Consider the following 57,671-nt stretch of genomic DNA (forward strand, 5'->3'; position numbering starts at 1 on the left):
ATGTCTTCCTGCGCAATGTCACCCAGCCCAACGATCGCGTAGCGAATCTTCTTTTCTTCGGATAGTCCCAATACTTCTTTCAGCCCCATGAGTAATCTCCTCTGACTTCAAAAATGCACACTCACGTCTCACAGAGATGAGCTGCGCATCCGGTTTCGTCTTCACCTGTGATGCAGCCTTGTGGCGAGGAGCACGCCTGTCCTCATGTTTCTCAACCAGTGAAAGGGACTATCCCAAAACTCACTTGACATGATGAACAGTGATCCCATCTTTCCCTTGCAATTTCCGAGAAAACTCGCATCACAGTACGTTAGCGGTGATCCGTACAGAAGAAGGGACAACTATGTCAGCTCTAAACGAAAAGCCAAACGCGGAGACGCTTCCGGCATCCTCCGGCGGAGCCATCCTGCAGGATGGGCACTACCTCGCGCCACCAGAAGATGCAGATGGCAAGGTTTGGGTTCGCACCACGGCTCTTGTGCAAGGCACACCTCAGGACCTGTATGCGCTTTGGCGACAGGTCGAGAAAGCGCCGCTATGGCAGGAGCATGTAGAGGAAGTTGTCGTCACCGGGGTCAACACTTCGACGTGGACGATGAAGTACGGAGAGAAGGTACATACCTCGAACTCACAGATTCTCGCAGACGAACCCGGGAAGCGCATTGCATGGAGTTCAGTGGACACCGACCCTCATGAGGCAGGTGAAGTGATCTTCGAGCCTGCTACAGGCGATCGAGGCACGTTCGTCATCCTACTTATGGAGTTTCGCCGTGGCAAACTCGCTGCCGCGTGGGAGTCACTTCTAGGACGCAGCCCGAAGCAACGGGTCATCGAAGACCTACGCCACTTCAAGGCCTTCGCTGAGACCGGTGAGATTCCTCATTCGCAGACTGCGCCGCACGGAGACCGAGGTCTCATTGGCGGGATGAAGCGCTCGCTCTATGGCGAAAATGTTCCCACGCCGGCAGGCGCCGTAGCCCGTTAGTTCCACTCAAGAACCGAAGACATCAGGAGTCACTATGAAAGCCGTTTGCTGGATGGGCACACACAAGATCGAAACACAGACTGTTCCCGATCCTGAACTCGTAAACCCGCACGACGCGATCATCAAGATCACGAAGACCGCTATCTGCGGATCCGATCTTCATCTCTACGATGGCTTCATTCCGACGATGGAGTCTGGCGACATCATGGGTCATGAGTTCATGGGCATCGTCGAAGAAGTAGGCAAAGACGTCACGAACTTGAAGCGAGGCGATCGGGTCGTCGTTCCCTTCACCATTGCTTGTGGCAATTGTCTGTTCTGCAAGAAGAAGCTTTGGGCAGCGTGCGATAACACCAATCCCAATGCCCATCTTATGGAAGCAGCCTACGGCTACTCTGGTTCCGGACTCTTCGGCTACTCCCACATGATGGGTGGATATGCAGGTGGTCAAGCACAGTACGCACGAGTTCCGTTTGCCAATGTCGGTCCTCTCAAGATCGAGTCGGACCTCCCGGATGAGAAGGTGCTGTTTCTCTCCGACATCTTTCCGACTGGATACCAGGCAGCGGAGAACGCGCAAATCCTGCCGGGAGATACCGTCGCTGTATGGGGCTGCGGCCCCGTGGGCCAGTTCGCTATCGCATCCGCATTCATGCTGGGTGCCGGCCGCGTGATCGCGATTGATCGCTTGCCCGAACGCCTTGCGCTCGCTCGTTCTCTCGGTGCAGTCACGGTGGATTACTCCGAAAATGACACCGATGTACTCACAGCACTCAAGGATCTCACCGGTGGCATCGGCCCCGACAGCTGCATAGACGCTGTCGGGCTTGAAGGCCACTCCACGGAGTTGCAGGGCGTCTACGACAAGATCAAGACAGCAGTCATGCTCGAGACCGATCGCCCTGTTGTCTTGCGTCAAGCGATTCAAGCCATTCGTAAGGGCGGGACTGTCTCTGTGCCTGGAGTTTATGGCGGCCTGCTTGATAAAGTGCCGTTCGGCGCAGCCTTCGGTAAAGGCATCACGATGAAGATGGGGCAGACCAACATGCATAGCTACATGAAGCCACTTCTGGAACGCATTGAGCAGAATCAGATCGATCCGAGCTACATCATCTCCCACCGAATCACTCTCGATCAGGCTCCCGACATGTATAAGGTCTGGCGCGACAAGAAAGAGAACGTTACGAAGATCGTGATCGATCCCTGGGCATGAGTCTCGCGGCCATAAACGAGACAGTGGACTCGGAGTTCATTCTCGTGCTCTCAAACGAGCGTCGTCTGGCCGCAAAGTACGAAGCCGACTTTCAAACGCAGTATCAACTTATGCAGTTCAACCTATAGGAGGTTTGAAATGATCATTCTGCTCATTGTCTTGATTCTGGTATTTGGCTTCGGCGGATATCGCATGGGTCCCGGACTGGGATACTACGGCGGCGGTGGCCTCAGCCTCATTCTGACGATCGTTCTGATCTTGCTTCTGCTGAAGGTGGTTTAAGAGCTGAAGCTCTCACTGTATGACGGCAAGTCAGCCGGACGAGACTCTTGCGATCACCGTTATCCCTCGCGACCCCGGAGAATACCCCGGGGTTCTTGCGTTGGCTCGAAGTCCCGCTCGCAGTGCTGGAGACTCCTTCGGCTGCCTCCGATTCAAATTCTGATGGGTAGAGTGTTCTTTCTATCGCCTGGCCATTCAGCAGGATGGGAACGCCCCGTGCATCATCGCGCTTCTTCGTTCGATCTACTGAACCGGTCCGTGAGATTCTGAGAATTCTGCGGCAGAACGAGGCTGAACGTTGTCCCGCAATACTTCCCGCCCGTTGAGGAGCGAACCTGCAACCTAGCATGATGCTTCTCAACGATTCCTCGCGAGATCCAAAGGCCAAGACCGGTTCCGTTGATCCCCTTGGTCGTGAAGAACGCATCAAAGATCTTCTCTAGTGTCTCCTTGCTCATGCCATGCCCGGTGTCCGAGATGGTGATTCGGACCGCAGCTTCCCCGGTACGCCAGAGATGGGTATCACTGGTGCGGATGGTGAGCATCCCTCCAGTGCGCATCGCGTCGATCGAGTTGCCGATGAGGTTGTTGAGTACCTGACGCATTTCGCTGTCGTACACAAATACCGTTGATCGAGCGCGGTCGCACTCGATCAACTGGATGTTCGCGTTCGTCAGCCGACCATGATAAAGAGCTAACGTCGACTCAAGAAGCTCCCTCGCGGTGAGGTGCCGCGGGAGGGTAGATTGGCGATGGAACCGGAGGGTCTGGCTCGTGATCTGCGAGACGCGGGCAAGCTCGTGTTCAGCGGTCTTGAGGTACTCGCGTGCTTCCGGCGGCAATTCCTGGCCAGCCATCAGATACAAAAGATTCGTCACCGATTCAAGTGGATTATTGATCTCATGCGAAATCGAAGCGGCAAGACGCCCGACCGCAGCAAGCTTTTCGCTGTTGATGAGCGCGGCTTCGGCTTGTTTTTGAGATGTCAGATCGAGCAGGAATACGGCGATCTCATCTCGCATTCCCTCGGCTGCGGGGATCACGGTTGCACTGAGCAGTAGCGGAACGATACTGCCGTCTTTAGCTCGATAGGCCTTCTGGTAGGGACGAGCAACACCCGCCGTCTGGAGTTGCTCAAGGGCATCGCGATCCGCCTCGGCGAATTCCGGAGGAGTCAAAGCGTCCCAACGAAACGCTCCGTTGGCGACGTCTGTCGCGGTGTATCCGAGAAGGTTAAGGAGAGCCGGATTTGCGTAGCTGATGCTTCCGTCAAAATCGCCAATGTTAACTCCAACGCTAGACAGCTCAATGAGACGTCGGAAGCGATCCTCGCTTCTGCGTAGATCAGCGAGGATCGATCTCAGTGCCTCCTGCTCGCTGCGAAGTTCCTCTACCGCAGCATCACGAGCCTGCAGAGCGTCCCGGACCTGATATTGACGCTGGCGCGCACGAATGGCAGCTTTCACGCTCGACAGCAGAGTCGCCGTACGAATAGGCCGCTCCAGCAGCACGGGAACACCAAGAGGCAGGCGCTCCTCCATAAACCGGCGACTTTGATGAGTCTCTCTGCCTCCTCCCGTCAAGATGAGAATGGGGAGATCAGACCAGGCTGGCTGCTCACGGATCAGTGCCCCCAGTCTTTCGATAGCCGTTGCTGAGAGCGCTTCTTCTGCGAGCAGTAGCGGGCCGATATCGTGAGCGGAAGACTCTCGAAGGATCGTCTCAACCGTGTGCGATGGTTCCGCTTCAATTCCGCTTTCATGCAGCAACGAAGCGATCAGATCTGCGTCGCGTCCGGTGGGTGCAATGATGCGAACGACAAGACTCATACATGGGCCCGCTTCCTAATATGCATGAGCAGCATCGTCGCCAAGCAACTCTGGCACGCCGGTAAGAACGCCTCGGAAGTTCGTGAGCGGCTCTCCAATGCGAACGCCGTCACCTCCAAAGCTAAGCTCACGGATGGTGTGTTCATGTTCTCCGATGCGCTGCTTCAACACAGAGATCGCCTGCCTGATTTCGCCCCGTACCTCGAAGTAGCGGAGGATGATCACCGTATCTGCCAGATACGACACATCGACATCGGCGGTCATACTTCCGACTAATCCACGCTGCGTGAGAATCAGGAAGGTAATGATTCCCTTCTGATTCAAGTAAGCAAGCAGCTCATGGAGAGACAAATTGATGTCACGCTCTCCTGGCATGGCATTGACGAACCCGTTCAGGCTATCGATGACCACGACTCGCGTGTCCCTATCGTTCACATCAGAGCGGATTTGCCAAATGAACTCTCCTGGAGACAGTTCAGCAGGATCAATCTGCGAGATCGCGAGGGTACCTTTTTCGATCTGTTCATTGACCCGCATTCCCAGCGCTTCCGCACGCATGCAGGCCGTGCGCTTGATCTCGTCGAAGGAATAAACGATAGCCCGCTCACCCCGCGATGCAGCAGCATAGGCGTACTGCATCGCAAGAGTCGACTTGCCGGATCCAGTGGGACCCACCAACAACGTCGTAGAGCCGCGGCTAATGCCACCGCCGAACATCGTGTCCAGCGCCTCAACTCCGCTCTTTACGCGGTTCTCGTCAAAGATGTCGTCGTGCTCTGCGGCAATAAGGCGGGGATAAATCCGTAAGCCGCCTCGAATGATGGTGTAGTCGTGAACGCCCTCTCGAAACGCAGCACCGCGCAGTTTGACGATCTCGATATTGCGGCGATTGACGCCGTAGCTCCGTTGCAACTTTTCAAGACGGAGCACACCGTGAGCAATACTCTGCAACTGCTTGTCGGCACCATCCGCAGTGCGATCGTCCAATAGCAGGACCGTGGCGTCGCGGCCGGCGAAGAATTGCTTCAACGCCAGCAACTGACGCCGATAACGCATCGTGTCGGATGCAAGAAGACGGAGCTCAGAGAGCGAGTCGATGACAACTCGCGCTGGCTTCTTCTCTTCAATCAGATCTGTCAGCTTCTTGATCGTGGTGGCCAGCTCAACTTCGCTGGGATGAAAGACCGTGTACTGGGCCTCGGGGCTCAGGCTCGCCTCGGCAGGGACGAACTCAGCGAGAGGAAGCTTGGCAGTGTCCCACCCATGAGACCTCGCAGAAGCATAGAGCTCCGCCTCTGTCTCAGACAAAGTCACGTAGAGACACTTCTCTCCCCGCTCAAAGCCCGCGATGATGAACTGCATGGCGAGCGTTGTCTTGCCGGTACCAGGATCCCCTTCAACGAGATACATCTGCCGGGAGGGCAGGCCACCGCCGAGGATGTCGTCTAAACCCGCGATACCAGTTGCTATTCGAGGAAACGTTTGTTGATCGTTCATTTCTTCTCGCCCCGGAACCTCATCCTTCAATGTTTCTAGCGTCACGCTCTCATGGTACGCGAGCGGCTTGTCCATGAAAACACAGGGCGCAGCATCCTTTTTGCGGTGCAAGATCGTTGTCCTGCCACTACACTCCAGTTCCTCGGGGAAGAGCCGCCCATCTCGCGGGGAGCCCCATTCGCGATATTCGCGCGGTCAAAGCTAATGGTGTTTTGAGCGAAGCACAGCCGTGACGATTGCGGGATGCAAGCATCTGATCGGAGCGAAGACGCGGAAATCGACGATGGCGCCGGAACGATGATCAGCCCGCCGCCATGCGTCCTGCTAGATATGGAAGATGCGGGTCCACAGTGCTGAAAGCGGCATGGCGAGCAGTAGCGCGGGCAGCATGTTCGCTACAGCAAAGTCGCGAATCTTGCAGATCCGAAGGCCCGTCGCGAACATGATGAGGCCTCCTACGGCGGAGAAGTCAGCGATGAGCATCGGGTTCGTCAGCGGCAGGATGACCGTGGCGCCGAAGAAGAGCGCTACCTGCACCAGCAACTGCGGAACAGCGATGATCGCCACGGCGTAGCCAAGCTCCGTCGCGAAGATCGCCGCGGTGAAAAAGTCGAGCAGCGACTTCGCGATGAGGATACTTGAGTCGCCAGTCATGCCTTCTTTCATCGCGCCGAAGATCCCGGTGCCGCTGGCGCAAAACAGTACAAGGACCGCCACGAAGGTCTGCAGATATTCCTTGTTCGACTCGCCTTCGTCCGCGGAACTTGGCAGAACGCGATCGACAAGACGGCGCATGTGTCGGCTAAGCGCGCCGATACCCTTCTCAAGAAAGATGAGCTCGCCGATCAGCGCACCGAGGATCAACGAGAGCACCATGGCCGCGAGATGCTTCACGCCCACGGTGAGCGCGATACCAAGCCCCATAGAACAGAGTCCGAAAGCCATGGGGAGCGCCGTGCGCAGGCGCTCAGGAACGCGCTTGCCTAACGCTGCTCCGACGAGACCGCCAAGCAGAACAGACGAGCTGTCGATCCACGGGCCTTTCATGCGATCTCCTGCATCTGCTGGCGAGCTGCATTCGTCAACGGCTTCGTGAGATCGCCCATGCCCGACCAACGCGGAAGCTGCAAAGGCGCTTCGATCTCAAACAGATCGAAGACACGCATGACGGTGTAGTCGATCATTTCTTCGATACTTTGCGGACGGCTGTAGAGCGCAGGCACAGGCGGATAGATGACCGCGCCCATCTGCGTTGCAGTCAGCATGTTTTGGATGTGCCCTTGGTTGAGCGGCGCTTCACGCGTCAGCAGCACAAGACGCCGACGTTCTTTCAGCGTCACATCCGCAGCGCGTGTAAGCAGGTTGTACGGCGCCGCCAGCGCGACCGCTGCGAGGCAACGCATCGAGCACGGCATCACCATCATGCCAGCGGTTCGAAACGAACCGCTGGAGATGGAGGCACCGAGGTTCTCCTGATGATGCACATGGGTCGCGAGTGCTTCGACCTCTGGAATCGTCATGCCGACTTCGTGAATCGTCATCTTCGCACCTGTCGAAAGGACCAGGTGCGTTTCGATGTCGAGCTCACGCAGTAGAGCAAGCGCGCGGATGCCGTAGGCGATTCCAGTGGCTCCGGAGATGCCAACGATGATGGGTTTCATGACGGTCCTCCTAAAGCTCGAGCGGTGTGGTTGGCTCTACAAGGAACTTCTTGAGGTCGACATCAACGAACTGTGCACGCGTGAAGGCCTCCTTCATCTTCCACGGAGCCGTGCAATCGAAGATCGTCTTGCAGCTGTTGCCGTGCTTACTGATCGTGCGGCTGTACTCGGGATCCTGCGACGGATCAAGCGGGTGGCAGATTACGTCCGGAATGAAGATCGTGTCGATGTCACCCTGATACCGCGTCTGCATCGCCCAGAGCACGTCGTTCGTGTTGAAGATATCGACATCGTCGTCCACGAGGATGACGTTCTTCAGCTCGGAATACGCGGCGAATGCGGTCAGTGCAGCTTGACGCTGACGGCCTTCGTCGCCTGCGGTGAGCTTCTTGAACTGCAGGATCGCGAGGAACTTGCCGCCGCCTGCGGTATGCGCATATACATTCTGCAAGCGCCCCGGCATCGCCTGCTCCACAAGGCGATAGATGCTCGCTTCCGTCGGTGGTCCTGCCAGATTCACATGCTCTTCGCCAGGACCGACGATGGTTTGCAGAATAGGCTTCTCGCGATGTGTGATCGCCGTGACTTTGATCAAAGGCAGCGACGGGTTCGCAGGGCCGTTGTATCCCGGGAACTCCGGCATCGCGTGGCCGGTCTTGCTGTTCTGATCTTCCACAACGCGGACGTTCGGCAGCAGTTCGCCTTCGATCACAACCTCGGCGTTGGCGATCGCATACTCATTCTGCGTGACGCACTTCACCAACTCCACAGGACGCTGACGGATCGAACCAGCAATCGAAAGCTCATCGAAGCCGAGCGGTGTGGTCGGCGCTTCAAAGCAGGCGCCGATGTACACGGCCGGATCGAGGCCGATCGAAACGGAGATCGGAAGCGACTTGCCCTGCGCCTCTGCCTTCTGACGAAACGCATCGATATGACGGCCGGGTGCGAAGAAGATGCTGATTTCGTCCTTGCCCTGAATGCACATGCGATGAATCGTGACGTCATGCTTGCCGGTCTCTGGGTCCGTCGCGCGAACGAGTCCCATCGTGAAGAACGGACCTGCATCATCCGGCGTGTTCGTCGGTGCAGGCACCAGCTTGCGAACATCAATGTCCTTCGTCACGACTACTTGCTGGCATAGCGCAGGGCCATCGATCTTGATGGGAGGGATCGGATTGTCAACCGCCTGACGAAAGCGATCACCAAGCTTTTCCTTCGGCGTATCCAACAGCAGCGCGACGCGTTCGCGGCTCGCCATGACACCCGTAACAACACGGAAGTCGTCGAAGCCCTTCACCTTTTCAAACAGCATCGCGGGACCAATGGTGGTGGGCGGCAGCACCGGCGTTCCCGCCCCGACGTGGCGATAGACGCCTGCTAGCTCAGCGTTCGGATCGACCGGCTCCGCCGAGCGACGTAGCTGCCCCGGATGCTGCGAAAGAAAACGAAGTGCGGCGCGCAAATCATAACCGTGGTCGAGCGTAGTGTCCTTCTGTGATGACGACATCGAATATCTCCTCCACTCGAGTAGACGTCAAAACGGTCATGCGCGATCAGAGCACTTTTCGATGGTTACGATGCATTGCAGTTATTGCAATCCTTTCGAAAACCGGCGATGCTTGTGCGCAATCACATACATGCGATCTTCGAATGGCCGAGTATGCATCGCTTCTGCGGGCACGGAATCGGATCAGGTGTGTCAGTCTTTTCAAAACGCGCCCGTCTCTCAGCTCTCCTGCTCTGCCTTCCCTTCACCGCTGCCACATTCAAAGCGCAATCGCTGCAGGATGCAGCGCCAAAGATGCCGACCGTGAACCTCGGACTCACCTCGTTCCTTGATGGCATTGCGCAGCCAGGATGGCTCGTAGAGCAGTACGGACAAGCGGTCCACGATGATCGGACGATTGCGGCGGACGGTAGCAAGATAGCGAACGCGCCTGGCACCAATAGCGGATCCGGACTCTCGCACGTGGTCTATCTCGCTCCGCGAAAGGTGCTTGGTGCCTGGTATGGCGCGGAGTATCTGATACCGGAGGCCTACGTGAATGCAGGCGCTGCCGGTACTCGCGGCGGGGTAGGCGACATGACCGTGGGCCCAATGCTGCAGTGGCCAGAAAAGCATCTCTTCGGGATGCCGTTACATCAACGCGTGCTCGCGGACTTCGAAGTTCCGACAGGAACGTACACCGCACAGAACAGCGCGATCAATATCGGCGCGAACACATGGACGGTGCACCCTTACTACGCTTTCACGCTTCTGCCCACGAAGCGTTTGGAGACGAGCTGGAGAATCTCCTATCTCTGGAACTCAACGAACCAGGATCCCGCCGCGCCCAGCAATGTGCAATCAACGCAGGCAGGACAAGCACTTCACTTCAACGCGACGGTAGGGTGGAAGCTGTTTGAGCATGTCTACGTCGGCGCCAACGGCTACATGTTCCATCAACTCACCAACTCGCAGGTAAACCACATCGCACAGCCCGGCACGGAGGTGCTTGCGGCGATCGGACCCGGTTTCACCGTTCAACACGGAAGCTGGTTTTATTACGTAAATGCTTATCGCGAGTTCGGCGCAGTCGATACCTCCGAGGGAAACAAAATCGCCGTCCGCATCGCCAAGGCCTTCTGATCACACGTGGTGTGATTACGCTCGCAGTTGCTTCGCGAGTTCGATCACATTCGCCACAATCGCCTGTTTAAGATCTTTGCGGTATGCCAAATAGAGCGGAAGTTTATCTTCAACTCCCTTCAATCGAAGAAACACGACACCTCGTGGCTTAGCGTTCACGAAGTTTGATGGAAGCAAAGCGCAGCCCGCGCCACTAGCCACCAGAGAGGCAGCCGTCTGCAATGTTCGCACCTGCTGCGGAGATTCTGGCGCGAATCCAAATCGCTTACAGATCCCGAGCGCAATCTCGTGGAAGTCTTCATGTGGCAGCTTCTCTGGCAGGATGAAACGCTCCCTGGCAAGCGTCTTCAGACTGACGGCGTCCTCCGCAGCCAACGCGTGATTCGATGGCAACGCGAGCACCACGGTGTTCGTTTCGACCGTGATGCTTTCGATTGCCGGGTGCTTCAGGTCCGCGTGGACAAAACATAGGTCGAGCTCATCTCGCAGTAACGCGTTTGACTGCTCATTGGAATTCATCTCGCAGAGCTGCAACTCGATGCCGGGAAACTTCTTCGCAAGCTGCTGTATGAGCCGAGGAAGCAACGTCAACGCGGCCGTACTGATGAAGCCGACGCGCACATTGCCCACCACTCCAGACGCACGGTCCTGCAGTCTTTCCTGACCGTCGATGAGCGCTTTGAGCGCAGCTCGAGCGCTCGGCAAGAAGAGCTTGCCTTCTTCCGAAAGCGCGACACCGTGACTGTTGCGCCGGAACAGCATCACCCCTAGCTGATCCTCCAGCTGCTTGATCTGCTGGCTCAGGGCCGGTTGAGCAAGATATAGACGAGCTGCAGCGCGACCGAAGTGAAGCTCCTCGGCGAGAATGATGAACGAGCGAATATGACGCAACTCAAAAGACATGGCAATAAGTATTGTGCATCATGTGCCGCCTCACTTTGTCCGATCACAACTTGCCACTTTGCTAATGAATGTTCGCAGCAGGCACCGCAGATATTGGCGTGGCAAGTTTCACAAGGGCTACGGCTCCCGGATCGTCACGGAGCTTCAAGTAAAGAGTCACGCCGTCCGCCGGTGTGGGTACGGCGAACTCACCTTGTGCGAAGCCCGTCGGGATCTCGACTGACTTAGCGAAATTTTTCTCGGAACCAAAGGACTGCACGAGAAAAAGATTCTTCCCTTCCATCTCGCATGTCGGCGCATCTGCGGTCGTGCACTTAATCGCGCTGATCTGAGGTGTTCTCACCAGGATGCCGAGGCGTGTCCACTCACCTGTGGTTCCATCGGCTGCGACAGCCCGCATGGCGAGCGGACCGAAGGCGGATTGTCCAAACGACTTCAGCGGGTTCAGCGTAACCACCGCCGTGTGGTCATCCTGCAGGACGAGGCTGCTGTCAGCGAGTGAGAGCGTGATTTTTGCAGCTTCATTCGCTGTCGCAATCTCTATCTTCTGGCTATGGGCGAAGACCTCTTTCGTGGTGACGACGAAGGTCAGCGTTCCGTTCAACGGAATTTCATCCTTGCCGGACAGCACCACCGGCAGCGTTCCACTCTCCGGTGCTGAAGACGCGTGCATGGAGGCCAGGGTCAGACCCGGACGCGCCGCAGCTACAGTGACCTTCACTGGGAGCACACGTCCGTCCTTCAACTTTGCTTTGGCCTCGTCGCCATCCTTCGGAGTGACAGCGGCCTTCGCCGACAGATGTACAGTAGCATCGTCGCTTCCCGGGGAAGAAGTAAACGTCTGGCCATCCAGTTCCACCGAGACAACGCCGCCAAGGCCCTTTCCTGTGAGAACCGCGGTCTGATCACCTGCATGTACCGTGAGTGCGTCCAGCTTGATGTCCGTGCTGTATACAGTCACTGGAACGCTCTGACGATCATCACCAAACTGCTTGATCGCGAGCGAATAGCCTCCCGGCTTCACGCTCTTCAGCGAGACGTCGAGAGCAAGAGTATCCTTCTTCGGTTTGCCATCATCCTTCGCGGGCACATACTTCACATCGATGTCTTTAGCGTCTTTAGCGCCCTGCGCGGGACTCAGGGCGATGTGTTCCACGCAGGCGGTTCCGCTTCCCGTGAGGTTGAATTTCCTGTCCTGGCCAGCCATCAGTTGCGCGTCACCGACGATCTTCCAGTCCTTGCCATCGACCTGCTGCAGAGTTACTGCGGGACCTTCGAAGTGGTCGAACCCCCAGAACCCTTCAACAGTGCCGGTCACTGTCATATCTGTCGGGGAAGCGGCCTTGCCCTGCGGCTTGATCGCATCATTGGCCTTGGTCATCGTATCGTCGAGCAGCTTGCGTTTCTGTTCGGGAGCCAGCACCAGCCCGCCCTGCTCGGCATCAGCCTCGAGCGGCATGTCCACCGCGCCGCCGATCCGGTTGAGGTGCAGCACCATGTCGTGCGCAAGAGAGGTCGAGAACACCAGAGGCGCGCCCTTGATCTGGATGGCCATCTTCGGGTTCTTCAGGCAGGACACCTCGTCCTGGTTCATCAGCTTCAGAGGCGGCAGACTGGCTGCTTGAACAGCCGGCAACGCAATCACAATCACTGACTTCGGATTAAGAAACGAAGGTGGCGCATTCAGCTTGAGGTTGAGGGTCGAGCCTTCGGGTAACGCCAACGCTGGAATGTACTGATACTGCGCGGTCCTCATCGTGCTCACGATGTGGACGACGTCTACGATGGCGCCCACATACGCGGAGTAAAGCCCTAGCCCTGCCTGCGGAGTGTAAGAAGCGTTGGCGGCGAGATCCTGTGCGGTGGGTGACGAGATCGCTTCCGAGACCGTCATCTCGTGCCCATCATTCAGGAGGACCGGAACACTACCCTGAGTGAGGCATGTCACCTGCTGTGCTACAGGCTGCTTGAAGCAGTCCGGATTAGGCTTGAGTCCTAGGGTCTGCGCCAACTTGCCGGAACGGTCAGCGATGACCTTCGAGTCGGTCGAGTCGACCTTCTTCATCGCCGCAAGATAGTGCTGGATTCGCTGCTGCTCGAATGAAGCCTCATTGAGCCCGGCAGCCGCGCGAATGAAGAGCCCCGGTCTGCCGCGTACAGCTCCGCGCAACGTCTTGAAGTCTCCACCGGTCTCTGGTGCAATGAACATCAGCACCTGCTCCGCGCCCTGCGGAACGGTGATGGTCGTGCCTTCGACCGTTTTCTTATTCCACGTATCAATCTCGTGAAACCAGTCCTCGGGCGGTTCGTTCGTAGTGCCGCGTAAAAAAGCAACAATGAGTAACAGATGATTGGACTGCGTCGACGGCAGATCGGCCTTGACGTGAAGCTGGTCTCCCGCGAGAAGATTCGGCACAAGCGAGATGGGCAGCGTGACCTTGCCTCGCTGCACCTGTACGTCGACCTTGGGGCCAGCCAGGTCGAACTTCACTGGATCGTCGGCCCACGCACGCGCACCCGTTGCGAAGATTCCTGTCAGTCCCACCATCAAGCAAGCTACGCCGCATGCACGATTCATGATCATCCTTCCGAGTGCTATCTCCTCGGTACGATGCTCATGGTTTTCATGCCGTTGTGCGTCGGGGCTACTCAGATAGCGATGCTCCACACTCGGCGGCTTCTACAAACTCGCTAAAGGCAGTTAGCCTTGTATTCCTGAAGCCGGTTCGACGCTGACTGATTCGACCACCAGACTTCACCATAGCTCACTTCGTCGCATCCGCTTCAGCCACCGAAGCCGGTGGTCCAGCACGCTCCACCATCTGCGATCATCGAGAGATGAACGCAGACGAGTTGATCGAAAAGCTGTCGTTGGAGCGCCATCCTGAAGGCGGGTGGTATCGGCAAACCTACAGGGCAGCCGAGAACGTACAAACCGCAGGCGGGGCGCGAGCCGCATCGACAGCAATCTACTTCCTTCTTCGCGAAAACGAAATCTCGGCGCTGCACCGCATCGCCTCCGATGAAGTGTGGCACTTCCATCTGGGCTCACCGCTGCAGGTTGAAGCGATTACGCCGGAAGGTCAGCTTGAGTCTTTTCTACTCGGCAGCGACCTGGCTGCGGGGGAAGCCTTGCAGGCGTGGGTTCCGGCCGGACGCTGGTTCGGTGCATCCTTACCGCGAGGCGGATGGTCGCTGGTTGGATGTACGGTCGCGCCAGGCTTTGATTTTGCAGACTTCGAGATGGGGCGCCGTGACCAGTTGCTGTCGGAGTTCCCTGCATGCACCGAGCTCATTCTGAAGCTCACCCACCCAGCGCCAATCGCGTGAAGCGAGAGACACAGTGAGCGTTCCACGAAAGCGAAAAGCCCCTGCCTTCCGGTCTTCCGGAATGCGGGGCTTCTTGCAGCGCTACGCTACTGCGCGTTCAGTTCGCGGACGACCGGCGTCGCTTGCGTGCTGTCCAACCACAGAGCGTGTCCAGCAGCCGTCAGGTAAAGCACCGCAGGGTTGCCACCCGTCAATACGACGCGGCCCGTCGAAGCCGTCGCTGCTGTGGATGAGGTGCTCACGTCCGGGGTTGTAGCCGAAGCGCTCACCTGATCGAGCAACGCGGTCACAGCCGCTCCGCTCACGGTGACAAGGCCAGACTCCGGCACAACGGTCGCCGTGATCGGGCCGCGTGTCGACAGCGCGTACGTTCCACTCAAAGCCACCGTTGCGTTCGAGACCTGAGCTTCGAGCGTTCCCTGTCCGCCGGAGGTTGCGTAGTCAAGGTAGTAGCCCGCATTCGCCGATGCGAAGTAGAACACGTAGTTAGTGCCGCTGCAGTCGATGCATCCGGAGAGTCCCGATGCGGCAAGCTTCACGTTCGCTCGACCGTTCGTGGCCACCGTGTAGGTTCCCACTACCGCTCCCTGCGAGAAGGCCCCGTTGGCGCTGCGGTCCTGCGATCCAGTAATACCGCCCGCGCCATCGAAGCTCAACAGCCCGATCTGCACATCCGGGAAGTAGGCCTGGGCACTGCTAACGCCGAGTTTCGACTCGCTGAAGACGCTCGTCCCGAGCAACGATGCGGTGGCGAAGCTGCCGTTTGCAATCGTCTGCATCGTGGTGTCGCCTACCAGCAGAGCTTGTCCGCCGCTTGCGGCCGCATCGGTTGAGAGCAACATCCACTGCGAGGCCGAAACGACATAGACCGCGAAGTGCGTTGTGCCGGACGCGCTCACCAATGTGAGCGTGCCGCGACCGTTCGTGTTCAGCGTGAACGCTCCCGAAGTGCTGACGACCGGGGTCGAACTCGCCGCGGTTACCCACTCCGAGCTGCTCACCGCTCCGGTGGAGGCAAGCTGCAACTCGCCCACCAAGCCTGCCTTTGTCAGCGCTGTCGCCGTGCTGCCAGCGGACCATCCTGCAAGCCCCAGCGCATAGCCATTCGCGTTCGCTGCGAGCGTGAAGTTTGCCGTCGTCTGCCTGGCGAAGCGGCCGGTCAAGCGCGCTCCAGTGGCGTCGATCTCAACAAGGCTCCCCGCAGAAGCCACACTGTTTGAAAGCCCGCTCGTGGCAAGCGCGAAGGAGATGCTGCCAGCGGCGCTCGTCAACGTAATCTGGCCGCGACCATCAGCGCCCACGGCATACGTCGACGCTATGAGCGCGGCGTTTGTCGTCGCCGCCGAAAGCGCCGTTCCGTTCGTGTCCATCACGCCGGTGGTGACGTGTCCGTTACCGTCCACGGTAAAGCTGCCGACCTTCGCCAACGGCACACCGTTCACGTCAAAGCCCGACAGCTCGAACGCATATTGCCCGTTGAGCTCGCTGTTCGCCGCCGAGCCTCGCGAGGCGTTGATCGTGAAGGTCATCGCCTGCGTGCCGGTAGCGCCTTGCGTGTCCGTCGCCTGCACGATCACGTTCGCAAAAGGACTACCGGTGTTGGTTGTCGGCGTTCCGCTGATCACGCCCGTGGCGGAGTTGATGCTGAGCCCCGCAGGCAACGCGCTGCCCGAGGAAGCCACCGCAAACGTATAAGGCGATGTGCCGCCGATCGCCGTCACCTGAAAGCGGAACGGGAACCCGACTTCGCCCGTCGCCGTCGCTGCCGAGGTGATCTGCGTGCTCACCACAGAAAACGTGAGTGACTGCGTAGCCGAGGTCTGCGTACCCACCTTTACGGCCACGCCGATCGTGTAGTTGCTCACACTGGTCGGCGTGCCAGAGAGCACACCGCTGCTGCTCAGCGTCATGGTGGAAGGCAGCGAACCCGAAACGATAGACCAGGTTGGCGTCCCGCTGCCGCCGCTGTACGTCAACTGCTGACTGTAGGCCACGTTCACATGGGCCGACGGCAGTGAAGTCGTCGTGATCACCACCGGCGCAACCACTGTGATCGTGAACGAGACGCTCGCGGAGGTCTGCGCACCGACGGTCACTGCGGTCGAGAACGTGTATGTGCCCGTTGTCGTGGGTGTGCCCGAAAGCAGACCCGAGGCGCTCAGGCTGATACCCGGCGGAAGCGATCCGGTCGCAGCCCACGTCGCCGTGCCCGTGCCGCCGCCCGTGTATGCGAGCTGCTGGCTATACGCTGTGCCGGTGATGCCCGAAGGCAACGTTGCGGGGGTGACCACCGGCGGCTGCGCATTCACCGTGAGTGTCAGGGTCTGCACCGCGGTCACAGGCGTCGGTGCCGAGTCGGTAAGCGCGAGCGTGAAGGTCGCACTGCCCGCCGTCGTCGGAGTGCCCGTGATCGCCCCCGTGGCGGCGTTCAGTGACAGACCCGCAGGAAGTGTGCCACTGGAGATGGACCACGTCAGCGTCCCCGTGCCGCCTGTCGACGCGGGCGTAACGTTGTATGCCGTGCCCACCACGCCGGTCGCGAGGGTAGTCGTCGTAATCACCGGCGCCGCCGTCACCGTAATCGTCACCGAGTAAGCCTGCGACGGCGCGGCGATCGAGGTCGCGGTGACCGTCGCGCTTGTAGCCGTCGTCGGGGCCGTGTACGGAACAGTAATCGTCTTCGTCTGACCGGAGATCGATGTGGTCTGTGTGCCCAGCGTGCCGCCGCCGGCCACGGTGAACGTCACACCGCCGGGGGTCTTATCGTTCGTCACCTTCGCCGTGATGGTTCCGGTCTGCCCCGTGTCCATAGACAGCGTGGACGAGCTAAGGAAGAGCGCAACGAGCGAAGCGCTTCCTGTTCCACCATCGCTGCACGAAGCCATCCCCAATGCAGCCAGCATCGCAAGACAGGGGAAGATCACACGGAAGATGCTTCGGGAACGACGAGCGACCAACATAAACGCCTCCAGCCGAGGAAACCACGGCGACCGAACAAAATCTTGCAACCGATTGCATGAATCTGCGGCTAATGTAGCGCGTCCATCCCACTGCTCGCAACTGAAATCCGATTCAGGCCTTGCGAGAGGACCGCGCCGGGGCGGCACCCGTGGTCGCGCGGACAGCCAAGCGCGACTCCAGCACGCAGCGAACGTCGGCGCTTTCTGCGCCCTGCATGGCCTTCATCAACAGATCGAACGCGATCTGCCCGGCCGCATCGCAGCGCGCGGAAATACTGGTCAGCGCCGGAAACGTCGAAGCGCCGAGCACGTCATCGCATCCGATCACGCTGAACTCTCGCGGCACCGAAACGCCATGTTCCAGCAAACCAGCCAGCAGACCATGCGCCACAAGATCGTCGAAAGTGATCGCCGCCGTTGCCCCCGTACCACGCACTTCTGCCACGACCTGACGACCCGCTTCGAAGCTGGCACGTCGCGCTCCGATCGCCACGCTCTCCATGCCAGCTTTGCGAACAGCACGCTTCAAGGCGCGGCGGCGCTCCTGGTCCGACCACGAGTTTGAGGGGCCGCTTACATACACGATGCGACGATGTCCGAGCTGCGCCAGATGCTCCACCGCCGCGTGAATGCCTGCAGCCGCGTCGATGAGCACCCGCGGGATGCCGCGCGTGTCGCGGTTCACCAGCACCAGCGGACGCCGCTCGGCGAGTTCGCTGATCTGTTCGTCCTGCATACGCGACGATGCCAGAATGAAGCCTTCCACCTGCAGAGCTAATCGTTGCGTCAGCGTGTGCTCGCGGTCCGCGTCTTCGTCGGAGTCGCCGAGGAAGACGCTGTAACCCGCAGCGTCCGCACCCGCCTGCGCGGCACGAATCAGTGGAGGAAAGAAGGGGTTCGCAACATCCGGCACGACGATGGCGATATTTGTGTGGCGGCCAGTGCTGAGTGCACGCGCCGTCTGGTTCGGCTGATAACCCAATTCCTTCGCCGCGCGCAGTACGCGCTTGACGGTCTCTTCTCCAATCAATTCAGGGCGACCAAAAGCGCGCGAAACGGTTGCACGAGAAACCTGTGCGAGTTTCGCTACGTCGCTGATGGTGGGGAGTCTTTTTTCGCGGGCCACAGAGAGAGTCTAGCCGAGCGTATGCGATTGCAGTGCAAAGATTTCAGCAACACCTCTTCCTTTGTGCAATCGGTTGCATGTATATTCCATGGCAGGAGCCCGCCACACCAATGAAGACTGCTGACTGGGTCGTTCTCTGCGGATACTTCGCCCTCATGCTTGGCATGGGGCTATGGGCGCGCACCAAGGTCAAGTCTGCGGCGGACTTCTTCACCGCTGGTGGCGCGTTGCCGTGGTGGCTTTCAGGCATCTCGCACCATATGTCGGGCTATAGCTCGGCAGTGTTCGTAGGCTTCGCCGCGATCGCCTACACCAGCGGCCTCAGCCTCTATATCTGGTGGGCGTGCTCCATCGCTATCGCTCTGGCGCTCGGCTCCACGGTCTTCCCAGGTCGCTGGTCGCGCATGCGCCAACGCTTCGGCATCATCTCCCCGTTGGAGTACCTCGCAACGCGTTACAACCTGCCTGCACAACAACTGCTCGCCTGGAGCGGTGCAATCCTCAAGATCTTCGACGTCGGTGCAAAGTGGACTTCAGCAGCAATCCTGTTGCAGGTCTTTGCGGGCGTGCCAACGCTCTATGGCGTACTGCTGACCGGCACGGTGACCCTGGTCTATTCGGTGATCGGCGGCCTGTGGGCCGATGCCCTGACGGACATGAGCCAGTTCGTGATTCAGCTCATCGCAGGCTTCGCCATGCTCATTGCCGTGCTGGCAAAGCTCGGTGGCGTCTCGGCGTTGTGGACCGTCTGGCAGAAGCTGCCCGCCGATCATCATCACCTCTTCACCGGCCAGTACACCGTAGTCTTCGCCAGCGTATATCTGCTGGTGAACATGCTCTCGTACAACGGCGGCACCTGGAACCTGGCACAGCGCTTCATTGCTGCCCCCGATGCACAGTCTGCGAAGCGCGCGGCGCGACTCTCGGCCGCTCTGTATCTCGTGTGGCCGCTGGTGCTGCTCTTCCCGATGTGGGCCGCGCCGTTACTGCTGCCCCATCTGAAGAACCCCTCCGACTCCTACGGCATGTTGGCGCGGATGCTGCTGCCACAGGGCCTCGTTGGTCTGGTACTCGCAGGACTCTTCGCACACACGATGGCGATGACCTCCTCTGACGCAAATGCCATCTCCGCCGTAGTGGTGCGTGACATCCTGCCCGCTCTGCGCAAAGATCGCGAGCGTCCCGGCGACGCCGTGCAACTGCGCGCAGGGCGAATCTGCACGCTGCTCTTCCTGGCGACGAGCATGTGCATCGCGCTGGGCGCGGACCACTTTGGCGGCGTCATTGGCCTGCTGATCCTTTGGTACGCTGCGCTCGTCGGTCCCATCGCAATCCCCATGATGCTTGGCATGATCGGCTGGTTCCGTCGCTCGGGCGCTGCCGCGGCCATCGCATCCTGGTGTGCTGGCGTGGTGTGCTTCGCCCTCATCAAGTTCGTCTTCGCCGAAAAGATCAATCGCCTGCCCGGTGATTTGACCACCACCATCACGGTTGCAGGTCCTGTGCTTTCTGCGCTCTTCGTCTTCATCGGCGTGGGCATCGTGTGGCCCACGAAGAACCCGCACGTGCAACCGCTGCTTCAAATTCTGACGCACGACGAGGAAGACCCTACGTCGTCCATTTCACTCGAGACAGCAAGGAAGAAAATCGCATGATCGCCAACGCAGAGGAGCAGACCATCATCCCTTTCATCGCTCCCAACCGTGACGCACTTGGAGTAGCCGCCGCGCAGGATGTCGCTACTGAACTTCGCCATCTCCTGCAAAAGCAAGCCACAGTGCGCGTGGTCTTTGCCGCTGCGCCCAGCCAGTCCTCCATGCTTGCAGCGCTTTGCGCAGCTCCCGATATTGAATGGACGCGCGTCGTCGCGTTCCACATGGACGAGTACATTGGCCTGCCCGAGGCTGCGCCCCAGCGCTTCGGCAACTTCCTGCGCCGCCACATCTTTGATCTGCTCCCCTTCGCAGCCGTGAATTTACTCGACACCACCGGTGATCCTGAAGTCGCCGCGACAAAGTACGCAGCGCTGTTGCATGAAGCTCCTATCGACATCGTTCTCTGCGGCATCGGAACGAACGGCCACCTGGCGTTCAATGATCCGCCCGCCGACTTCAACGATGCGAAGTCGGTAAAGGTCGTCGAGCTCGACCTCGCTTGCCGCCAGCAGCAGGTGGACGATGAATGCTTCGACGCGCTGGCTGAAGTACCGCACCAGGCGTTGACGCTCACCGTACCGCGACTGATGAAGAGCGGAGCCATGTTCTGCAGCGTACCCGGCGCGTTCAAGCGCGAGGCCGTGCAGCAAGCGCTCGAAGGCCCGCTTACCGAGACGTGCCCTGCCTCGATTCTTCGCCAGCATCCGCGCTGCAAGGTATATCTGGATGAAGAATCGGCGAGCCTGCTGAGCCGCTGAGAAGGAGTGACTCGATGACGACTCTTCGCGGACGCGATCCACACACAGGAAAAGCTGTTGCCGTGCAGCTCTGCGAAGGTCGCATCGTCAGCATCGAACCAAGCGCTACAGACGAAGAGTGCTGGCTGAGCGCGGGACTCGTCGACCTGCAGGTGAACGGGTACGCCGGCTTCGATCTCAACGCGGAAGATCTCACGCTCGATACCATGCATCAGCTCACGCTTGCGTTGTTGCGCACCGGTGTGACGAGCTACCTCGCGACACTGATCACGCAGTCCGAGAAGCGCCTGATCGCGGCGCTCGCAACCATCGCCAAAGCGCGCGAGGCGTTCCCGCTTGTGAAGCACGCGCTGGTGGGCGTGCATATGGAGGGTCCCCATCTCTCGCCTGAAGATGGCGCGCGTGGCGCACATCCTCTCGAGCACGTGCGTACGCCTTCGATCGATGAGTTCGATCGCTGGCAGGCCGCTAGCGACAACATCATCCGGCTCGTCACGGTCTCTCCTCACTGGCTTGAAGCGCCTGACTATATTCGCGCGTTGCGCGACCGCGACGTGCTGGTCTCGCTTGGCCATACGCACGCAGACAGCGAGCAAGTACGCGCGTCGATCGACGCAGGAGCACAGCTTTCAACGCATCTCGGCAACGGTGTTGCATCGACGCTTCCTCGCCACCCGAACCTTCTGTGGACGCAGCTCGCGGACGATCGCCTTACCGCGATGCTCATCGCCGACGGCCATCACCTTCCCGATGACACGCTCCGCGTCTTCCTGCGAGCCAAAGGCCTGGAGCGGGTCGTGCTCGTCTCCGACACCGTGGCGTTGGGAGGATGCAAGCCCGGTCGATACCAGCAACCTGTCGGCGGTGACGTCGAGCTGCTGGCCAACGGACGTCTTCAGCTGAGCGGCACACCTTATCTCGCAGGAGCTGCACTGCCGTTGAAGGACGGCGTTGCTCACCTGGTGCAACGACTGAACATGCCTCTCGCCGATGCCTTGGCGCTCGCATCTACGCGCCCGGCGGCGTTGCTGCGTCGTCACGCATCGCTCGAAGTCGGTGCTCCAGCAGATCTGATTCGCTTCAAGCTCGACGCAGAGAATGGTTTTCAAGTCGAGAGCACTTACGTTTCCGGAGAGCTGATCGCATGAACTTCCGCAACACCGTGGCCGCGCTGGCCGTTAGCTCCTGCGTCACCGCAGCGACCGCTCAGTGCATCGACCACCCGCTCGTCATCGGCTATGTGCGTGGCCCGAACCACACGATGCAGCCGGGCGAAGTGAATCCGCACAAGATGAACCGTGCGCACTACGCGTTCCTCTACACCAAGGACGGCGGCGTTGTCGTCTCGAGTATCGACGAGCAGAACCTGAAGTATCTCGTCAGCTTGAAGAACGAAGTAACGAGCTTTACCGTGCTCGCCTCTGTCGGTGGAGGAGCGCACTCCGGCGACTTCTCTGACATCGCTCTCACCGAAGAGTCGCGCGCGAAGTTCAACGCAAGCTGCATCGCAGCGATCGAAAAGTATGGCCTTGACGGCATTGATGTGGACTGGGAGTATCCGCAGGCACCGCGCGCCGACAAGCGCTATCGCCCTGCGGATAAACAGAACTACACGCTGCTGCTACGCGATCTGCGTAAGGCGCTCGACGACGCATCGGCCAAGCTGCATCGGCCGCTGTACCTGTCCAGCGCCACCAACGGCAAGCAGTTTTTCCTGCGCAGCACGAACATGGGTGAGGCCGCTAAGTATCTCGACACCGTGGCGCTGATGGGCTACGACATCTTCGGACCAAGCAGCAGAACGACGGGCCATCATTCCGCGCTCTATACAAACCCCGCGTCCCCGGCGCCGGTTTCGGACGATCAGTTCGTGAAGGACTACGTCGCTGCGGGCGTGCCTGCTGCAAAGATCGTGCTCGGTGTGCCGTTCTACGGCTACATGTGGAGCGAAGTGGATGGCACGGCGAATGGTCTCTTCCAACCGACGGATCCGAGTAAGGCGAAGGATGTCCCCTACCGCACCATCGTCTCCACATATGCGAAGAGCGGATCGGGTTTCACGCGCTACTGGGACGACAAAGCGGCCATGCCCTTCCTCTACAACTCCAGCACAGGACAATGGATCAGCTACGACGATCCCGAGTCACTCGCGAAGAAAGCGAGCTTCATCTGTGAGCACAAGCTCGGCGGCATGATGTTCTGGGAACTCAGCGGCGACTCCAACGACACCTTACTCGACAGCATCGACAAGGGTCTCGGCATCCGTCGATAGGCACAAGAAAGCGGGCGGCCTAGATATGGCCGCCCGCTTTCTCATGCCTGTACTACTTCTCGCTGAGTTGCAGCGAGTGTAGCGTCCAAAGCGGATCGAGCTTCGGCCGCAAGACCTGCACACACAGATCGTGCGTTCCGGTCACTGCGGAAAGTTCTCCATGCAACGCAATGAGGCCGCGTTCCTCCGGCTTTACGGGCAGCGGAATCGTCGCAACCAACGCGCCCTTGCAGCTGTCGAGGTGAACTTCGATCTCACCGTTCGCGGTCTTCACTGCAGGCAACACCGGCGGCTTGCCGTGGCCCTCTTCAAAGACCCACGGCAGCGCCAACATCTGCAGCGTGATCGAGCGCACGCCGTCGAGTAGCGCAGCCTTCTCTATCCAGCAAGGGTTGCGGTAGTTGGAGAGTGATACGGGACGGCCCGTCACGACGGGATCAGGCTCCATGCCGATGACCGGGTCCGTCACGCACTGCTTCAACTGCGAGGTCTTCAGCGAACGAGCGCTTTCGATCGTCAGCGCCTCGCTCACTTCGCTCGTCGGGAACATCGTGCCCGCAACGAAGCTCGCGGCATGAAGCTGCGCGGGAATCTTCACCTCAACAGGCTGCTTGTACTCCGGCGACGATGCCGTCACCGCAGAGCCGTCGATCGTGTAGTGCATCGTGCCGGCGTTGTTCACCGTGGCGAGCGCTACCTTCACGCTGCTCGGCGAAGTCAGCGTGAGTGTGTTCACAGGCTTCAGCGTCTCCGTGTTGAACGGAATATCAAGCCGTTCATAACGCGTGACCTCCGCAGCAAGTCGTGCCGTGAAGCCGTTCCAGTCGCGCTGCGAAGCGGCGGTCCATCCAATCTCGGCCAGCGCGGCTGCGCGCGGGAAGATCATCCACGCCACCTGATGATCGGTGATGAGGTACTCGGTCCAGATGTTCGCCTGCACGCCAAGGATGTGCTTGCGCTCCTCGGGCGTCAGCGTCGCGGGCGTCGCGTCGAACTTGTAGACATCCGACAGCGAGTTGATCGCAAAGCGCCCCGGGCCGTCATCCGGCGAATCCGTCTGACGATAGTTGAAGTACAGCGGACGAGCAGGCGTCAGCACCGCATCATGCCCTTGCTTTGCGGCATCCATGCCGCCCTTCACGCCATGCCATGACATCACCGCGGCGTTTGGCGCCAGACCACCTTCGAGAATCTCATCCCACCCCAGCGTGCGACGACCGTGTGAGGAGAGGAACGTGTCTACCTGCTTGATGAAGTAGCTCTGTAGCTGGTCTTCGCTCGTGATCCCAAGCGACTTCATCTGCTCCTGAATTTGCGGCGAAGCCTTCCACTGTTTCTTGATCGCCTCATCACCGCCCACGTGGATGTAAGGGCTCGGAAACAGCGCCATGACCTCCGTCAGCACGTTCTGCAGGAACGTGAAGGTCGCTGGCTGAGGGCCGTAAAGATTCGGCAGGATGCCGAAGTGATTCGCAGCAGCCTTGGGCGGCGTGGCAGTCGAGCCAAACTCCGGGTAAGCCGCAATCGGCGCGGTTGCATGGCCCGGCATCTCGATCTCCGGCACGATCATCACGTTGCGCTTCGCGGCGTACGCCACAAGTTCGCGCACCTGGTCCTGCGTGTAGAAGCCACCATACAGCGGATACGGCTTACCGGTCTTGGGGTCGATCTTGCCCTCCTGACTCGGCAACGTGCGCCATGCGCCCACAGACGTCAGCTTCGGATAACGCTTGATCTCAAGACGCCATGCCTGGTCATCCGTAAGATGCCAGTGCAACGTGTTCAACTTCTCGAGCGACATCCAGTCCACAAGCTGATGCAGGAACTCAATCGACTGCATGTGGCGTGCGGAATCGATCATCAGCCCACGCCAACGCATCGCCGGCGTATCCTCAATCTTCACCGCAGCAACGTGAAGCTCCTTTTGCCCCTTCGCATTGCCGGAGAGCCACTGCCACAAGGTGATGCTGCCGTAGTACAGGCCTGCATCCGTGGACGCGCGCACCACAGCGCGCTCCGGCGAAACCTCCAGCTGGTACGCCTCCTCGCCTGTCACAGAAGTATCGCGCAGCAGCTCAACGCGAGCGCCCTTCGCGGACTTGCTTTCAGCGACCAGCGCAACGCCCGTGCCCTGCCTCACCAGAGCCGCGAAGTGTCGCGCCACAAACTCGGCCTCTGCGTCCTGCGCCGGAAAGCTGATACGGCTGCCACTCGCAAGCGTCAGCGAGCCGGCCGCTACCTCCACGTGCTGCGGCAGAGGCACCAGCGGCACCGCGGCTTGCGCCTCGACCGGCGTAGAGCAACACATCGTCGCCAGGGCCGCGCCTGCCACGAGAACTGCTGGACGGAGGCATTCGCGAAGCGACTTCATAGACTTCCTCGGAAGATCGGATGTAGGCATCATTGCACCCATAATGCAACCGGTTGCATCATTCTGTCCATCGCTTTTCATGGAAATTTCGTGATTGACTTACGATGGCCGCCCTGTTGATATATCAGGATAAGACTGGGGTCCCCACATGAGCTCTTCTGAACGCAGACCCGCGGTGTTGCGCCCTTCGTTGGCGTCACAGGCGTACACAGAAATCCGCGATCGCATCCTGAAGGGCGAGATCGAGCTGGGTGAGGTCATCTCGCGGCGCGGCTTGGCCGCGGACCTCGGCATGAGCTTCATCCCCGTTTCCGAAGCCATGCAGCGGCTCGAAGCCGAAGGCATGTTGGAGAGCCTGCCGCGCGTCGGAACGCGTGTGCGCATCCCCACACCGAACGACGTGCGCGACTGCTACATCATCCGCGAAGCGCTGGAGGTGCAGTCAGCCCGCCTCTTCTGCGAGCGCGCCTCGGCGATGGAGCGCGAAGAGCTGTCGGCGATGGCTCGCCGGCTTGACTCGATGGCGAAGGCAAGCGCAGAGAATCAATTTGAATTCCAGACGCTGCACGTACGCTTTCACATGCGCATCGCCGAATGCACAGGCTGCGTGCCGCTCTACGAGTTGCTGGAGCGCAATCAGGTTTTGATTTTCAACTGGCTCTTTGACGTGGCGGCGGACTCGTCCATGCCCGGAGCGTGGCACGGCGACCTCATCGACATCATCAATGGTGGCGATCCGGACAAGGCTGCGCTCGCGATGGGTGTACACATCCGCACCGGCATGTCCGAGATCCAGAGCAGCATCGCCGAGCGTTTCGGCAACAATCTTTCGTGGATGCAACGGCGCCCCAAAGAGGCCGCCAGCACCGTGAAGAAGCCACGGACCCGTTCCGTGGCGATTTGATCCACCTGCATTACCTTCCCCCTCTCCGCATTCTTGATTTTCGAAGGCGGCTCCGTGTTTCAACGCAACTCACGTACAGCAACACTGCTTACCTCAGCCGCGCTTCTGCTTCTAAGCGGATGCGCTTCTAACCCCAACTCAAACTCCACGACGAGCACCACGGCCAGCATTCCGGCGATACCGCCAGGACGCGCGGTATGGTTCTGGGAATCGCAGGCGCAGATGGCGATTGTCGCTAGCCCTACCGCGCAGGACACAGCCATCGCCAACTTCAAGGCGTGGAACGTCACCTCCGTCTACGGCAGCTACAGCTCGCAAATGGATACCGATCCAGCCTCGGTTCGCGCCTGGAACGCGAAGCTCGCCGCAAACGGCATTCGCTCCTACTTCCTCATCTCCTCGGCGACCTTCTTCCTGCCCGACCAGTGGACCAATGCGCAGGCGTGGATCACCAAGTACGTGATCAACTTCAACGCCGCGTCCAGCGCCGCACAGAGCTTCACGGGCGTAGCGTTCGACGTAGAGCCTCAGTCCTTCACGGGCAACACAACATGGCCGTCCTGGGGCGCGGCAACACGAGCGCAGCGGCGCGTCTATGCAACGTACCTCGTGAACATGCTGACCTCCGCGCGCGCGCTGCTGAAGAGCAACGGCGCCGGCTCGCTTCCCATTGAAAGCTACCTCTCGCACTCCTACATCAGCCTCACCTCGACGATTCAGTGGACAGACGGCTCTGACCGCGATGCGTGGTTTGCATCACTGGCTGCGGTCTGTGACACCATCTCGGTCGACCAGTACGGCACGAACTCGATCTCGAGCATCGTCAGCGGATTCCAGGCGAACAATGCGCTGCTCAGCAACAAGGCACGTGTTGCCCTGAGCACCGATGGAACGGACTGGGCTTCGACCTCGGCCTTCTTCACCGGTGCCGCTGCGGTCGAAGCGCAGACCGGCACTTTCGTCGATATCGAAGACTACGACACCACCGCGAAGTAACCTCGGAGAGAAGATGTTCCTGCACACTAAACGCCATCTCGGCGCCGCTCTGCCGGCGCTGGCCATGTTCCTGCCTTTCGTTCACGCGCAAGCGCCGCTTGCACCGTCTCCACGCGGCGCATGGATGTGGTATTCCCCGCGCAGCGAATACGGTTCGCTGAAAGTGATCGGCGACCCCGCGCGTGAAGCAGCCACGATCGCAAAGCTGAAGAGCTGGGGCGTGGGCACGCTGTACGTCAGCTATCCGCTGCGCACAGAAGATGATCTTCGCAAAGCTCGCGCGTGGAACGCACAGCTCGCACGCGCGGGCATCACGTCGTACCTGCTGCTTTCGGACACGCCGATCTTCCTGCCGGAGAACCACGCGAAGACAGATGCAATCATTCAATCCAGCTTCGTCCAGTTCAACGCAGGCTCGAAGCCTGAAGAGCGGTTTCGTGGTCTTGCGTTTGACCTCGAACCCCATATCATTCTGGCGGTCGGCAAACATCCTGCGTGGAAGGACGCCACCGGCATGGAACGACGCGCGTACCTGGCCGACCTGTTGAGCTTCTACAAGCAAACGCGCTCCACGATCGGCGCGGACACGATGCTGGAAGCCACGCTGCCGGTGTGGCTCTCGCACATCGGCGGCTCCGTCGCGTGGGCAAGCCCGAAGGACCGCGACGATTGGTTCAAGCAACTCGCAGCAACATGCGACCGCGTCAGCCTGATGGCCTTCGAGCAGAACAGCGCGGAGAAGGTGCTGGCTCGCTCGCAGGAACAGCGTGACCTGCTCGGCAAGCACAGCCGCGTAGCGCTCCGCGCCAACCTCGGCAAAGAGTGGGCCAGCGTGCAGGAGTTCTGGCAAGCCACCGCTTCCGTAGAGAAGACCGCGCAGGACGGCATCGACATTCAGGATGTCGCAATCCTCTCGGAAGACGAAGCCGCGCGCTAAAGGCGTTGCACCCCACACAAGCAAATGAGCCCTCCTATGAGGGCTCATTTTTCATGTCTTCTGCCGCAAGAAAAAAGCGCGCTGAGAGTCTCTCCTGGCTCTCAGCGCGTAGCGAAACTAGATGAAGTTGTTTAGGGACGTGTGCCTAGCGTGCCGTTCTTCGCCGCGAGCGAGAGCGGAGTCACGATCGGCGTTGCAGCACCAATGATCTCGGTCACGGTTGTACCGTTCACGCTGATTGTGCCAGTTGGGCTGGTGCCGGTGTTGAGCGCCCAGACGTTGCCCGAAGGATCGACAACGATGTCTGCGATCGCCTGGAAGTCTGCCTTCTGGAAGCCGCCACCGACCGGGCATCCTGTCGAAGCGGAGCAGCCGCCGGACGGTGCCGTTCCTGCGGGGGAGTTACCGGTGTAGGTGACGGTCGTGCCCGATATCGTTGGCGTCACCGAAACCACGCCGTAGACACCCGAGGTCGTCTGGGGCCAGTAGCCACCCATCCACATCGTGCCCGCGCCATCCACGGCCACCGAACGCGTGCCATTCGATCCACCAACGAACTGCGCCGAAGCCGTTGCTGCACCTGCGACCGCCGTTGCGGCAGGAACGAAGCGCTCAGCCTTGGCCAGGCCGCTGGCCGAGTTGCAGCAGGCGGTACCGGAGTAAGCCACGTTCGATGCGCCGATCGCGAGGCCGTAGCTTGCGGAGTTCCCTGCGGTGAATGCGGTCGTATAAGCAGAAGCTCCTGTAGCGCGAGCAGAGCCGGAGTCTGTCGTGGTTCCAGCGTTTGCTGCGGTGAACGACGCGCTGAAGCTCGACGCGCTTGCCGCGGTGATCGTCATGCGCTGTCCGTTGAATTGCGTTCCCGTGGTCAGGCCCGAGATGGTGACGGTCTGGCCGCTGCTGAAGGAGTTGGAGGCCGTGAATGTGACGACGTTGTTCGACACGGAGTAGGCCGAGATACTTGCGGTCAGCGGATAGTCGCCGAGCAGATACGAGGTCGCTGCGATACCGAAGAGCCGCCCCTGGCTATCCGTCTGGAAGTTGCTCAACGAACCGCTGGTGGCGTTGTAGAAGCCAGTGTTTGCCACGACCGGCGTCGCGGTGCTGACATTCAAGGTGCCCGTTGTGGGAGCCACGAACTCATACACCGTGCCGCTATTAGCCGCGATCGTGTAGAAGACATTGCCATCGAGGTCCGAAGTGATGCCGTATGCCTCAGCCGCAGGGGTCGCCGTGTAAACAGTAGACGTTCCAGCAGGCCACTCCGCGATCGAATTGGTGAACGTTGCGTGTGCAAAGTTTGCGAAGACATTGCCCGAAGGATCGATCGTGATGCCCTGACCGTAGGTCTGCGCAGTCGTCGTGTTCAAGCCAGGAATCACGCATCCCAGCGGTGTTCCATTCGGGCTGATCTCGACGATGGCAGCCTTCGAAGCAGAACCATTCACGATGTAGACGTTGCCGTTCGCATCCACGGCCGCACGCGTCGGCGAGTCAAAGAACTTTGCGCCGCCGAAGCCATTGCTTGAGCAAGTACCCGAGGTGGAAGCCACGCTGTAGGTCACGCCGATGGTCCAATCGGTCGGTGCAGCGGCGAGCACCGGCTGAAACGGTGGAGTCGACGACGGCAGCGCGAAGAGGCAGCCGATGTTCGTCGTCGGCGCGCTCGTGCCTGTGCCGCAGGATGTAAACGTGCCCGCATCTGTCGGATTCGTGGCCATGTTGTACGCCGCTTGAATCGTGTCGAGAGGCTGCGTGGTTCCCGTCTTCGGAGTAGCAGCAGCCATGAGCTGCAGGCACACGCTGCTCGACGAGGTGGTGGAATTGATACACGATGCGAGGATGTTCGCGATCGTATTGACCTTGCCCGCTTCCGGAGTAGCCGTGATGCTGATCGTCGATACGTTTCCCGTCGAAGCGCCTGTATGCGTGGTCGCTGCGCTGGTAAGGTTCGCAACGCCAAGCACCGCGTTATTCAAGCCGATCGCGCCCTGCGGCGTGGAACCTGAAGTGTTCGCACCGGTCGTACCGACAGTGACGCTGCCTGCCGTGCTGCCCTGCTTCATGTAGGGAGCAAGCGCGTAAACAGCGGCCACGGTCGAGACCTCATCGATGATCACAGTCGTGCTGTTCGTCACTCCTGAACAGGGACCAAGTGCTGCCATCAATGCTATTGCGCTATTCAGATGTCCGCTGGCATTCTGGTGGTCTCCCGAGCTGTTGCCGCCGATCGCCAACAGGTAAAGCTGAGGATCATCCGTTGTGGCCGGGCATGCCCAGGTCGTTCCCGAGCCACTCGATGCGCCGTTTGTGCCGCTCTTGGTGAACGAGAACGCACCATCAGGATCAGAGGAGGTGGTGGTCGCGAGCAATGTGCCCTGCGAGCCGTAACCGGTCGTACCCGCAGACCACAGTTGCACGGTGGAGAACGCCACGGGCTGCTGTCCGCCGTGCACAGAGCCGGTGACGGAAGCAGCAGTGCCTACAACATGCGTGTCGCTGACCTCCCCAGAACCCAGGCCGCAGCCTGCGAGCATGGTCGAGAGACCGAGAGCAGCTACTCCCAACACAGCGGAGAGCATCTTTTCAGGAGCAATACGGCGGTTCATCATCGTTGTTTCTCCTCACCTCTATGGGTGTCGTTACGTACAAACCTTGCGTGCGTTAGAAGTTCAGCTTCATCGCCAATTGAATGCGTCGCGGCTCGCGGACCGAAGATACATAGCCGAATGCGGCTCCCGCAGTTGCCGTGCCTGTTGCCGTCACAAGACCTTGCGGGTTCGTGTGATTGAAAGTGTTGAAGCTCTCTACGCGGAACTGCCCGCCGAAGCGCCGCGTGAACTTCATGTTGCGCGACATCGAGAGGTCCCACTGCTGGAAGCCAGGGCCGATCATCGACGTCGGCTTCGCATTACCTACGCGGACCTGACCGCTCGGCACCTCGGCATATGCAGCCGTGTTGAACCACTTATCGAGCGTGTGCGGCGCGTTCTTATTGGGGTCGCTGATCCTGTCAGGACGCAGCGTAACGATACTGCTCACGCCGAGCACGCCCATCTGCGCGGGATCCTGTCCGCTACCCGACGTCACCGCTGTTGCGAGACCGGCGTCGAAGCTCGCCGTGCCGCTCAGCTGCCAGTTTGCGAAGATCGCGTGCGCCACGCTCGTCTTCTTCCCGAGCCGGAAGGGGATGTGATACACGAAGCTCGCGACGAAGACCTGCGCGCGATTGAAGTTCGCCACCGCGTACTCTGCGTGCGGGTCATAGTGATTTTGAGGAGCGCTGTTGCGGTCCGTGCTCGCGTCGGTCAACGTCTTCTGCCAGGTGTAAGCGAGTCGAATGGAAGAGCCATCCGACGTACGACGCTCCATCGCAGCCTGCAACGAGTTGTAGTTCGAACCGTAGTTGCTCTGCACCGCGTTGATGGACGTGTAGCCGACATACGGACGATACGGATTCACATTCGAGGAGGTGCCCGTGCTGAGCGGAGTCGTGATGCCGGTCTGTGCAGCGTACTGCCCCGGGCGAAGCGTATTGATATCCGCGATGCCGAGAAGGTGCGTTCCCTTCGAGCCGTAGTAGCCGAGATCAAAGATTGTCGACTTGCCGAGTTGCTGCTGAATATCGAGGCTGTACTGCTCGGTATACGGCAAACGTGTTGGGATCGGTGTCGCGCGCAGCCCCGGTATCGAGTTATTCGTCGTGCCCGCGGCAGGGTCAGCGAACGTCGTATTCTGCACCGTCAGGTTGTTCAGGAACGGAGCGTTGGTGAAGATGTTGTTCTCGTAGATGCCCGTCAGCGTCGAGTCCCACACGAGACCCCAGCCGCCACGAACGGCGGTGGTATTGCTGGGGAACGGGCTCCACGCAAAGCCGAGACGTGGCGAGAACTTTCCACCCGACTCCGGTCCAACCTTGCTGCCCCACGGCGAGTTGAGGTTGTTGACGATGATGCCGTTGTAGGGATCACCCGTTCCCGGAATATAGGTGGACGGCGTACCCGTCACAAGCGTCGGAGCATTCGCCGGGATGAACTTATCGGCGTCGAAGTTCGTGAGCATGTTCTTCGCGTCCCACGGCTGACGGAACTGCGAGTAACGAACGCCAACATTGAGCGTCAGCTGCGGAAGGACGCGATAGTCGTCCTGCGCGTAGAACTCGTACTCGGTCTTGCGAATGTCAGGACGCAGATCGAGCGAAGTTTGCGTGAAGGTTGCGTTGATACCGAGCAGGAAGTTCGCCCACGTCTGCTCTGAGCTGATGCCGCCCGGCGCAAGCGCCGTGGTTGCGAAGGCGAAGTTGCCGGCGTTCGTGCTGGCGTTATTTTCGGTCTTCTCGTAGTAGTTATAGGTCGCACCGAACTTCAATGTCTGGCGGCCGGTAGCAAACGTCACGTTATCGAAACCGTTGAAGTTACGGCTGTAGTTGTCGTAGTCACCGAAGCCCTTCACCGCATTGAAGCCGGTGATCGAAATGCCCGGGATCGAGTCAACCGTGCTGCGGAACGGGAGCGTGACGTTCACGTCCGGCGAGTTCTTCTTCGCCATCAACCCGATGGGCTGGCTGAAGCGGCGTCCTGTGGTGTACGCAAAGGCCACTTCATTCAGCAGGGTCGGACGAATCACCGAGGTAAGGCGCGCCATGATGTTGCCGCCCGGCGAGGACGACTGCGTTGTTGACGCATTCGGGATCGTCGCGTTGATCTGGTAGCCATAAGGCTCCACCGTATTGATAGCATCGCGGATGTAGCGGACCGTCATCGACTCGCGCGGCGAAAAAGAATGATCGAAGCGCGCAAGTTCCTGGTGCAGGTCATAGATAGAGCGGCCGGTGGAGATGAGGAGATAGCTGGTCGGCGTTCCATCAGGAATCTTGCTGTAAACGTCCTTGATGTATTCCTGCGCGATCGGGCTGATGTTCGTGATGTTCGTCGTATAAGCGCCCGGCGTACATGCGGTAGCCTTCGCGGTCGTAAAGCTCGTACAGACCTGATGGGTGAAGATGCCCTTCTTCAGGTCAGCCGTCGGTGCAAGACCACCACCCTGCGTCTGGTACTGAAGAATGCGGCGCGCCTCTTCCGAGAAGAAGAAGAACGTATCGTGCATCTTCGGCACGGGTCCGCCCACCGAACCGCCGAAGTCGTTGTAGCGCAGCGGCGGTCGCACAATGCCCTTGTGGTTGTTGAGTGCGCTGTTGGCGTTCAGCACATCGTTACGGAAGAACTCATACAAGTCGCCGTGATACTTGCTGCCACCGGCGACCGTGATGACATTGACCTGCGACGCAGCGTTGCGGCCATACTCCGCGCTGTAAACACCGCGTGTCACCTTGAACTCTGCAATCGCATCGATCGAAGGCGTATTGACGAGCGTCGTGTTTGCACCGCGATCGAGGTTGTCCGCGCCGTCGAGCAGGAATGCATTGGCCGATACGCGTCCGCCGTTCAGCGAATACGTCAGCGAGTTCACGCTGCCGGTCGGGTTCACCGCGCCGATCGTCAACTCGTCGCTACCGGCAGTGTTCGTCACGCCTGGCAGCAATGCCAGCAAACCGAGGAAGTTGCGGTTGACGATGGAAAGCTGCTGCACTTCACTGCGCGAAATGATCTGCTCCGACGCCGAAGTTTGCGTCTGCACCTGCACCGCATCAGCATTCACGGTGATGACTTCATCCGCCGCGCCCGGCACCATCTTGATCGCGAAATTCAAGCGATCCGATACGTGCAGCTCAATGCTCGTCTGGTCGACAGATCGGAAGCCCGTGGCCGAGATGTGAATCGCATAGTGACCCACCGGCAGCAATGTGGCGTTGAACTCAGCCTCGCCGTTCGTCTTCAGCGAACGGATCTTCTGCTTCGTATCGGTGTTGATCACGTCTACGCGCGCTCCCGGCAACAGCCCGCCGGTGGAGTCCGTCACGCGTCCGACGATGGTTCCCGTGATCTCCTGCGAGACCGCCGGAGCGCTCGCCAGAAGCGACGACCCCACACACGCCGCGCCGAAAATCAGCGGGCGAAATACTTGCTTTGCGCGACCTCTGCCAGAAGACAGGAAGAACAGCATGGAGCAACTCCGATTGCAGGTGAGTAACTGTCCTCTACTGATATGTCAGTGATACACGGATGTCAACAGATTTTTACATTTCGTTACGACAGTGACCGGAATAACGAGTGCTTCGCTCAAAATGAGCGAATGTGCCGCCGCTCGCCGCAGTTTGAGCGCGGGCGCGGATTTGATATTGATCGATTTCGGACGCGGCTCTCGACGGACTCCAGGGCGCGCACGAAGCCACCCCGCATCAGCATCAAGTCGGAGCGTTTATTGCCCTGATGAGGGTGGGTACCTGCCTTGAGCGCTGCCGCTTATTCGCCGATCAGGTGCAGAACGATTTCGCGACGGTGCGGGTGCACGCGATGCTCGAAGAGGTAAATACCCTGCCACGTCCCCAGCGCCATGCGACCGTTTACGAACGGGATGGAGAGCTGAACCTGCGTAAGCGCCGTCTTCAGATGAGCGGGCATATCGTCCGCGCCTTCGTAGTTGTGCTCGTAAGGGCCATCGTCTGGGGCGATCTGGTCGAAGTAAGCGCGGATGTCGGTCCGCACCGTGGGGTCAGCGTTTTCCTGAATCAGCAGCGACGCCGACGTGTGCCGGCAGAAAACCGTGACCAGTCCCGTCCGCATCTCCTGACGCCCTGCCCACTCGGCCACGCTTGGAGTGAACTCGTAGAGTCCCTTCCCACGCGTGGCGATTTCCAGCTTGTGCACAGCCTGCTTCAAGTCCGCCCCCTTTGGCAGTATAAGGGGAGCCAGCGACCTTAGGCCGATCGAGTCGCGGCCTCCTGCCGCAGCCTGATCGCGATGCGCAGTCCACCACCAGAGCGGTTGTGAGCCGAGATACCTCCGTGGTGCAGGCGCGCCGCGCGCTCGGCGATCGAAAGCCCCAGGCCGAATCCGCCCGTAGAGCTGCCGCGTGCAGAGTCCGTCCGGAAGAAGGCGCGGAACAACATCGCCAGGCTCTCCTCGGGCACGCCGGGGCCGCGATCAGCGACCTCGATCGTCACAAAGCTGGATGGCCTGGCCGCGCGGTCCTTTGAGCTCTGCCGGAGGCTCTCGGAGCCGAGCGCGATCTCCACCTCCGTCCCCGGATGCGTGTAGCGGATCGCATTCCGCGCCACGTTCTCCACCATGCGGCGCAGCAGCTCGGCGTTGCCGTCCACGAAGAGCGGCGAGGTGGGCACGCGGAGGTTCACACTGCACTGTCGGCGCTCGGCTTCGAATCGCAGGTCCGGCATCATCGACTCGACGAGTTCGCGGACCTCGATGCGCTCACGGGATGCGATCTCCTGCGTGCTTTCCATCAGCGAAAGCGTCAGCATCTGGCCGATCAGATCGTTCACGCGCTCCGCTTCAATCTCCATGCGATCGAGCTCGGGCAACGGCGCACCGCTCTGCTCGCGCGCCATTTCAAGCGCAAGCCGCAGCCGGGCCAGCGGCGACCGAAGCTCGTGGCTCACATCGCGCACGAGCATCTTCTGCGCCTCCATCAAGCCGCTGATGCGGTCTGCCATGTAGTTGAAGTCGAGCATCAGACTCCGCACATCAGCACCGCCCCATCCACTGAAGCGACCCTTGGATACCGGCAGCCGTACCGAGAGATCGCCTGCAGAGAAGTCACGAAACGCTCTCGACAATGCGCGCACCGGCAACGTCAGCAGGAACGCAAACAGGAAGGTGATGACCAACGAAACCGGCAACGCCACGCCCGGCAGATGCGGGAACCACGGACGCGGTACATACGGGCCGTGATGCAACACCACGTATTGCTGCTGCCCGAGACTCGCCGGCGTCGCCGTGATCCATTCGCTTCCATGGTGCAAACCCACGACGTGATTGCTGCGCACAGAATCGCGCACCAGCTCTACCGTTTTTGCATCGAGAGCCGCGCCGCACATCGTTTGCCCGGACGTGTTCGAGAGCACGTAGTACTGACGAATGCGCGGAGGAAAGTCACATCCGTGGTGTTGATAGATAGCGACGACTGACTCGTTGACCTGCTCCGCATCCTGCTGAGAGAACGCAAAGATGTTTTCGAGCGAACCATGCGCGCCGTCGGGGTTCAGCGCAGTCGCCACAAGGAAGATGCCGATCGTCACCAGCCAGAACGCGACGAACATCTGCAGGAAGAATGTCCGCATTTATCGCTCCCCGCCATCGCCTTCCGGCACGAAGATGTAACCGCTGTTGCGCACCGAACGAATGCCGCCGTGAAAGCCTGCAAGCTGCTCGAGCTTGCGTCGCAAGCGCGAGACGGTCATGTCCACGGTGCGATCGAAGGGGCGAGACGCGCGCTCAAAAACCGTCAGCGAAAGCTCATCGCGGCTGATCACCTCATGCGCTCTCTCAAGAAAGAATTGCAGCAACATGAACTCCGCATCCGTGAGCGGCACAAGTCGCTGACGAAACGAGATCGCACGCTTTAGCGAATCGACACTGAAGCCGCTCACCTCGGTGGACGATGCGGTCTTCTCTGCGGTCGCCTGTGAGCGCCGCAGAATCGCTTTCATCCTCGCCATCAACTCGCGCGGGTTGAACGGCTTACCAAGATAGTCGTCCGCGCCGAGCTCGAGGCCGACGATGCGATCGATCTCTTCTCCGCGAGCGGTGAGCAAGAGCACGCGATGAGAATGCGCCTTATGCAGTCGGCGAAGCACCTCGAAGCCATCCATATCGGGCAGCATCACATCGACGATCACGAGGTGGGGCATTAGCGATGCCGCGGAGGCAAGTCCAGCTTCACCGGAGTGGGCCGTGGAGACGCTCCAGCCATGCGAGCCCAGATAGCTGCTGAGCATCTCGCAGAGCTCGACATCGTCATCCACAATCAGCACCGAGTCTGCTCCACTAGACGCCATCGCTCGCGGTTCTCCTCATCGCTGTCTATTGTCACGCAAAATCATGCCACTTTACCGGTCGTGACAAAGTGTTACAAACCGTGACGTTCGTGCTTCCGACTACCGCGTCTCCTTAGAGAGCGAGCTCTCTCGCGAGAGGACGGCACCCTGATGGCAGAACCGGCAGCCCTGAACACAACCCAGCCTACGCATTCACCCCAACGCAAACATCGTTGGCTTGCCTGGCTCCTCGGCGTGGTCGTCGTGCTGCTGTTGCTCGTGCCGCTCTTCCTGCACTCCAAGGACGCAACACCAGCTGGCCCGCCTGCCGGCGCTGGCACCTCCGTCACCGTCGAGGCCGTGAAGCAAGGATCGATGGATGTCTTCCTCGATGCCCTCGGCACGGTCACGCCGCTGCAGACCGTGAACGTATACAGCCAGGCCAGCGGTCGAGTCATGGCGGTCAACTACCGCGAGGGGCAGATGGTGCAGAAAGGACAATCTCTCGTAGAGATCGACCCGCGCCCTGTAGAAGCGCAACTGCAACAGGCTCTCGGCACCCTGGCGAAAGACCGCTCCGCACTCGAGCAGGACAAGGTGAATCTCAAGCGCTATCAGGACGCGCTTGCCGGCAACGCCATCGCGCAGCAGACGGTCTTCGACGCAGAAGCCACCGTGCGACAGGCCGAAGGCACCGTGCAAAACGACGAAGGCTCCGTTGCCTACTATCGCGTGCAGCTTTCTTACTGCCACATCGTCGCGCCCATCTCCGGACGCATCGGCCTGCGCCTCGTAGACCCCGGCAACACCATCTTCTCCGGCAGCAGTTCCACCATCGCGACGATCACGCAACTGAACCCGATCACAACGGTCTTCTCCATCGCCGAAGACCACATGCCAGCCGTACAGAAACAGATCCAGCAGCAGAAGGACGGACTGCGCGTAGATCTCTACGATCGCGCGCTGGAAAACAAACTTTCCACGGGTAAGCTGCTCACCTTTGACAACCAGGTAGACACCTCCACCGGCACCGTTCGCCTGCGTGCACAGTTCGACAACCAGTCCAATACGCTCTTCCCCAATCAGTTCGTCAATGCGCGACTCGAAGTGAATCGTCTTGAGAACGCGAAGATCGTCAGCACCGCAGCCGTGCAGTACAACGGTCAGCAGGCGTTCGTCTACACCATCGACCCGGCCAACAAGGTGCATCTGCAGAACGTCACCGTCATCAACACCGAAGGCAATCAGTCCGCCATCGATGGCATCAATGTCGGCGAGCGCGTCGTCACCAGCAACTTCGACCGCATTCAGGACGGCGGTAGCGTCTCCATCCAAGGCGCAAAGCCCGCCACGAAGACGACAGGACAAGCACGATGAACCTGTCCGAACTCTTCATCAAGCGGCCTGTTGCGACCATCCTGCTGATGGTCGCCATCCTTCTCGTGGGCGTTGTTTCCTACATGCAGCTGCCGATCTCCGCATTGCCTGAGGTGAACTACCCGACGATCCAGGTGCAGACGTTCTACCCCGGTGCAAGCCCGGACGTGATGTCCTCCACCGTAACGGGGCCGCTTGAGAAGCAGTTCGGACAGATTCAAGGACTGAGCCAGATGACCTCCACCTCCTCGGGCGGGTCCTCGGTCATCGTGCTTCAGTTTTCGCTCACCGAAGATATCGACGTCGCCGAGCAAGAGGTGCAAGCGGCCATCAACGCCGCTACCAGCTATCTTCCAGACGATCTTCCCGTACCGCCGATCTATAGCAAAACAAACCCCGCCGACGCACCGGTCCTTACGCTGGCGCTTACGTCAAAGAGCCTCACGCTTTCGCAAGTCGAAGACCTCGCCGACACACGCCTCGCACCAAAGATCTCTCAGCTTTCAGGCGTAGGACTTGTCACAATCCAAGGTGGACAGAAGCCTGCCGTTCGCATTCAAGCGAATCCTGTCGCGCTGTCTTCGTACGGCCTCACACTCGAAGACCTGCGAACTGCGCTCTCCAACAACAGCGTGAATGGCTCGAAGGGAACCTTCAACGGACCTCAGCAAGCGTACACGATCGACGCAAACGATCAGCTCACCTCGGCCGATCAATACAAGGACGTAGTCGTTGCCTACAAGAACGGCAACGCGGTCTTCGTCAAAGACATCGCCCACGTGACGAACTCGGTGGAGAACAACCAACTCGCCGCTTGGTCCGGTGAAACGCCTGCAATCATTCTCAACATTCAGCGCCAATCCAACGCGAACACGATCAAGGTCGTCGACTCGATTCAGGCGCTCCTCCCCGAGCTCAAGTCCACACTGCCGGCTTCCGTCGAAGTCCGCACTCTGACGGATCGTACCGTTACGGTACGCGCATCCGTTGAAGATGTGGAATACGAGCTTTTGCTCACCATTGGCCTCGTCGTTGCGGTCATCTTCATGTTCCTCCGCTCCTGGCGCGCGACCATCATCCCGGCCGTGGCCGTGCCGCTCTCGCTCATCGGCACCTTCGCGGCGATGTACGCGCTCGGCTATAGCCTGAACAATCTCACCCTGATGGCGCTGACTATCTCCACCGGCTTCGTGGTGGACGATGCCATCGTGATGATCGAAAACATCAGCCGCTATCTCGAAGAGGGCATGTCTCCGATGGAAGCTGCGCTCAAAGGATCCTCTGAAATCGGCTTCACGATCCTTTCGCTGACCGTCTCTCTCATCGCCGTGCTGATTCCCTTGCTCTTCATGAGCGACATCACGGGGCGTCTCTTCCGGGAGTTCGCCGTGACCCTCGCGGTCACGATCGTCATCTCCGCCGTCGTATCGCTCACCCTCACTCCGATGATGGCGTCTCGCCTGCTGAAGCACACGCCGCCGGAAGAAGAAGGTCGCTTCTATAAGTGGTCCGAGAATATCTTCGAGCGCATCATCCACTTCTACGGACGCACGCTCACCTGGGTACTTGGACGACAGATCGCGACACTCATCGTAGCGTTGCTCACGATCATCACCGCAGGTCTGCTCTACTACTACATCCCGAAGGGCTTCTTCCCCACGCAGGACACGGGCGTCATCCAGGCGATCACCCAGGCACCAGAGGCGACGAGCTTCGATGCGATGGAGCAGCGACAGAAAGCCGTCGCGCGCATCGTCCTCGCCGACCCGGCAGTGGAGTCGATCTCCTCCTTCGTTGGCGTCGATGGAACCAACGCCACGCTCAACAGCGGTCGCCTGCAGATCACGCTGAAGCCGCTCTCAACCCGCAAAGTCAGCGCTTCCGACATCATCCAACGTCTGCGCAGCAAGGTGTCCACTGTCGAGGGCATCAAGACCTACATGCAGCCCGTGCAGGACCTCACCGTAGAAGATCGCGTGAGCCGTACGCAGTATCAATACACCATCGAAGACCCCGACCAGGCGGAGCTCAACGCATGGACACAGAAGATCGTCGAGCAGTTCCGTAAGCTTCCGCAGCTGCAGGATGTTGTTACCGACGAAGCACCGAATGGCAACTCGCTGAACGTCACCATCGATCGCGTCACCGCCTCGCGCCTGGGAGTGACGCCGTCCACTCTCGACGCAACGCTCTACGACGCCTTCGGCCAACGCCAGGTCACAACTCTCTACACGCAGACGAACCAGTATCACGTGATCCTCGAAGCCCTGCCGCAGTTCCAGTCATCACCGCGCGGCCTCGACAGCATTTACCTCCAGGGCACGAACGGTACGAGCTCGTCGAGTTCCACGGGCAGCTCTTCCTCTTCTTCCTCGAGTTCGTCTTCCTCCACGAGCAGCACATCGCAACTCAGCGCGGCATCAAGCTCTGGCGTCAGCGCTGTCGCCTCAAGCAACTCCGCGCTCGCCACAACATCTGCATCCTCGCAGTTGAGCTCTTCCGCAAGCAGCAACACACTCACCAGCAACAGCAGCGTGCTGCAAACCGCGTCGAACAACGCCACGACCACCATTGCTGGCTCATCGACAACCGGCACTTCCGCAGCTTCCAGCTCGGGCACTTCGTCGTCGGACACAACCGCTCTACCGATTCCGATGAGCGCCTTCAGCACGGTAGAGAAGAAACTCAGCCCGCTCACCATCGATCATCAAGGGCAGTTCCCTGTCGTCACGGTCAGCTTCAACCTCGCTCCGGGCGTTCACCTGAGCCAGGCGGTCGACGCGATCCACAAAGTTGAGAAGGACATGAAGCCACCGGTGAATCTGCAGCTTCAGTTTCAGGGCACTGCGGCTTCCTATGAGAACTCGCTCGCCAACGAAGGACTACTGGTTCTCGCGGCACTGCTCACCGTGTATATCGTCCTCGGCGTTCTCTACGAAAGCTTCATTCACCCCTTCACGATTCTCTCGACGTTGCCCTCGGCCGGCGTAGGCGCACTGCTCGCGCTGTTTGTCTGCAAACAGGACCTCGGCATCGTGGGCATCATCGGCATCGTGTTGCTCATCGGCATCGTGAAGAAGAACGGCATCATGATCGTCGACTTCGCGATGCAAGCTGAGCGCGAAGAAGGCAAGAGTCCTGAAGAGGCCATCTACTCCGCATCGCTGCTGCGCTTCCGCCCCATCTTGATGACCACGCTGGCCGCGCTCTTCGGAGGTATCCCTCTTGCGCTAGGCCAGGGTATCGGCGCGGAGCTTCGTCGCCCGCTGGGCATCGCGATGGTGGGCGGTTTGCTCGTCAGCCAACTGCTCACGCTGTACACGACCCCTGTCATCTATCTCTGGTTCGACCGCATTAGCCAACGCCTGCGCCGCTCCAGGAACGCGCAGTTCGTTCCGTCCGTGGAGCCCGGCGCATGAACCTCTCCGCTCCTGCCATCCGAAGGCCCATCGCCACCATCCTGCTGACAGCAGCGATCGCACTCGCCGGCTCCATCGCGTTCAACGTATTGCCCGTGTCGCCGCTGCCGCAGATCGACTCGCCCACCATATCGGTAAACGCCTCACTACCGGGCGCATCCCCAGAAGTGATGGCCGCAGCGGTGGCCACGCCGCTGGAGCGCCAGTTCGGCCACATCGCTGGCGTCACGGAGATGGTGAGCCAGAGCTCCACCGGCTCCGCGACGATCTCCCTGCAGTTCGATCTCAACCGCAACATCGACGCTGCCGCGCGCGACGTGCAGGCCGCCATCAGCGCTGCTCGCACGTACCTCCCCACCAACCTGCCGTCGAACCCCACATACCGCAAGGTGAACTCTGCGGACCGACCCATCGCGATCATCGCCGTCACCTCTGACTCTGCTTCTACAGGCGAAATGTATGACTCTGCGTCAACCATCCTCGAGCAGAAGCTTTCACAGATTCAAGGCGTCGGTCAGGTCACTGTAGGGGGATCCTCGTTGCCTGCGGTCCGCGTCGAGATCAATCCCCTGCAGTTGCAGCACTACGGCGTCAGCCTCACGACGGTGGCGACGTTTCTGCAGAACCAGAACGCGCACTCACCGACGGGAAGCATCGCGGACGGCAAGACTACAGCCTTCATCAAGGTGAACGATCAACTCTCGAAAGCTGCGGACTACAAAGACCTCGTCGTCACCGTGAAGAACGGATCGCCGATTCGCCTGCGCGATGTGGCCGAAGTCGAGGACGGCACGGAAAGCATTCGCTCCGCGGGCTACGTCAACGGCAAGACTGCAGTGATGATCATCGTGTTCAAGCAGCCCGGCGCGAACATCATTCAGACGGTGGACAAGATCAAAAGCGAACTGCCTGCTATGCAACTTGCGATCCCGGCCTCGCAACACATCGGAATCATGGTCGACGCAACGACGACGATTCGCGCGTCGCTGCATGATGTCGAGCGAACGCTGCTGCTCTCAATCTTGCTGGTAATTCTGGTCGTCTTCGTTTTTCTGCGCGATTGGCGTGCCACGCTGATCCCCGGCATCGCCGTTCCCGTCTCGCTGATCGGAACATTTGCGGCGATGTACCTGCTCGGCTATTCGCTGGACAATCTCTCGTTGATGGCGCTTACCATCTCCACCGGCTTCGTCATTGACGACGCAATCGTGGTGATGGAAAACATCAAGCGGCATCTCGAAGATGGAATGCCCACCAAGGAAGCAGCCTTCAAAGGCGCCAAGGAGATCGGCTTCACGGTACTCTCGATCACCGCGTCGCTGCTGGCTGTCTTCATTCCCATCCTGATGATGGGCGGGATCATCGGACGTCTCTTCCGCGAGTTTGCCGTCACGCTTTCGCTCGCCATCACCATCTCCATGCTGTTGTCGCTGACAACGACACCCATGCTCTGCTCATTGCTGCTGAAGCAGCACGGCGAGACCAGGCATGGAAAGCTATATCTGATCGTCGAGCGTGCGTTTGAGCTTCTTGTACGCGGCTACGAACGCTCACTGCGCTGGGTACTGCGAGACCATGCAGTGATGGTGCTGATCCTCTTCTTCGTGACTGCGGCGATGAATATCACGTACCTCACACGCGTCTCGAAGGGCTTCTTCCCCACGCAGGACACGGGAGAGATCATGGGCGGAATGCGTGGGCCGCAGGACGCGTCCTTCGGCATGATGAGCGACGCACTGAAGCGCGCGATCGCCATCGTGCGCGCTGACCCCGCCGTGCAGAATGCTGTCGGCTTCACCGGCGGACAGGGCACGAGCAACAGCGGATTTATGTTCGTCGCGTTGAAGCCACTGGCACAACGCGGTGTCAGCGCAGCTGAGGTCGTCAATCGCCTGCGACCCAGGCTCGCAAAGATCAAGCAGGCGCAGACCTTCCTCATGGCCGCGCAAGATCTGCAGATCGGCGGACGCCAGACCAACGCGCAGTATCAGTACACCCTGCAAGCGGACAGTACGGCGGACCTGCGCAGCTATGTGCCGAAGCTTTATCTCAAGATGAAAGAGCTGCCGGCATTGCGCGATGTGGATACGGACCTGCAAGCAGGCGGCCTCGAGGCGTACCTCACTTACGACCGCGCGACCGCTGCGCGCTTAGGCATCACCGCGAGCGATATCGATAACGTCCTCAATGACTCGTATTCGCAAGCCGAGCCGTCAACGATCTATAAAGCGCTGAACCAATACCACGTCGTGCTCGAAGCGCAGCCGCGGTTCTACACCGGCCCCGACGCGTTGAAAGACACGTACGTTCAAAGCAGCGCAGGCACTGTCCCCATAGCCGCAATCACGACATATAAGCCGCTGACGGGCCCACTCTCCGTCAACCACACCGGGCTCTATCCGTCCTCGACGCTGTCCTTCAACCTCGCCCCAGGTGCGTCCCTCAGCGATGCCACAGCACAGATTCACAACCTTGAATCATCGCTCGGTATCCCAAAGAGCGTACACGGAACCTTCACCGGAACCGCGCAGCAATATCAAGCATCGTTGAGCTCTGAGCCGTTGTTGATCGCCACCGCTATCTTCGCGATCTACATCGTTCTCGGCGTTTTGTACGAGAGCTTCATCCACCCGATCACGATTCTGACTACGCTGCCATCGGCATCTCTCGGCGCAGTGATCACGCTTGTGCTCTTTCACGCAGAGCTCGACATCATCTCGCTCATCGGCATCATCCTGCTGATCGGCATCGTGAAGAAGAACGCCATCATGATGATCGACTTCGCTCTACAGCTGGAGCGCGAGCAGCAGATGAAGACCGAGGACGCCATCTTCCAGGCATGTGTGCTGCGCTTCCGCCCCATCCTGATGACGACCGCTGCAGCGTTCTTCGGCGCAGTCCCTCTCGCTTTCGGCACCGGCATCGGATCGGAGCTGCGGCGCCCGTTGGGTCTCACGATTCTGGGCGGCCTGCTTGTCAGCCAGGTGCTCACGCTCTACACCACACCGGTCATTTACATGTTCATGGACCGCCTGCGCAAGCGCTTCTCGCGGCACGGCGCGCAGCTCCAGCCGCAAAGACCTCACACTTTGCCGACACCTCAGGAGGCACTCTAATGTCCCGTTCCTCTGCTTCGCCTCTTCTTGCTCGCGGCACTTCTGCCTGCGCTTCTTTGTTCTTCGCTCTCTCGCTCAGCGGTTGCCGCGTAGGCCCGAAGTATGTGCGTCCCGCTATGCCTGCACCGCCCGCAGTGAGCTACAAAGAAAACACTCCCGGCACTACGGAGGCGCAGAAAAGCGGTTGGAAGCAGGCCAATCCGTCAGACGCGATGATTCGCGGCAATTGGTGGGAGGTCTTCGGCGATCCGCAGTTGAACGCGCTCGAAGAGAAGCTCAACATCAACAACCAGAACCTCAAGGAATATTTTGAAAACTACATGGCCGCGCGTGCGTTAGTGCGCAATGCGCGAGCCTCACTCTTCCCGACGGTCTCTGTTGCGCCAGCCGTCAATGCGCAGGGCACCGGCTCTTCCAGCACAGCGCGACTGTCTACGAGCTCTTCCAGTCAAAGCTATGAGCTTCCTGCTACCGTCTCCTGGGAGCCGGACCTTTTCGGATCCGTGCGCAATCAGGTGCTTGCCGATAAGAACGCCGCGCAGGTCTCCGCTGCAGACCTTGCCAACGAAACACTCAGCGAGCAGTCATCGCTGGCACAGTACTACTTCGAGCTGCGCGGTGAGGATTCGCTCGTCGCGCTCTATGACAAGACGACGGAAGCCTACAAGCAATCCGTCGAGTTGACGAAGAAGCTCTACTCGGCCGGCATCGACTCTGATGAAGACGTGGCCGAAGCCGAGATGACCTTGCGTGCCGCCGAGGCGAACGCTGTCGCGATTCGCACCACGCGCGCACAATACGAGCATGCGATCGCACTGCTGCTCGGCGAGTCCGCCTCGAGCTTCAGCCTTGCGCCTTCGCCGCTCGAACTGAAGGTTCCCTATATCCCGACCGGAGTTCCCTCACAACTGCTGGAGCGCCGCCCGGACATCGCCTCCGCCGAGCGCACGGTCGCTGAATACAACGCGCTCATCGGCGTTTACAAAGCGGCGTACTATCCGACCTTCTCGCTCACCGGTAGTGGTGGCACACAGACGTCGAGCATCTCGCAGATCGTTTCCGCGAGCGCACTCTTCTGGTCGCTCGGAGCAAGCGCGTCCGAGACCGTGCTCGACTTCGGCGCTCGCAAAGCGAATGTGCAACGCTACGAGGCGCTTTATCGCGCGAACGTTGCCACATACCGTCAGACGGTGCTCAACGCGTTCAAGGAGGTCGAAGACTACCTCGTCTCCAGCCGACAGCTGGCCGAACAAGCACAGCGCGAAAAGCTCGCCGTCGCCGCTGCAACCCGCTATCAGAACCTTGCCATGACGCGTTACAAGACCGGCGTCGACTCCTACCTGAACGTGATCACCGCGCAGACCAGCGTGCTCACGGACCAGCAAACGCTTGTGCAGCTCCAGACGCAGCAGATGACCAGCGCCGTGCAGTTGATCGCAGCACTCGGCGGAGGCTGGAACGCAAGCCAGCTTCCCTCTGAAGCAGAGGTCGGCAGGAAGCGATAACGGCAGATCAATTTGGGTAGGCGTAATGGCGGAGGGGGTGGGATTCGAACCCACGTTGGCCTTTCAGCCAAAACGGTTTTCAAGACCGTCTGTTTCAACCACTCACACACCCCTCCGCGGGTTGGTCGGGCTTTGCTCTTAGAATACCAGCACGCCTCCCGGGCGCCATCGAGCGAGCGCACACAAATACGGCAAAATGTCTCGAGCGAAGCGCAGAACTGAGAGTGCACCCGGAAGAAAGCCAAGCGACGCCTGCCTGGACGTACCTGTGAAGTGGGTGGGGTGTGGCGTCGAAGCCCTTACTGCTTGGAAAGGGTCACGGACCGGCTCCGCAGCAGTTTGCGGAGGTGCTCGCTGTAGGTTCGGCTGACCCGCAGTGAAGTTCCGCTTCGCAGCGTGATCGAGCAGTCGCGGTTCGGCAGCGTGCTCACGCTGGCGATGCGGTTCAAACGCACAATCGCCGAGCGATGCACCCGCAGAAAATGATCTTTGTTCAACTTCGATTCCAGCGTGTTGAGCGATTCACGCAGAAGGTGCGTTCGCGTGCCGACGTGCAACTCCGCGTAGTCGCCCTGCGCCTCAATCCAGTCAATCTCATCAATACTGACAAGCCGCGTCTGCTTGCCGACGCGAATCGCAATCTTATCCAGCGGCTCCACGCCCGCCTCGTCCTTGCTCTGCCATAGCGACTTCAGCCGCTTGTTGAACTCCGCCGTGGACCGCGTTCCAAGTACACGACGCGCATGTGTCAATGCTGCGTTGAAGCGTGTCTCATCCACGGGCTTCAGCAGGTAGCCGATCGCATGCACCTCAAACGCACGCATCACATATTGGTCGAACGCGGTGAGGAAGATCACAAACGGCTGGCGCTCACCTTCAAGCGTACGCATCACTTCGATGCCGTTCATCAACGGCATCTGGATGTCGAGAAACACGAGCTCCGGCGCATGCTCCCGAATGAACGCCAGCGCCTCCTGCCCGTTCCCGCACTCCCCAATCACCTCAAGATCGTCATGCGCCTTCAGGCGCAACGCCACGCCCTGTCGCGCCAGCGGTTCATCGTCGACGATGAGGACACTATGCTTCATAAACCACTACAGACAGCTTATCGTCACTCTGCGCATGCAGCGGCAAGCTGAACGAGACCTCATAGTTGCCGCGCACATTTGTTGCCGTATGCATCGCGCTCTCATCGCCGTAGAGCTGCAGCAAACGCTCGCGCACATTCTGTAAACCCACGCCGCCCGTGCGCGTCACGCCATCAAGCAACACACTCGCGGACTCCTCCGGCGGCTCGTTTTCAATCAGCACCGACAACCGCTCGCCCTCGCGCTGCGTCTTCACCAGAATGAATCCGCCGTTCGGCCGACGCGCGATGCCATGACGCACAGCGTTTTCTACTAACGGCTGCAGGATCAATCGCGGCACCAGCACCTCTGCCAACGTCGTGTCGACATCCCAGCGCACGCAAAGCCTATCGCCAAAGCGCACCGCTTCAATCGCGAGATATTCCTCCGTCACGGCAAGCTCATCGGAGAGCGGAATCTGATCAATCTCCGGCGCGTCGAGCGTGCTGCGCAGCAGGCTTGCCAGCTTGCCAATCATCTCCGTCGCTGCATGGGGCTGGTCATTCAGCACCAGCGTAGAAATCGCATTCATCGTGTTGAAGAGGAAGTGCGGCTGCAACTGATAACGCAACGCGCGCAACTGCGCTTCCTTCGCCAGCAGCTCAGTCGCCACAAGCTGGCGATGCTTCTCCTCCAGCGCAAGGTAGTGCTTGATGCCGAAGTAAAACGCCGTCCAGGCCATCAGCGCAAACCATCCACTCGGCGTCGCCGTCAGTACGTCGAGAAAGTGCGTGGGCGGACGCTTGCTGCTCACAAAGGTCGCGGTGATGAATGAGCTCGCCGCGCACAACGTGCCCAGCGGCATGGCCACGATCATGCACACCATGCCCGACGTCACCAGTCGCACCTTGTTCTTCCAGAGCCAGTGGCAGAGCCAGTACATCGGAAAGCTGCAGATCAGGCTACTCAACAGAAACGATCCGCGATACGCCACGTAATCGGTGCGTCTCCACCACGGCAGCGAGAACAAGACGTTGATGCCGATGTACGTTCCCCAGCCCATCAATTGCAGGGGCCAGAAGCGCAGGAAGCGAAGATGGGGATTACGTTTCGTCAAGGTTCTTTATTGTAGGCACACATCCCACCCACTCGGCGCATCGGTTCGGCGCACTGGACGAACGGCTCGGCGCATTCCGCACCGACGAATCTTTACAGCGCTGTTTCGAGATGTACGCTCTGTTTCAAGCAACACAACTCAGCACAAAAACCTGGTCGCACCCGCAGCTTCCGATGGAATCGCTCGCGCTCGGGTGAATTCTCCGCAGGAGGACCTGCGACCAGATCGAACAGCTCTTGCAAGCCACTCTTGCTGCATATTGCTGTGCCTTGTCTCACCCAAAAAGCTTCTAGAAACAGGAGTCCTGTGATGGTCCGAAACAGACTGTACCGTAGCCTGAAAGCGGGAATCGCATTGGCGCTTGGCAGCCTTTGCCCTGCCGCGCTCGTCGCGCAATCCGCAGCCCCCGTCCGCCTTGTCACCGCAGCGGTGAACAACAGCGACCGCATCGCGCTTGCTGGCAGCCTGCGCAAAGATCTTGCGCACGCCACCGACCTTGGCACGGCGAGCACCTCGCTCACCGCGCGCAATGCGATGATCGTGCTCGAGCGCAGCGCCGCCCAGGAAGCCGACCTCGAGCAGTACCTCGGCGACGTGCAGAACGCCTCCTCGCCCAGCTTCCACAAGTGGCTCACGCCCGCCGAGTACGGCGCACGCTTCGGCGCCTCCAGCGATGACATCGCCGCCATCACCGGCTGGCTGCAGTCGCAGGGTCTCACCGTCGTGAAGACCTCGCCCGCCGCCAACGTCATCGTCTTCTCCGGCTCCGTCGGCCAGCTGCAGAACGCCTTCGCGACCACCATCCACCAGGTCTCCTTGAACGGCGAAAAGCACTTGACCGCGCTGACTGAGCCGAAGCTTCCACGCGCGCTCGCACCCGCCGTCAAGGGCGTCCTCGGTCTCGACGACTTCCGCCCGCACCCTTATGTGCAGAAGGCTCCGACTGCGACCTACAACGCGACGACCAAGCGCATCGAGCCTGACTTCACGCTTTTCAGCTCCGCGGGCACACCCTACCTCTACCTCGACCCGGCGGACGCGGCCACGGTCTACAACACGCCGAACGCGAACCTGAACCCGAACTACACGGGTACCACCTACGACGGCACCGGCATCACCGTCGGCGTTGTCGGCGACTCGAACTTCGCCACAGGTCCCGTCTCCAACTATCGTCAGGCCTTCCTTGGCGAAACCACCTCGACGCTGAACATGCCGACCGTCGTCATCGACGGCGTCGACCCCGGCATCAACGGCGACGAGATTGAGACCTTCCTCGATCTCGAAGTGCTCGGCGGCATCGCGCCCAAGGCGAAGATCAACTACTACGCTAGCGCCGACAGCGACATCTCCAATGGCCTGTTCAACGCCATCCAGCGTGCGGTGAACGACAACGCCGTCAGCATCCTCAGCGTCAGCTTCGGTGCCTGCGAAGCCGGCCTCGGCACCGCGACCAACGGCTTCATCGCCGAGACCTACAAGCAGGCCGCCGCACAGGGCATCACCGTGCTCGTCTCCTCCGGCGACGCCGGTGCAGCCACCTGCGACAGCTCCGCCGCTACCACCGCGACGCACGGCCTCGCTGTGAACGGCCTCTCCTCCACGCCCTACAACATCTCTGTCGGCGGCACCGACTTCTACGGCTTGCTCTCCGGCTTCACCACCTACGTCGACACCACCACCAGCGGCTCGGCTCCCTACTACCGCACCGCGAAGAGCTACATTCCCGAGCGCCCGTGGAATGACTCCACCAGCAGCAACGGCGCGCTCGCCAACAACGTTGCGTACTCCGCCTCTCCGAACATCATCGGCGGCGGCGGCGGCAAGAGCATCATCTACTCCAAGCCTGCGTTCCAGAGCGCGCTGACACCGGCCGATGGCGCACGCGATCTTCCTGACGTCAGCTTCCTTGCGGGCAACGGCTTCGACGGCGCAGTCTGGGTGATTTGCGAAACCAGCAGCATCTACGGCGATAACTGCGCCACTTCGAACGGCCAGATCGCCTCCAGCGCACGCTTCTCCGGCGCCGGCGGCACCTCGGCCTCCACGCCTGCCTTTGCGGGCATGCTCGCGCTCGTCGAGCAGAGCATTGGCGCACGCCTCGGCGCGGCCAACAACGTCATCTACAAGCTGGCCTCCACCAAATACAGCACCGTCTTCCACGACATCACCGCTGGCAACAACTCGGTCGTCTGCACCGCGAACACGACCAACTGCGGCAGCAACGGGTTCCTTACCGGCTACGACGCCACCACCGGTTATGACCTCGCCACCGGCCTTGGCAGCGTGAACGCTGCGGCCCTGCTGCAGAACTGGAGCTCCGGCACCGGTACGGCATCCACGACGGCCTTCACCATCAACGGCTCCACCGCAGCGGTCAGCGTTACACACGGCACCAGCCTCACCTTCGGCGTCAACGTGAATCCGACCACCGCCACCGGCGACGTCGGCATCGTCAACACCGCAACGGCAAGCTCCTCCAGCAGCTCCACGCTGAACGGCACGCCCTACACCCTGACGCTCGCCAACGGCGCAGCTACCGGCAGCTACAACGGTCTGCCCGGCGGACAGTACACCGTCTACGCCAACTATGGCGGCGACTCCAGCACTGCCTCCAGCAAGAGCTCGGCGATCAGCGTCAACATCGCTGCCGAAAACTCCTCGACGCTGCTCTGGGCCAACGCCTACACGCCGCTGCAGGCCACCATCAGCAATCTCAACGCGATCCCCTACGGCTCGTATGTCTTCCTCGAAACATCGGTCTACGGCACCGCCGAGGGCTACACCAACTCGCTCGGCTACGCGACTGGCACGGTCACCTATCTCGACGGCGGCAAGTCGATCGGCACCGCAGCGATGACCAGCGGTAACTTCGCCTCGTTCCCCAGTAGCACCAGCACCGCCTACTCCTTCACGCCCGGCACGCACACCGTCACCGCAACGTATCCCGGCGATGCAAGCTATAAGGCGAACACCTCCAACACACTCAACTTCACCGTCGTGAAGGGCAACACCACCGCCGTTCTCTACGCCAACTCAGCCACCGTCACCTCGACCACGACGGACAACATCGAGATCGACGTGGAAACCTCGAGCCTCGCCACCGCGCCCACCGGCACCATCACGCTGACGGCCAACGGCACAACGCTCGGAACCTCCAGCACCTTCAGCACCGGCAACCTCCGCGCCGACAACACCGTCGTCTCCTACGTCATCATCCCGGTCGCGGGTTCTTCACTGGTCAGCGGCTCCAACACGCTCACGGCCACCTACTCCGGCGATAGCAACTACAACGGCAGCACCGGCACCGTCACCATCACCGATTCCTTCGCTTCCTTCACCATGGCCAGCGGAGCCATCGCGATCAACGCAGGCGCCACCATCGGCAACACCGCCACCGTCTCCGTCACGCCGACCGGAAACTTCGCCGGCCTGGTCAACCTGAAGTGCGCCGTCACCACGGCACCGGCCAACGCCGTCAGCCCGGTCACCTGCAGCATTCCCACCAACGTCAACGTCACCGGCACGGGCATCGCGACGACCACCGTCACCGCGGTCTCCACCAGCACCACCACCGGCGGCGCGTACGCCATCACCATCACCGGCACGGATGCAGCTTCGGGCAAGATCGTGCAGACGGCCGTCAGCAACGTGACCGTCACCGCTGCTCCGGGCATCACGCTCGCGAACAGCGCAGCCATCACCCTCACCGCAGGCGCTACCACCGGCAACACCTCCACGCTGACCATGTCGCCGACCAACGGCTTCACCGGCATCGTGAACCTCTCCTGCGCGGTCACCAGCACGCCCAGCGGAGCCAGCGCAAGCTACCCGATCACCTGCGGCGTCGCACCCACCTCGGTCACCATCAGCGGCATCACCGCGCAGACCGCCACCCTCTCCATCAACTCCACCGCTCGTAAGACCGCCTCCCTCTCCGCGCCGCGTGACCTGCTGCGTGAGTTCGGTGGCACGGCCCTTGCCTTCGGCCTCTTCTTCCTCATCCCCTCGCGTCGTCGCCGTCAGCTCCGCGCTCTTGCGGTGCTCGTCGCGATCGTATCGCTCGGCAGCCTCATCGGTTGCGGCGGAAGCGCCAACGGCACCAGCACAGGCACCACCGGAACCACCACGGGAACCGTTGCCGGCACGTACGTCGTGACCGTCACCGCAAGCCCCGCAGGCGGCACCGCGCAGACCACCGCTGTCACGGTCACGGTGAACTAAATGACTTCCACTCTTTCCCAACAAACAGGAGGCTTCATGTCACACCCTTTGTTTCGATTCTTCACCCGCAGCGCCCGATCGGTGGCACTGCTCTCGGTAGCCTGTGCGGGCGTGGCGTCCGCACAGCTCCGCCACTGGGTCGCGCCCGTTGAGGACGCGCCCCCGGCCACCACGCTGCAGACGCCCGCTGAAACCTACATGGCGCCCTACCTCAAGTCCCACCTCGCTCCTGCGGACGCGCTGAACAGCATGAACACCCTGCAGCCCATGGGCCAGACCTACGCCACCACACCGAACTTCGGCGGCTACGTCAACGCGCCGATGTTCGATGCGCGCGGCACCGCCAAGACCTCCGCCGTCACCGTCGAACTCGGTGCGGACTTCGACAAAGACGGCAAGACTGACGTCGCCGTCCTGCTCCAGGACGGCACGCTCGACATCCTGATGAATGATGGCAACGGCGGCCTGAAGCCCTTCGTCAGCTACCTCAACCCGAACTACTCCACCGCCAGCGTCAACGTGGCCTACGCCGCCGACATCGACGGCGATGGATACCCCGACGTCGTGGCCTTCGACTACAACAACAACACCATGATCTCGTGGAAGAACCTCGGCAACGGCACCTTCAACGCTGCCGTCACGACCGCGCTCGACACCACCAACGGCTACCCGAACATGGCCTACGTCGCCGACGTAAACGGCGATGGCAAGGCCGACGTTCTCTACACGCTCTTCAAGCTCAACTCCACCACCAGCGCGACGATCACGCTGGAAACGCAGCTCGGCGTTGGTGACGGCACCTTCGGCGCGCCAGGCGCAGCAAAGACTCAATCCTTCAACGTCGCCTCCTCGGGCATTCTGCCCACCGATTACGGCATCACCACCGCTGACATCAACGGCGATGGAAAGCTCGACGTGGCCGTTGTCGTCGACCAGCGCACAGCCTCCACCACCGGCATTTTCGCCGTGACCACCGGCCTCGGCAACGGCGACGGCACCTTCACCGGTCTGGGCACGAGCTTCCCCATCGCACTGCCGCTCGTCTCTTCCGGCATCCGCGCAACCGTCTCCTATAAATCCACGCTGCTCTCCTTTGCGGATGTAAACGGCGACGGCAAGCTCGACCTCGTCAGCGATTGCAACGGCATCATGGCGGTCGCACTCGGCAACGGAACAAACTCCTTCGCCACCGCTGTGACCAGCGCACAGAGCGTAGTGCAGGTTCCCACCACGACGGTTCTGCTCGACGTGAACGGTGACGGCAAGCTCGACGCGATCGTCGGCGGTGGCACTCTCGCTGTCGAACTCGGCAAGGGCGATGGCACCTTCGCCGCTCCGGTCGCGGGCGCGCAGTACATGGTCGACCCGGTCTCCTACTACAGCCTCGTCGTCGCCGACTTCAACAACGACGGCATCAAGGACATCGCTCAACTCGGCTCTGACTACAAGCAGGTCTCGCTCTTCTCCGGCAACGGTACGGGCGGATTCCGTGGCGCTCCTGTCGTCACCGTCACCGGCGACCCCAACGTGCTCTACTCCTCGATGATCACGACCGGCAAGTACACCACCGGCGGCTACGCCAGCGCCATCATGCAGTACTCCGGCACCACCAACCCCGGCTTCTATACCGCTGTCGGAGACGGCAAGGGCAACTTCACCACGGTCGCCTCCTTCGCCACCACACCCACGAGCATTCAGTACTTCGAACCCATCCACGCTGACTTCAACGGTGATGGACTCGAAGATCTCGTCTACGCCAACACCACCGGCGAAATCTACGTCGCGCTCTCCAAGGGTGACGGCACCTTCGCAACGCCGGTTGCTGTCGGCATCGGCACCAAGCCCTGCCCCGAGTACTATGGCACCGCAGGCGACGTGAACGGCGACGGCAAGGCCGACCTCGTCATCCCCTACGGCGGCGACACCATCTGCGGTTCCACCGCAGGCGGCGCAACCGGCTACTACGTGGCGCTCGGTAAGGGTGACGGCACCTTCAGCACACCGACCTTCCACAGCACCGGCTCCGCTCTCTATAAGCTCTTGCTCGCCGACCTGAACAACGACGGCAAGCTCGACCTCGTTATCGACGACGCTCCGCTCCTCGCGGGCACGGGCTTCGCCGTGAAGACCGCTCTCGGCAACGGCGACGGCACCTTCGCCACGCCCGTATCCATCCTCGCCAACTACCTCGTCACCAACATGGCCACTGCCGACTTCAACAACGACGGCAAGATGGACATCGCTCTCACCACGGAAGAAGTTCAGGGCCTCACCATCGCCACCGGCGGCATCATCGTGCTGAGCGGCCACGGTGACAACAGCTTCGATCCTTCTTCGCAGATCGCCACCGGCAACTGGTTCTACGGTCTGCAGGCTGCAGACATGAACAGCGACGGCAACGCTGACATCATCGTCACGCTCTACAGCACCGTCGGCCAGCCCAAGACCTACTACGGCGTCAGCACTCTGCTCGGTTACGGCAACGGCCAGTTCGCCGCGCCGTACAACCAGCTCCAGGGCCTGGCCGGAACCAACCCGCAGATCGGCAACTTCGTCAACGACAACGCGCTCGACATCCTGGCCTACACCGGCTACGGTGCCGCGCTCTACGCCGGCGCAGGCAGCATCGGCATCACGCTCACCACCTCGGCTTCGTCCATCAGCTACGGCAGCACCGACACGCTGACGGCCAAGGTCGCCTCCAGCCTCACCGGCAACCCCACGCCCAGCGGAACGGTCTCGTTCTACGACGGCACCACGTTGCTCGGCTCCTCCACGCTCGCCTCAGGAACCGCCACCTTCGCCGCCAGCGGTCTGGCAGTCGGCACACACACCGTGAAGGCTGTCTACTCCGGCGACACTCACTTCAACCCTGCCACCTCGTCCACCTCCAGCATCGCGGTTGCAGACCTCGCGGCAGCCATCACGCTCGCTGGGACTCCAACCACACTCAACGTCACCGGCGGCTCGCAGGGCATCGTCACGCTGGCCATCGGAGCCAACGCTCGCTACGCTGGCGCGGTCACCCTCGCCTGCTCGGGCATGCCCGCAAACGGCACCTGCTCCATCAACCCCGGCAGCGTCACCCTGACCGCTGGCGGCACCACCACCGCAACGCTCGTGATCGGCACCTCAAGCGCACACGCTGAACTGCACCGCTCGAACAACCCCTGGGAAGCGCCCGCCGCCACCGCGACGCTCGCTACTCTCTTCGGTGTGTTCTTCGGTCGCCGCAAGCGCGTTCGCATGATCGCGTCCCTCGGCCTCGGCCTGCTGCTCGCCACGGGCATGCTGATGACCGGTTGCAGCGACCACGGCAATGGAAGCAGCTCGTCCACCGCCAGCGTCGTTGCCCCCGGTACCTACACCGTGACCGTCACCGCAACTCCGACGGCCACCGGTACCACCGCAACCGCGCAGACCACCACGGTCAGCGTCGCAGTCAACTAACGCCAACCTGCAAGACTTAGCCTCCCGGGAGCCGAGCGATCGGCTCCCGTTCTTTTTGCCCGATATCCACGCAAAATATCTCCAGCACAGCGCACGATTTCGCGTACATTCAGAAATCGCATCACCACTCTCGCTGGAGGACACTTCGATACCCAAGACCAACATCCGAGCGGCGCATTCGCCGCGCAAACTCCGCCTCTTCCCTCTCATCGCCGCCACCTACTTCATGGTCTCCGGCGGCCCTTACGGCCTTGAAGACATCATCGGTCTTGCAGGCTTTCGCTGGGCGCTTCTGCTGCTCGCTATCGTGCCGCTCTTCTGGAGCCTGCCCACCGCGCTGATGGTCGGCGAACTCGCCTCGGCCATTCCCGATGAAGGCGGCTTCTACGTCTGGGTCACGCGCGGCCTCGGCCGCTTCTGGGGCTTTCAGGAGACCTGGCTTTCGCTCGCCGCCAGCGTCTTCGACATGGCGATCTACCCCACGACCTTCACGCTCTATCTCGGCCATCTCTATCCCGCACTCGTTGCCGGGCATCGCGGTCTCGCGCTCAAACTCATGATCGTCCTGATGGCCACGCTGTGGAACCTGCGCGGCGCCAGCGCTGTGGGCGGAGGCTCCATCGGCATGATGTGCGTCTCGCTGGCGCCCTTCGTCGTGCTGGTCGGCGCCGCGTTCTGGAAGGCCCTGCACGGCGGCCTGCACCTGCAGGCGATGGCCGGCTCGCCCACGCTGCACCACGATCTGCTCGCCGCCGTACCCATCGCCATGTGGAACTACATGGGCTGGGACAACGCCTCCACCATCGCGCAGGAGGTCGACAACCCGCAGCGCAACTACCCGCGCGCCATGTTCGGCTCCGCGATCACGGTGATGTTCGTCTATATGCTGCCGCTCGCGGCGGTGTGGGCCGTCGGCATCCCTGCCGAACGCTTCTCCACCGGCGCGTGGACCGACGCCGCACATCTGCTTGCAGGACCAGCTTTGGCGTTCGCCGTGGTGCTCGCCGGATCACTCGACGGCCTCGGCACCTTCAACGCACTGACACTCACGCTCACGCGCCTGCCCTATGCCATGGCCGAGGACGGACTGCTGCCGCGCATCCTGAAGCTACGCCTGCGCAACGGCGTGCCGTGGGTGAGCGTGCTGACCTGTGCGACGGCATGGGCGCTGGCGCTGGGGCTTACCTTCGAACGC

At 60.5% G+C, this 57,671-nt stretch carries 37 protein-coding genes and 1 tRNA gene (2 of these 38 running past the window's edge); 19 read left to right on the forward strand and 19 right to left on the reverse strand.

Annotation, left to right across the window (positions count from 1 at the left end; genetic code table 11):
- Positions 1-89: the 5' portion of a Gfo/Idh/MocA family protein gene (locus OHL11_RS11710; protein WP_263371686.1), read on the reverse strand. The gene continues 1,072 nt to the left of window position 1, outside the view; only the first 89 of its 1,161 coding nucleotides appear in the window; it begins with the start codon at positions 87-89; its stop codon lies beyond the left edge, outside the window.
- A gap of 254 nt (positions 90-343) precedes the next feature.
- Between OHL11_RS11710 and OHL11_RS11715 the strand changes: the two genes are divergently transcribed.
- The 3 genes from OHL11_RS11715 (at position 344) to OHL11_RS11725 (ending at position 2,480) form a co-directional block, all read left to right on the forward strand.
- Positions 344-985, forward strand: a complete 642-nt coding sequence (locus OHL11_RS11715; RefSeq protein WP_263371687.1) for an SRPBCC family protein — start codon at positions 344-346, stop codon at positions 983-985.
- 34 nt (positions 986-1,019) lie between these two features.
- A complete protein-coding gene (locus OHL11_RS11720; protein ID WP_263371688.1) occupies positions 1,020-2,198 on the forward strand; it encodes a zinc-dependent alcohol dehydrogenase in 1,179 nt (392 codons plus the stop codon).
- Between the two features lie 138 nt (positions 2,199-2,336).
- The gene (locus tag OHL11_RS11725) at positions 2,337-2,480 is read left to right on the forward strand and encodes a DUF3309 family protein (RefSeq protein ID WP_263371689.1); all 144 of its coding nucleotides are present in this window, start codon (positions 2,337-2,339) and stop codon (positions 2,478-2,480) included.
- A 221-nt stretch (positions 2,481-2,701) separates the two neighbouring features.
- On the opposite strand, the gene OHL11_RS11730 is transcribed toward OHL11_RS11725, so the two are convergent.
- From OHL11_RS11730 to OHL11_RS11750, 5 genes are all read right to left on the reverse strand, one after another.
- Complete coding sequence (locus OHL11_RS11730) at positions 2,702-4,309, reverse strand: PAS domain-containing sensor histidine kinase (RefSeq protein WP_263371690.1); 1,608 nt, start codon at positions 4,307-4,309, stop codon at positions 2,702-2,704.
- 15 nt (positions 4,310-4,324) lie between these two features.
- Positions 4,325-5,917 (reverse strand): ATPase domain-containing protein, encoded by a 1,593-nt coding sequence (locus OHL11_RS11735; protein WP_263371691.1) that lies wholly within the window; start codon positions 5,915-5,917, stop codon positions 4,325-4,327.
- 213 nt (positions 5,918-6,130) lie between these two features.
- The gene (locus OHL11_RS11740) at positions 6,131-6,853 is read right to left on the reverse strand and encodes a DUF554 domain-containing protein (protein ID WP_263371692.1); all 723 of its coding nucleotides are present in this window, start codon (positions 6,851-6,853) and stop codon (positions 6,131-6,133) included.
- Positions 6,850-7,467, reverse strand: coding sequence for a UbiX family flavin prenyltransferase (locus OHL11_RS11745; RefSeq protein WP_263371693.1), 618 nt, complete (start codon positions 7,465-7,467; stop codon positions 6,850-6,852). Before OHL11_RS11745 ends, OHL11_RS11740 begins: the two co-directional genes overlap by 4 nt.
- Positions 7,468-7,477: 10 nt before the next feature.
- Positions 7,478-8,977 carry a UbiD family decarboxylase gene (locus tag OHL11_RS11750; RefSeq protein ID WP_263371694.1) on the reverse strand — a complete coding sequence of 500 codons (1,500 nt, stop codon included), beginning with the start codon at positions 8,975-8,977 and terminating at the stop codon, positions 7,478-7,480.
- Positions 8,978-9,271: 294 nt separating this feature from the next.
- Here OHL11_RS11750 and OHL11_RS11755 point away from each other — a divergent pair, with 294 nt between their 5' ends.
- The gene (locus tag OHL11_RS11755; RefSeq protein WP_263371695.1) at positions 9,272-10,099 is read left to right on the forward strand and encodes a SphA family protein; all 828 of its coding nucleotides are present in this window, start codon (positions 9,272-9,274) and stop codon (positions 10,097-10,099) included.
- Between the two features lie 15 nt (positions 10,100-10,114).
- Here the strand turns inward: OHL11_RS11755 and OHL11_RS11760 are convergent, their stop codons facing one another.
- Positions 10,115-11,002 carry a LysR family transcriptional regulator gene (locus OHL11_RS11760; RefSeq protein WP_263371696.1) on the reverse strand — a complete coding sequence of 296 codons (888 nt, stop codon included), beginning with the start codon at positions 11,000-11,002 and terminating at the stop codon, positions 10,115-10,117.
- 61 nt (positions 11,003-11,063) lie between these two features.
- Entirely contained in the window at positions 11,064-13,580 is a 2,517-nt protein-coding gene (locus OHL11_RS11765) for a hypothetical protein (protein ID WP_263371697.1), read from the reverse strand.
- A 260-nt stretch (positions 13,581-13,840) separates the two neighbouring features.
- On the opposite strand from OHL11_RS11765, the gene OHL11_RS11770 reads away from it, so the two are divergent.
- Positions 13,841-14,332, forward strand: a complete 492-nt coding sequence (locus OHL11_RS11770; RefSeq protein ID WP_263371698.1) for a cupin domain-containing protein — start codon at positions 13,841-13,843, stop codon at positions 14,330-14,332.
- An 86-nt stretch (positions 14,333-14,418) separates the two neighbouring features.
- Here OHL11_RS11770 and OHL11_RS11775 read toward each other — a convergent pair whose 3' ends face one another.
- Together OHL11_RS11775 and OHL11_RS11780 are read right to left on the reverse strand one after the other, a co-directional pair.
- Positions 14,419-17,292 (reverse strand): beta strand repeat-containing protein, encoded by a 2,874-nt coding sequence (locus OHL11_RS11775; RefSeq protein WP_263371699.1) that lies wholly within the window; start codon positions 17,290-17,292, stop codon positions 14,419-14,421.
- A 112-nt stretch (positions 17,293-17,404) separates the two neighbouring features.
- Positions 17,405-18,418 (reverse strand): LacI family DNA-binding transcriptional regulator, encoded by a 1,014-nt coding sequence (locus tag OHL11_RS11780; RefSeq protein WP_263371700.1) that lies wholly within the window; start codon positions 18,416-18,418, stop codon positions 17,405-17,407.
- A 110-nt stretch (positions 18,419-18,528) separates the two neighbouring features.
- Between OHL11_RS11780 and OHL11_RS11785 the strand changes: the two genes are divergently transcribed.
- From OHL11_RS11785 to OHL11_RS11800, 4 genes are read left to right on the forward strand one after another with little or no spacing between them, the layout of a single operon-like run.
- Positions 18,529-20,073 carry a sodium:solute symporter family protein gene (locus OHL11_RS11785; protein ID WP_263371701.1) on the forward strand — a complete coding sequence of 515 codons (1,545 nt, stop codon included), beginning with the start codon at positions 18,529-18,531 and terminating at the stop codon, positions 20,071-20,073.
- Positions 20,070-20,831 carry a glucosamine-6-phosphate deaminase gene (locus tag OHL11_RS11790; protein WP_263371702.1) on the forward strand — a complete coding sequence of 254 codons (762 nt, stop codon included), beginning with the start codon at positions 20,070-20,072 and terminating at the stop codon, positions 20,829-20,831. Before OHL11_RS11785 ends, OHL11_RS11790 begins: the two co-directional genes overlap by 4 nt.
- Before the next feature lie 14 nt (positions 20,832-20,845).
- Positions 20,846-21,979, forward strand: coding sequence for an N-acetylglucosamine-6-phosphate deacetylase (locus OHL11_RS11795; protein WP_263371703.1), 1,134 nt, complete (start codon positions 20,846-20,848; stop codon positions 21,977-21,979).
- Positions 21,976-23,103 (forward strand): glycoside hydrolase family 18 protein, encoded by a 1,128-nt coding sequence (locus tag OHL11_RS11800; RefSeq protein WP_263371704.1) that lies wholly within the window; start codon positions 21,976-21,978, stop codon positions 23,101-23,103. Before OHL11_RS11795 ends, OHL11_RS11800 begins: the two co-directional genes overlap by 4 nt.
- A 52-nt stretch (positions 23,104-23,155) precedes the next feature.
- On the opposite strand, the gene OHL11_RS11805 is transcribed toward OHL11_RS11800, so the two are convergent.
- Positions 23,156-25,474 carry a family 20 glycosylhydrolase gene (locus OHL11_RS11805; RefSeq protein ID WP_263371705.1) on the reverse strand — a complete coding sequence of 773 codons (2,319 nt, stop codon included), beginning with the start codon at positions 25,472-25,474 and terminating at the stop codon, positions 23,156-23,158.
- A 148-nt stretch (positions 25,475-25,622) separates the two neighbouring features.
- Between OHL11_RS11805 and OHL11_RS11810 the strand changes: the two genes are divergently transcribed.
- The 3 genes from OHL11_RS11810 to OHL11_RS11820 all read left to right on the forward strand — a co-directional run bounded on the left by OHL11_RS11810 (position 25,623) and on the right by OHL11_RS11820 (position 28,311).
- The gene (locus OHL11_RS11810; protein WP_263371706.1) at positions 25,623-26,378 is read left to right on the forward strand and encodes a GntR family transcriptional regulator; all 756 of its coding nucleotides are present in this window, start codon (positions 25,623-25,625) and stop codon (positions 26,376-26,378) included.
- Positions 26,379-26,600: 222 nt separating this feature from the next.
- A complete protein-coding gene (locus OHL11_RS11815; protein ID WP_263371707.1) occupies positions 26,601-27,374 on the forward strand; it encodes a hypothetical protein in 774 nt (257 codons plus the stop codon).
- 13 nt (positions 27,375-27,387) lie between these two features.
- Positions 27,388-28,311, forward strand: a complete 924-nt coding sequence (locus tag OHL11_RS11820; RefSeq protein ID WP_263371708.1) for a hypothetical protein — start codon at positions 27,388-27,390, stop codon at positions 28,309-28,311.
- A 131-nt stretch (positions 28,312-28,442) separates the two neighbouring features.
- Here the strand turns inward: OHL11_RS11820 and OHL11_RS11825 are convergent, their stop codons facing one another.
- From OHL11_RS11825 to OHL11_RS11845, 5 genes are all read right to left on the reverse strand, one after another.
- A complete protein-coding gene (locus OHL11_RS11825) occupies positions 28,443-30,923 on the reverse strand; it encodes a beta strand repeat-containing protein (RefSeq protein ID WP_263371709.1) in 2,481 nt (826 codons plus the stop codon).
- A 52-nt stretch (positions 30,924-30,975) separates the two neighbouring features.
- Positions 30,976-34,374, reverse strand: a complete 3,399-nt coding sequence (locus OHL11_RS11830) for a TonB-dependent receptor (RefSeq protein WP_263371710.1) — start codon at positions 34,372-34,374, stop codon at positions 30,976-30,978.
- Between the two features lie 299 nt (positions 34,375-34,673).
- Positions 34,674-35,090: a secondary thiamine-phosphate synthase enzyme YjbQ gene (locus tag OHL11_RS11835; RefSeq protein ID WP_263371711.1), complete on the reverse strand. Its 417-nt coding sequence runs from the start codon at positions 35,088-35,090 to the stop codon at positions 34,674-34,676.
- 38 nt (positions 35,091-35,128) lie between these two features.
- Positions 35,129-36,508, reverse strand: a complete 1,380-nt coding sequence (locus OHL11_RS11840) for a HAMP domain-containing sensor histidine kinase (protein ID WP_263371712.1) — start codon at positions 36,506-36,508, stop codon at positions 35,129-35,131.
- A complete protein-coding gene (locus OHL11_RS11845; RefSeq protein WP_263371713.1) occupies positions 36,509-37,225 on the reverse strand; it encodes a response regulator transcription factor in 717 nt (238 codons plus the stop codon). It lies immediately after the preceding gene.
- A 150-nt stretch (positions 37,226-37,375) separates the two neighbouring features.
- Here OHL11_RS11845 and OHL11_RS11850 point away from each other — a divergent pair, with 150 nt between their 5' ends.
- The 4 genes from OHL11_RS11850 to OHL11_RS11865 are packed head-to-tail and all read left to right on the forward strand — an operon-like array spanning position 37,376 to position 46,621.
- Complete coding sequence (locus OHL11_RS11850) at positions 37,376-38,581, forward strand: efflux RND transporter periplasmic adaptor subunit (RefSeq protein WP_263371714.1); 1,206 nt, start codon at positions 37,376-37,378, stop codon at positions 38,579-38,581.
- Entirely contained in the window at positions 38,578-42,000 is a 3,423-nt protein-coding gene (locus OHL11_RS11855) for an efflux RND transporter permease subunit (protein WP_263371715.1), read from the forward strand. The genes OHL11_RS11850 and OHL11_RS11855 overlap by 4 nt, the downstream gene beginning before the upstream one ends.
- The gene (locus OHL11_RS11860) at positions 41,997-45,116 is read left to right on the forward strand and encodes an efflux RND transporter permease subunit (RefSeq protein ID WP_263371716.1); all 3,120 of its coding nucleotides are present in this window, start codon (positions 41,997-41,999) and stop codon (positions 45,114-45,116) included. The genes OHL11_RS11855 and OHL11_RS11860 overlap by 4 nt, the downstream gene beginning before the upstream one ends.
- Positions 45,116-46,621: an efflux transporter outer membrane subunit gene (locus OHL11_RS11865; protein ID WP_263371717.1), complete on the forward strand. Its 1,506-nt coding sequence runs from the start codon at positions 45,116-45,118 to the stop codon at positions 46,619-46,621. Before OHL11_RS11860 ends, OHL11_RS11865 begins: the two co-directional genes overlap by 1 nt.
- A 26-nt stretch (positions 46,622-46,647) precedes the next feature.
- Here OHL11_RS11865 and OHL11_RS11870 read toward each other — a convergent pair.
- From OHL11_RS11870 to OHL11_RS11880, 3 genes are all read right to left on the reverse strand, one after another.
- Positions 46,648-46,737, reverse strand: a tRNA-Ser gene (locus OHL11_RS11870).
- Between the two features lie 183 nt (positions 46,738-46,920).
- Complete coding sequence (locus tag OHL11_RS11875) at positions 46,921-47,709, reverse strand: LytR/AlgR family response regulator transcription factor (RefSeq protein WP_263371718.1); 789 nt, start codon at positions 47,707-47,709, stop codon at positions 46,921-46,923.
- Complete coding sequence (locus OHL11_RS11880; protein WP_263371719.1) at positions 47,699-48,805, reverse strand: sensor histidine kinase; 1,107 nt, start codon at positions 48,803-48,805, stop codon at positions 47,699-47,701. Before OHL11_RS11880 ends, OHL11_RS11875 begins: the two co-directional genes overlap by 11 nt.
- 309 nt (positions 48,806-49,114) lie before the next feature.
- Here OHL11_RS11880 and OHL11_RS11885 point away from each other — a divergent pair, with 309 nt between their 5' ends.
- The 3 genes in view from OHL11_RS11885 to OHL11_RS11895 are tightly spaced (at most 55 nt apart) and all read left to right on the forward strand, a layout consistent with a single transcriptional unit that may run on beyond the window.
- A complete protein-coding gene (locus tag OHL11_RS11885; protein WP_263371720.1) occupies positions 49,115-53,026 on the forward strand; it encodes a protease pro-enzyme activation domain-containing protein in 3,912 nt (1,303 codons plus the stop codon).
- 36 nt (positions 53,027-53,062) lie between these two features.
- Positions 53,063-56,476, forward strand: coding sequence for an FG-GAP-like repeat-containing protein (locus OHL11_RS11890; RefSeq protein WP_263371721.1), 3,414 nt, complete (start codon positions 53,063-53,065; stop codon positions 56,474-56,476).
- 55 nt (positions 56,477-56,531) lie between these two features.
- Positions 56,532-57,671, forward strand: partial view of an APC family permease gene (locus tag OHL11_RS11895; protein WP_263371722.1) — the 5' portion only. 303 nt of this gene lie beyond the right edge of the window; 1,140 of the gene's 1,443 nt are visible here — the first part of the coding sequence; its start codon is at positions 56,532-56,534; its stop codon lies beyond the right edge, outside the window.

It is taken from the genome of Granulicella cerasi (assembly GCF_025685575.1).
Taxonomy (GTDB): domain Bacteria; phylum Acidobacteriota; class Terriglobia; order Terriglobales; family Acidobacteriaceae; genus Granulicella; species Granulicella cerasi.

Coding starts and splice junctions, on each gene's coding strand:
- OHL11_RS11715 (WP_263371687.1), top strand. CDS start 344: ATGTCAGCTCTAAACGAAAAGCCAAACGCGGAGACGCTTCCGGCATCC.
- OHL11_RS11720 (WP_263371688.1), top strand. CDS start 1,020: ATGAAAGCCGTTTGCTGGATGGGCACACACAAGATCGAAACACAGACT.
- OHL11_RS11725 (WP_263371689.1), top strand. CDS start 2,337: ATGATCATTCTGCTCATTGTCTTGATTCTGGTATTTGGCTTCGGCGGA.
- OHL11_RS11730 (WP_263371690.1), bottom strand. CDS start 4,309: ATGAGTCTTGTCGTTCGCATCATTGCACCCACCGGACGCGACGCAGAT.
- OHL11_RS11740 (WP_263371692.1), bottom strand. CDS start 6,853: ATGAAAGGCCCGTGGATCGACAGCTCGTCTGTTCTGCTTGGCGGTCTC.
- OHL11_RS11745 (WP_263371693.1), bottom strand. CDS start 7,467: ATGAAACCCATCATCGTTGGCATCTCCGGAGCCACTGGAATCGCCTAC.
- OHL11_RS11750 (WP_263371694.1), bottom strand. CDS start 8,977: ATGTCGTCATCACAGAAGGACACTACGCTCGACCACGGTTATGATTTG.
- OHL11_RS11755 (WP_263371695.1), top strand. CDS start 9,272: ATGCCGACCGTGAACCTCGGACTCACCTCGTTCCTTGATGGCATTGCG.
- OHL11_RS11760 (WP_263371696.1), bottom strand. CDS start 11,002: ATGTCTTTTGAGTTGCGTCATATTCGCTCGTTCATCATTCTCGCCGAG.
- OHL11_RS11765 (WP_263371697.1), bottom strand. CDS start 13,580: ATGAATCGTGCATGCGGCGTAGCTTGCTTGATGGTGGGACTGACAGGA.
- OHL11_RS11770 (WP_263371698.1), top strand. CDS start 13,841: ATGAACGCAGACGAGTTGATCGAAAAGCTGTCGTTGGAGCGCCATCCT.
- OHL11_RS11775 (WP_263371699.1), bottom strand. CDS start 17,292: ATGTTGGTCGCTCGTCGTTCCCGAAGCATCTTCCGTGTGATCTTCCCC.
- OHL11_RS11785 (WP_263371701.1), top strand. CDS start 18,529: ATGAAGACTGCTGACTGGGTCGTTCTCTGCGGATACTTCGCCCTCATG.
- OHL11_RS11790 (WP_263371702.1), top strand. CDS start 20,070: ATGATCGCCAACGCAGAGGAGCAGACCATCATCCCTTTCATCGCTCCC.
- OHL11_RS11795 (WP_263371703.1), top strand. CDS start 20,846: ATGACGACTCTTCGCGGACGCGATCCACACACAGGAAAAGCTGTTGCC.
- OHL11_RS11800 (WP_263371704.1), top strand. CDS start 21,976: ATGAACTTCCGCAACACCGTGGCCGCGCTGGCCGTTAGCTCCTGCGTC.
- OHL11_RS11805 (WP_263371705.1), bottom strand. CDS start 25,474: ATGAAGTCGCTTCGCGAATGCCTCCGTCCAGCAGTTCTCGTGGCAGGC.
- OHL11_RS11810 (WP_263371706.1), top strand. CDS start 25,623: ATGAGCTCTTCTGAACGCAGACCCGCGGTGTTGCGCCCTTCGTTGGCG.
- OHL11_RS11815 (WP_263371707.1), top strand. CDS start 26,601: ATGGCGATTGTCGCTAGCCCTACCGCGCAGGACACAGCCATCGCCAAC.
- OHL11_RS11820 (WP_263371708.1), top strand. CDS start 27,388: ATGTTCCTGCACACTAAACGCCATCTCGGCGCCGCTCTGCCGGCGCTG.
- OHL11_RS11825 (WP_263371709.1), bottom strand. CDS start 30,923: ATGATGAACCGCCGTATTGCTCCTGAAAAGATGCTCTCCGCTGTGTTG.
- OHL11_RS11830 (WP_263371710.1), bottom strand. CDS start 34,374: ATGCTGTTCTTCCTGTCTTCTGGCAGAGGTCGCGCAAAGCAAGTATTT.
- OHL11_RS11840 (WP_263371712.1), bottom strand. CDS start 36,508: ATGCGGACATTCTTCCTGCAGATGTTCGTCGCGTTCTGGCTGGTGACG.
- OHL11_RS11845 (WP_263371713.1), bottom strand. CDS start 37,225: ATGGCGTCTAGTGGAGCAGACTCGGTGCTGATTGTGGATGACGATGTC.
- OHL11_RS11850 (WP_263371714.1), top strand. CDS start 37,376: ATGGCAGAACCGGCAGCCCTGAACACAACCCAGCCTACGCATTCACCC.
- OHL11_RS11855 (WP_263371715.1), top strand. CDS start 38,578: ATGAACCTGTCCGAACTCTTCATCAAGCGGCCTGTTGCGACCATCCTG.
- OHL11_RS11860 (WP_263371716.1), top strand. CDS start 41,997: ATGAACCTCTCCGCTCCTGCCATCCGAAGGCCCATCGCCACCATCCTG.
- OHL11_RS11865 (WP_263371717.1), top strand. CDS start 45,116: ATGTCCCGTTCCTCTGCTTCGCCTCTTCTTGCTCGCGGCACTTCTGCC.
- OHL11_RS11875 (WP_263371718.1), bottom strand. CDS start 47,709: ATGAAGCATAGTGTCCTCATCGTCGACGATGAACCGCTGGCGCGACAG.
- OHL11_RS11885 (WP_263371720.1), top strand. CDS start 49,115: ATGGTCCGAAACAGACTGTACCGTAGCCTGAAAGCGGGAATCGCATTG.
- OHL11_RS11890 (WP_263371721.1), top strand. CDS start 53,063: ATGTCACACCCTTTGTTTCGATTCTTCACCCGCAGCGCCCGATCGGTG.